At 71.3% G+C, this 57,671-nt stretch carries 54 protein-coding genes (2 of these 54 only partly in view); 29 read left to right on the top strand and 25 right to left on the bottom strand.

The features are described 5' to 3' along the window. Positions 1-79: the 5' portion of a hypothetical protein gene (locus O7617_RS29715; protein ID WP_282259660.1), read on the bottom strand. It extends 284 nt beyond the left edge of the window; the window shows 79 of its 363 coding nt (coding positions 1-79); its start codon is at positions 77-79; the stop codon falls past the left edge of the window. A 214-nt stretch (positions 80-293) separates the two neighbouring features. Between O7617_RS29715 and O7617_RS29710 the strand changes: the two genes are divergently transcribed. After that, the gene (locus tag O7617_RS29710) at positions 294-1,037 is read left to right on the top strand and encodes a neutral zinc metallopeptidase (protein ID WP_282259658.1); all 744 of its coding nucleotides are present in this window, start codon (positions 294-296) and stop codon (positions 1,035-1,037) included. A 120-nt stretch (positions 1,038-1,157) separates the two neighbouring features. Further along, positions 1,158-1,808, top strand: coding sequence for an HAD family phosphatase (locus tag O7617_RS29705; protein WP_282264905.1), 651 nt, complete (start codon positions 1,158-1,160; stop codon positions 1,806-1,808). Positions 1,809-1,860: 52 nt separating this feature from the next. On the opposite strand, the gene O7617_RS29700 is transcribed toward O7617_RS29705, so the two are convergent. From O7617_RS29700 to O7617_RS29685, 4 genes are all read right to left on the bottom strand, one after another. Then, positions 1,861-4,416, bottom strand: a complete 2,556-nt coding sequence (locus tag O7617_RS29700; protein ID WP_282259656.1) for an ABC transporter permease — start codon at positions 4,414-4,416, stop codon at positions 1,861-1,863. Continuing rightward, on the bottom strand, positions 4,416-5,183 hold the full coding sequence (locus O7617_RS29695; RefSeq protein ID WP_282259655.1) for an ABC transporter ATP-binding protein: 768 nt from the start codon (positions 5,181-5,183) through the stop codon (positions 4,416-4,418). The genes O7617_RS29700 and O7617_RS29695 overlap by 1 nt, the downstream gene beginning before the upstream one ends. Positions 5,184-5,513: 330 nt before the next feature. Beyond that, positions 5,514-6,200, bottom strand: a complete 687-nt coding sequence (locus O7617_RS29690; RefSeq protein ID WP_282259653.1) for a response regulator transcription factor — start codon at positions 6,198-6,200, stop codon at positions 5,514-5,516. A 240-nt stretch (positions 6,201-6,440) separates the two neighbouring features. Further along, positions 6,441-7,355 carry a RecB family exonuclease gene (locus tag O7617_RS29685; protein ID WP_282259651.1) on the bottom strand — a complete coding sequence of 305 codons (915 nt, stop codon included), beginning with the start codon at positions 7,353-7,355 and terminating at the stop codon, positions 6,441-6,443. Between the two features lie 77 nt (positions 7,356-7,432). On the opposite strand from O7617_RS29685, the gene O7617_RS29680 reads away from it, so the two are divergent. Genes O7617_RS29680 through O7617_RS29670 form a run of 3 tightly spaced genes read left to right on the top strand, consistent with a single transcriptional unit; the run spans position 7,433 to position 10,195 of the window. After that, positions 7,433-8,587, top strand: a complete 1,155-nt coding sequence (locus O7617_RS29680; RefSeq protein ID WP_282259649.1) for a site-2 protease family protein — start codon at positions 7,433-7,435, stop codon at positions 8,585-8,587. Further along, positions 8,584-9,576, top strand: a complete 993-nt coding sequence (locus O7617_RS29675) for a tRNA (adenine-N1)-methyltransferase (RefSeq protein ID WP_282259647.1) — start codon at positions 8,584-8,586, stop codon at positions 9,574-9,576. Before O7617_RS29680 ends, O7617_RS29675 begins: the two co-directional genes overlap by 4 nt. A gap of 46 nt (positions 9,577-9,622) precedes the next feature. After that, positions 9,623-10,195, top strand: coding sequence for a hypothetical protein (locus tag O7617_RS29670; protein ID WP_282259645.1), 573 nt, complete (start codon positions 9,623-9,625; stop codon positions 10,193-10,195). A 55-nt stretch (positions 10,196-10,250) separates the two neighbouring features. On the opposite strand, the gene O7617_RS29665 is transcribed toward O7617_RS29670, so the two are convergent. Next, a complete protein-coding gene (locus O7617_RS29665; protein WP_282259643.1) occupies positions 10,251-10,541 on the bottom strand; it encodes a ferredoxin in 291 nt (96 codons plus the stop codon). A gap of 178 nt (positions 10,542-10,719) precedes the next feature. Between O7617_RS29665 and arc the strand changes: the two genes are divergently transcribed. The 8 genes from arc to prcA all read left to right on the top strand — a co-directional run bounded on the left by arc (position 10,720) and on the right by prcA (position 20,237). Continuing rightward, complete coding sequence (gene arc / locus O7617_RS29660; RefSeq protein WP_282259641.1) at positions 10,720-12,504, top strand: proteasome ATPase; 1,785 nt, start codon at positions 10,720-10,722, stop codon at positions 12,502-12,504. Positions 12,505-12,738: 234 nt separating this feature from the next. Next, entirely contained in the window at positions 12,739-13,794 is a 1,056-nt protein-coding gene (locus tag O7617_RS29655; RefSeq protein ID WP_282257763.1) for an IS110 family transposase, read from the top strand. A 166-nt stretch (positions 13,795-13,960) separates the two neighbouring features. Beyond that, positions 13,961-15,961 (top strand): hypothetical protein, encoded by a 2,001-nt coding sequence (locus tag O7617_RS29650; RefSeq protein ID WP_282259640.1) that lies wholly within the window; start codon positions 13,961-13,963, stop codon positions 15,959-15,961. 110 nt (positions 15,962-16,071) lie between these two features. Beyond that, positions 16,072-17,589 carry a depupylase/deamidase Dop gene (dop, locus tag O7617_RS29645; protein ID WP_348773826.1) on the top strand — a complete coding sequence of 506 codons (1,518 nt, stop codon included), beginning with the start codon at positions 16,072-16,074 and terminating at the stop codon, positions 17,587-17,589. 104 nt (positions 17,590-17,693) lie between these two features. Then, positions 17,694-17,909: a ubiquitin-like protein Pup gene (locus tag O7617_RS29640; protein WP_030332902.1), complete on the top strand. Its 216-nt coding sequence runs from the start codon at positions 17,694-17,696 to the stop codon at positions 17,907-17,909. 6 nt (positions 17,910-17,915) lie between these two features. Continuing rightward, the gene (locus tag O7617_RS29635; RefSeq protein ID WP_282259635.1) at positions 17,916-18,587 is read left to right on the top strand and encodes an endonuclease VII domain-containing protein; all 672 of its coding nucleotides are present in this window, start codon (positions 17,916-17,918) and stop codon (positions 18,585-18,587) included. Further along, on the top strand, positions 18,506-19,345 hold the full coding sequence (prcB, locus tag O7617_RS29630; RefSeq protein WP_282259632.1) for a proteasome subunit beta: 840 nt from the start codon (positions 18,506-18,508) through the stop codon (positions 19,343-19,345). The genes O7617_RS29635 and prcB overlap by 82 nt, the downstream gene beginning before the upstream one ends. Positions 19,346-19,406: 61 nt before the next feature. Continuing rightward, on the top strand, positions 19,407-20,237 hold the full coding sequence (prcA, locus tag O7617_RS29625; protein WP_282259630.1) for a proteasome subunit alpha: 831 nt from the start codon (positions 19,407-19,409) through the stop codon (positions 20,235-20,237). 80 nt (positions 20,238-20,317) lie between these two features. Here prcA and O7617_RS29620 read toward each other — a convergent pair whose 3' ends face one another. Genes O7617_RS29620 through rfbB form a run of 6 tightly spaced genes read right to left on the bottom strand, consistent with a single transcriptional unit; the run spans position 20,318 to position 25,612 of the window. Then, positions 20,318-21,343 (bottom strand): glycosyltransferase family 2 protein, encoded by a 1,026-nt coding sequence (locus O7617_RS29620; RefSeq protein WP_282259628.1) that lies wholly within the window; start codon positions 21,341-21,343, stop codon positions 20,318-20,320. A 2-nt stretch (positions 21,344-21,345) separates the two neighbouring features. After that, the gene (locus O7617_RS29615) at positions 21,346-22,653 is read right to left on the bottom strand and encodes a polysaccharide biosynthesis protein (protein WP_282259626.1); all 1,308 of its coding nucleotides are present in this window, start codon (positions 22,651-22,653) and stop codon (positions 21,346-21,348) included. Further along, positions 22,650-23,351 (bottom strand): glycosyltransferase family 2 protein, encoded by a 702-nt coding sequence (locus O7617_RS29610; RefSeq protein ID WP_282259625.1) that lies wholly within the window; start codon positions 23,349-23,351, stop codon positions 22,650-22,652. Before O7617_RS29610 ends, O7617_RS29615 begins: the two co-directional genes overlap by 4 nt. Then, positions 23,344-23,715 (bottom strand): DUF2304 domain-containing protein, encoded by a 372-nt coding sequence (locus O7617_RS29605; RefSeq protein ID WP_088989662.1) that lies wholly within the window; start codon positions 23,713-23,715, stop codon positions 23,344-23,346. Before O7617_RS29605 ends, O7617_RS29610 begins: the two co-directional genes overlap by 8 nt. Beyond that, positions 23,712-24,614 carry a dTDP-4-dehydrorhamnose reductase gene (rfbD, locus tag O7617_RS29600; protein ID WP_282259622.1) on the bottom strand — a complete coding sequence of 301 codons (903 nt, stop codon included), beginning with the start codon at positions 24,612-24,614 and terminating at the stop codon, positions 23,712-23,714. The genes O7617_RS29605 and rfbD overlap by 4 nt, the downstream gene beginning before the upstream one ends. Then, the gene (gene rfbB, locus O7617_RS29595; RefSeq protein WP_282259620.1) at positions 24,611-25,612 is read right to left on the bottom strand and encodes a dTDP-glucose 4,6-dehydratase; all 1,002 of its coding nucleotides are present in this window, start codon (positions 25,610-25,612) and stop codon (positions 24,611-24,613) included. Before rfbB ends, rfbD begins: the two co-directional genes overlap by 4 nt. An 88-nt stretch (positions 25,613-25,700) precedes the next feature. Here rfbB and rfbA point away from each other — a divergent pair, with 88 nt between their 5' ends. From rfbA to O7617_RS29575, 4 genes are all read left to right on the top strand, one after another. Next, positions 25,701-26,600, top strand: coding sequence for a glucose-1-phosphate thymidylyltransferase RfbA (rfbA, locus tag O7617_RS29590; protein WP_282259617.1), 900 nt, complete (start codon positions 25,701-25,703; stop codon positions 26,598-26,600). Next, on the top strand, positions 26,597-27,220 hold the full coding sequence (rfbC, locus tag O7617_RS29585; protein WP_282259615.1) for a dTDP-4-dehydrorhamnose 3,5-epimerase: 624 nt from the start codon (positions 26,597-26,599) through the stop codon (positions 27,218-27,220). The genes rfbA and rfbC overlap by 4 nt, the downstream gene beginning before the upstream one ends. A gap of 68 nt (positions 27,221-27,288) precedes the next feature. Further along, on the top strand, positions 27,289-28,647 hold the full coding sequence (pafA, locus tag O7617_RS29580) for a Pup--protein ligase (RefSeq protein WP_282259613.1): 1,359 nt from the start codon (positions 27,289-27,291) through the stop codon (positions 28,645-28,647). A gap of 67 nt (positions 28,648-28,714) precedes the next feature. Continuing rightward, positions 28,715-28,918, top strand: a complete 204-nt coding sequence (locus O7617_RS29575; RefSeq protein WP_282259611.1) for a hypothetical protein — start codon at positions 28,715-28,717, stop codon at positions 28,916-28,918. Positions 28,919-29,048: 130 nt separating this feature from the next. Here O7617_RS29575 and O7617_RS29570 read toward each other — a convergent pair whose 3' ends face one another. Continuing rightward, positions 29,049-30,134, bottom strand: coding sequence for a DUF3866 family protein (locus O7617_RS29570; protein ID WP_282259609.1), 1,086 nt, complete (start codon positions 30,132-30,134; stop codon positions 29,049-29,051). Between the two features lie 60 nt (positions 30,135-30,194). Beyond that, positions 30,195-31,202 (bottom strand): cation diffusion facilitator family transporter, encoded by a 1,008-nt coding sequence (locus O7617_RS29565; RefSeq protein WP_282259607.1) that lies wholly within the window; start codon positions 31,200-31,202, stop codon positions 30,195-30,197. Between the two features lie 117 nt (positions 31,203-31,319). Between O7617_RS29565 and O7617_RS29560 the strand changes: the two genes are divergently transcribed. The 6 genes from O7617_RS29560 (at position 31,320) to O7617_RS29535 (ending at position 36,164) form a co-directional block, all read left to right on the top strand. Beyond that, complete coding sequence (locus tag O7617_RS29560; protein ID WP_282264903.1) at positions 31,320-32,318, top strand: WYL domain-containing protein; 999 nt, start codon at positions 31,320-31,322, stop codon at positions 32,316-32,318. Further along, positions 32,315-33,370 carry a YafY family protein gene (locus tag O7617_RS29555; protein WP_282259605.1) on the top strand — a complete coding sequence of 352 codons (1,056 nt, stop codon included), beginning with the start codon at positions 32,315-32,317 and terminating at the stop codon, positions 33,368-33,370. Before O7617_RS29560 ends, O7617_RS29555 begins: the two co-directional genes overlap by 4 nt. Positions 33,371-33,380: 10 nt before the next feature. Then, positions 33,381-33,626, top strand: a complete 246-nt coding sequence (locus O7617_RS29550) for a hypothetical protein (protein WP_282259603.1) — start codon at positions 33,381-33,383, stop codon at positions 33,624-33,626. A 160-nt stretch (positions 33,627-33,786) separates the two neighbouring features. Next, entirely contained in the window at positions 33,787-34,101 is a 315-nt protein-coding gene (gene tatA, locus O7617_RS29545; RefSeq protein ID WP_088989654.1) for a Sec-independent protein translocase subunit TatA, read from the top strand. A gap of 18 nt (positions 34,102-34,119) precedes the next feature. Continuing rightward, positions 34,120-35,073: a twin-arginine translocase subunit TatC gene (gene tatC / locus O7617_RS29540; RefSeq protein WP_282259598.1), complete on the top strand. Its 954-nt coding sequence runs from the start codon at positions 34,120-34,122 to the stop codon at positions 35,071-35,073. A 146-nt stretch (positions 35,074-35,219) separates the two neighbouring features. After that, the gene (locus tag O7617_RS29535) at positions 35,220-36,164 is read left to right on the top strand and encodes a diacylglycerol kinase (protein ID WP_282259596.1); all 945 of its coding nucleotides are present in this window, start codon (positions 35,220-35,222) and stop codon (positions 36,162-36,164) included. On the opposite strand, the gene O7617_RS29530 is transcribed toward O7617_RS29535, so the two are convergent. Both O7617_RS29530 and O7617_RS29525 read right to left on the bottom strand, forming a co-directional pair. After that, entirely contained in the window at positions 36,127-37,038 is a 912-nt protein-coding gene (locus O7617_RS29530; RefSeq protein ID WP_282259594.1) for an EamA family transporter, read from the bottom strand. The two genes, O7617_RS29535 and O7617_RS29530, sit on opposite strands and share 38 nt — an antisense overlap. Positions 37,039-37,279: 241 nt before the next feature. Further along, positions 37,280-38,038: an HAD-IA family hydrolase gene (locus O7617_RS29525; protein ID WP_282259592.1), complete on the bottom strand. Its 759-nt coding sequence runs from the start codon at positions 38,036-38,038 to the stop codon at positions 37,280-37,282. 86 nt (positions 38,039-38,124) lie between these two features. On the opposite strand from O7617_RS29525, the gene O7617_RS29520 reads away from it, so the two are divergent. Then, on the top strand, positions 38,125-40,914 hold the full coding sequence (locus O7617_RS29520; RefSeq protein WP_282259590.1) for a DEAD/DEAH box helicase: 2,790 nt from the start codon (positions 38,125-38,127) through the stop codon (positions 40,912-40,914). 163 nt (positions 40,915-41,077) lie between these two features. After that, entirely contained in the window at positions 41,078-41,959 is an 882-nt protein-coding gene (locus tag O7617_RS29515) for an MHYT domain-containing protein (protein ID WP_282259588.1), read from the top strand. A 9-nt stretch (positions 41,960-41,968) separates the two neighbouring features. On the opposite strand, the gene O7617_RS29510 is transcribed toward O7617_RS29515, so the two are convergent. The 3 genes from O7617_RS29510 to O7617_RS29500 all read right to left on the bottom strand — a co-directional run bounded on the left by O7617_RS29510 (position 41,969) and on the right by O7617_RS29500 (position 46,375). Further along, complete coding sequence (locus O7617_RS29510) at positions 41,969-42,811, bottom strand: endonuclease/exonuclease/phosphatase family protein (protein WP_282259586.1); 843 nt, start codon at positions 42,809-42,811, stop codon at positions 41,969-41,971. 128 nt (positions 42,812-42,939) lie between these two features. Next, positions 42,940-43,878, bottom strand: coding sequence for a superoxide dismutase (locus O7617_RS29505; protein ID WP_282259585.1), 939 nt, complete (start codon positions 43,876-43,878; stop codon positions 42,940-42,942). Positions 43,879-44,041: 163 nt separating this feature from the next. Next, positions 44,042-46,375, bottom strand: coding sequence for a beta-L-arabinofuranosidase domain-containing protein (locus tag O7617_RS29500; RefSeq protein WP_282259583.1), 2,334 nt, complete (start codon positions 46,373-46,375; stop codon positions 44,042-44,044). A 707-nt stretch (positions 46,376-47,082) separates the two neighbouring features. Between O7617_RS29500 and O7617_RS29495 the strand changes: the two genes are divergently transcribed. Together O7617_RS29495 and O7617_RS29490 are read left to right on the top strand one after the other, a co-directional pair. Beyond that, a complete protein-coding gene (locus O7617_RS29495; protein ID WP_282264902.1) occupies positions 47,083-48,840 on the top strand; it encodes a family 43 glycosylhydrolase in 1,758 nt (585 codons plus the stop codon). Positions 48,841-49,244: 404 nt separating this feature from the next. Beyond that, on the top strand, positions 49,245-50,615 hold the full coding sequence (locus O7617_RS29490) for an endo-1,4-beta-xylanase (RefSeq protein ID WP_282259582.1): 1,371 nt from the start codon (positions 49,245-49,247) through the stop codon (positions 50,613-50,615). 52 nt (positions 50,616-50,667) lie between these two features. Here the strand turns inward: O7617_RS29490 and O7617_RS29485 are convergent, their stop codons facing one another. From O7617_RS29485 to O7617_RS29475, 3 genes are all read right to left on the bottom strand, one after another. Next, complete coding sequence (locus O7617_RS29485) at positions 50,668-53,553, bottom strand: glycosyl hydrolase (RefSeq protein ID WP_282259581.1); 2,886 nt, start codon at positions 53,551-53,553, stop codon at positions 50,668-50,670. A gap of 155 nt (positions 53,554-53,708) precedes the next feature. Next, entirely contained in the window at positions 53,709-54,083 is a 375-nt protein-coding gene (locus O7617_RS29480) for a hypothetical protein (RefSeq protein WP_282259580.1), read from the bottom strand. Positions 54,084-54,123: 40 nt separating this feature from the next. After that, a complete protein-coding gene (locus O7617_RS29475) occupies positions 54,124-54,819 on the bottom strand; it encodes a DUF1223 domain-containing protein (RefSeq protein WP_282259579.1) in 696 nt (231 codons plus the stop codon). A 116-nt stretch (positions 54,820-54,935) separates the two neighbouring features. On the opposite strand from O7617_RS29475, the gene O7617_RS29470 reads away from it, so the two are divergent. Further along, positions 54,936-55,250: a GNAT family N-acetyltransferase gene (locus O7617_RS29470; RefSeq protein ID WP_348774155.1), complete on the top strand. Its 315-nt coding sequence runs from the start codon at positions 54,936-54,938 to the stop codon at positions 55,248-55,250. Between the two features lie 10 nt (positions 55,251-55,260). Here the strand turns inward: O7617_RS29470 and O7617_RS29465 are convergent, their stop codons facing one another. Both O7617_RS29465 and O7617_RS29460 read right to left on the bottom strand, forming a co-directional pair. Beyond that, positions 55,261-56,187: a 5'-3' exonuclease gene (locus tag O7617_RS29465; RefSeq protein ID WP_282259576.1), complete on the bottom strand. Its 927-nt coding sequence runs from the start codon at positions 56,185-56,187 to the stop codon at positions 55,261-55,263. Positions 56,188-56,246: 59 nt separating this feature from the next. Further along, entirely contained in the window at positions 56,247-56,474 is a 228-nt protein-coding gene (locus tag O7617_RS29460) for a hypothetical protein (protein ID WP_282259575.1), read from the bottom strand. A 272-nt stretch (positions 56,475-56,746) separates the two neighbouring features. On the opposite strand from O7617_RS29460, the gene O7617_RS29455 reads away from it, so the two are divergent. After that, positions 56,747-57,634 carry a winged helix-turn-helix transcriptional regulator gene (locus O7617_RS29455; protein WP_282259574.1) on the top strand — a complete coding sequence of 296 codons (888 nt, stop codon included), beginning with the start codon at positions 56,747-56,749 and terminating at the stop codon, positions 57,632-57,634. A gap of 32 nt (positions 57,635-57,666) precedes the next feature. On the opposite strand, the gene O7617_RS29450 is transcribed toward O7617_RS29455, so the two are convergent. Beyond that, a protein-coding gene (locus O7617_RS29450; protein ID WP_282259572.1) for a glycosyl hydrolase family 18 protein crosses the window boundary here: on the bottom strand, positions 57,667-57,671 show its 3' portion. Its footprint extends 1,363 nt past the window's final position; the window shows 5 of its 1,368 coding nt (coding positions 1,364-1,368); the start codon falls outside the window, past its right edge; the stop codon is at positions 57,667-57,669.

Genomic DNA, 57,671 nt, shown 5'->3' with positions numbered 1-57,671 from the left:
AGGGGTCGCGCAGCGACCGCCACCGGATGTGCGCCGGCGCGGGCTGACGCCGCGCGCGGCTGCCCAACTCGTGTGCCACGGCCGGCCCTCTCTCCTGGGCGGCGACACCCGCCTGACGGCATTGTGACGGCCCGCCACCGTGGCCCCTGAGCCGACCCGTGCCCCTGCCGAGAGCGACGCCCGAACCGGTCGGGGTGAACCGTCCGCCGTCACCCCGCGTGAAACGGGTGACGAGCGTGGTGGTCGTACCGTCGGGGTACTACCAGCGCGGGCACGATGTCTGGGGAGGCACGGTGGGCGTACGGTTCGGACGCGGCGCGAAGGGTCCGCTCGCAGGGCTGCTGGTCGCCGCCCTGGTGTCGCTGGCCTGCGCGGGCGGCGGGTTGGCCGAGCCGGAGGGGGAGCGTCCGGCTCCGGAGCAGTCGCAGGCGTCACCCGGGCCGGGCACCACCCGGGCCGACAGCACCACGAGCGTGGCCGAGTTCGAGCAGGACGTCGCCGACGCCCAGGCGATCGCCGAGCGCTACTGGGCGGCCCAGTTCAAGGCGTCCGGGCAACGGTTCCAACCGGTCCGGCGGATCACCCCCTACCAGCGGGAGGGCGAGGTGTCCTGCGGTGGTGAGCCGCTGCCCCGCAACAACGCGGTCTACTGCTCGCGGGGCGACTTCATCGCGTACGACGTCCGCTGGTCGGTGGCGGCGTTCCGCCAGGTCGGTGACGCGTTCGTGTTCTACCTGCTCGGGCACGAGTACGCGCACGCCATCCAGGTCCGGCTCGGCATCAACTACAGCTTCACCATCCAGCAGGAGTTGCAGGCCGACTGCATGGCCGGGGCGTACCTCGGTGACTCGGTGCGCTCCGGTGCCCTGACCCTGGCCGACGGCGACCTGGACGAGTTCCGGGAAGGGTTGGCGGCGGTCGGTGACGACCCCGACCAGCCGTGGTTCGCCGAGGGTTCGCACGGCACCGCCGAGCAGCGCACCGAATCGTTCTTCCGCGGCTACGAGCGGTCGCTGGAGGCCTGCGACCTGGGCTGAGCGGGTTGCCCGGATCACGTCGGTGGCCATCGTGGCCGTGTGCGGTGGCCGGCCCTGGCAGGATCGCCGGTGTCGGCCGCGACCCTGGAGGACCCGCTGAACAGCCATCACCCCGCCGCCGTGCTCTTCGACATGGACGGCACGTTGGTCGACAGCGAGAAGCTGTGGGACGTCGCGTTGCAGGAACTCGCCCGGGAGTACGGGGGTGACCTCTCCGTCGAAGCCCGCCACGCGATCATCGGCACCGCGATGGCCGAGTCGATGCGGATCTTGCACGACGACCTGGGGCAGCCCGAACGGGACCCGGAGATCAGCGCGGCGTGGATCAACGCCCGGATCCTGGAGCTGTTCCGCACCGGGCTGCCGTGGCGGCCGGGCGCGTTCGAGTTGCTGCGTGGGGTCCGCGCGGCGGGGATCCCCACCGCGCTGGTCACCTCCAGTCCCCGGGCGCTCGTCGAGATCGCCCTGGACACCCTGGGCCGGGACAACTTCGACACGGTGGTCGCCGGTGACGAGGTGGTCGCGGCCAAGCCGCACCCCGAGCCGTACCTGACCGCCGCCCGGCGACTGGGTGTGCCGATCGAGCGGTGTGTGGCGATCGAGGACTCACCGACCGGGGTGGCCAGCGCGCTCGCCTCGGGCGCGGCGGTGCTGGCCGTACCGGCGGAGGTGGCGCTCGCCGGCACAGTCGGCGTACACCAGGTGGGAAGCCTGACCGACGTGGACCTGGACCTGCTCGCGGCGCTGCTGGCCGACCGGGCCGCAGCCTGACGGACGCGAACGGGGGCCCCGCGGTGCGGGACCCCCGTTCGTTGGCGGAGCGTCAGTCGTGGGCGATGGCGCCCAGGACGTTGATCCGGGCCGCCCGGATGGCCGGGAGCACCGCGGCCACCACGCCGATGATCGCGGCGAGGCCGAGGAAGACACCCATCTGCCCCCAGGGCAGGATCAGATCGGTGATGCCCTCGTCCTTGAGTGCCTCGACCACCGAGGCCCCGAGGCCGGTGCCGACCGCCACGCCCAGCAACGCACCGAACACCGAGATCACCACCGCCTCCACGGTGATCATGGCCATGGTCTGGGACCGCCGGAGGCCGATGGCGCGCAGCAGCCCCAACTCGCGGGTCCGCTCCAGGATCGACAGCGCCAGGGTGTTGATGATGCCCAGCACGGCGATGACGATGGCCAGCGCCAACAGGATCTGGATCATCGTGAGCAGCCCGTCGAGCTGACCGGTCTGCTGCTTGATGAACGCGTCCCGGTCGGCCACCGACACCTCGGGGCTGTCCGCGAGCAGCGTCTCCACCTGCGGCAGCACGTCGTTCACCTGCGCACCCGGGGCCAACTGGATGAACCCCTGGAAGGGCTGTGGGATCGCGAAGTCCTTCGCCGCCGTCACCGGCAGCATCACCGGGTTCAACAGCTGCCCGGACTCGTAGATGCCGCTGATCGTGTACGTCCGCTTCTCGCCCCGGGTCAACTGCACATCCACCGTCGAGCCCACCGACCAGCCACGCGAGTCGGCGGTGTCCGAACCGGCCAGCATCTGGGTCGGCCCGAGTCGGTCGATGTCACCGGCGACCGGCTTGGCACTGAAGATCTGCCGCAGCGACGCGATGTCGCTGCTCGCCCCGACCCAGGTGCGCTCGCCGTCGATCTGGGCCATGTCGCCGTACTCGCCGTCGACCATCCGCACGCCGGGCAGGGTCTTGGCCTGGTCCAGTACCGCCGGGTCGAAGCTCGGCGGGCGCGGCCCGCCCTGCGCCCCGGCGATCACCAGCTCGGCTTTGACGTTGTCCTGAGCCAGGGCGCTGATGCTGCCCTTGGCCGAGTCGAGGATCACCGTGACGCCGGTGACCAACGCGATGCCGACCATCAGCGCCGCCGCGGTGATCGCGGTCCGGCGCGGGTTGCGGCCCGAGTTGAGCCGGCCCAGCTTGCCCGGCAGCGACCAGGAGAAGATCGCGCCGAGCAGGCTCACCACCGGCTTGCTGATCAGCGGGGTCAGCAGCGCCACGCCGATGAACGCGAACAGCACCCCACCGAGGATGGTGGGCAGGGTCTGACCACCGGCGTTGCCGCTGAGCCCGAGGAACAGCAGCACCGCGCCGACGGCCGTGACCACCGACCCGGCCACGGTGACCTTCGTCAACGGCCGGTCCGGGGTGGCCACGTCCTGCATCGCCGCGATCGGCGGGATCCGCGACGCCCGCAGCGCCGGCAACAACGCCGCCACCACGGTGATGACCAGCCCGACGGCGAACGACCCGATCACCGCCGCCGCCGGCACGCCGATCCCGGCGAGGGTGAGCCCACCGGCCAGATTGCCGAACAGGTACGCCAGCAGCGCGCCCACGCCGATGCCGGCGGCCAGGCCGAGCACCGAAGCGATCAACCCGACCGCGATGGCCTCCAGCACCACCGAGGAGATGATCTGCCGGCCGCTGGCCCCGATGGCGCGCATCAGCGCCAACTCGCGGGTGCGCTGGGCCACGATGATCGAGAAGGTGTTGAGGATCAGGAAGGTGCCCACCAGCAGGGCCACCGCGGCGAAACCGAGCAGGATCTTGTTGAAGAACGACAGACCCTCCTTCAGGCTGGCCGAGGCGTCCGCGGCGACCTGCTCGCCCGTCTTCACCTCGAAGTCCGCGCCGAGGGTGCGGGCCACGTCGTCGCGCAGCCTCTCGTCGGAGACCCCGTCGGCGGCGGTCACGGTGATGCTGCTGAACACGTCCGGCTCGCCCAGCATCAGCCGCTGCGCCACCGGCGTGGTGAAGAAGACCTCGTTGACCCCGCCGATCGAGTCCCGGTCACCGCTGTAACCGAACACCCCGACCAGGGTGAAGTCCCGCTTCTTCGACTCGAACGCGGTGAGCACGCCGACCTTCTGGCCGACCTGCAGCTTCGCCGCGGTGGCCAGGCCCTTGTTGACGACGATCTCGTCCTCGGCCTGCGGCGCGCGTCCCTCCCGCAGTCGCAGCAGGTCGCTCTCCCCGGTCCAGTTCTCGCCCAACTGCGGCGGACCGAACGAGGTGACCACCTTGCCGTTGCTGCCGATCACCCGGGCGCCGTCGGCGTTGACGACGCCCGTCGCCGAGGCGACCCCGGGAACCTGCTTGACCCGGTCCACCACGGAGGCGGCCAGCGGAGCGGCGGTCTGCTCGCCCTCCAACTCGCTCAGCTCGACCTTCGGCTTCGCGGCGACGTTCACGTCGATCTCGGAGAAGCCGTCGGCGAAGACCGAGTCGAAGGAGCGGCCCAACGTGTCGGTGAGGACGAAGGCGCCGGAGACGAACATCACCCCGAGCACCACCGCCAACCCGGACAGGATCAGCCGGACCTTGCGGGCCAGCAGACTCTTCAGCGTCGCGCGGAACATCAGTTGCCCACCTCGGCCGGAGCGTCCAGCTTCTTCATGGTGTCCAGCACCGTCTCGGCGGTCGGCTCGATCAGCTCCGAGACGATCTCACCGTCGGCGAGGAAGACCACCCGGTCGGCGTACGCGGCGGCGGTCGGGTCGTGGGTGACCATCACGATGGTCTGACCGTGCTCACGGACCGAGTTGCGCAGGAAGTTGAGCACCTCCGCGCCGGAGCGCGAGTCCAGGTTGCCGGTCGGCTCGTCCGCGAAGATCACCTCGGGGCGGGAGACCAGCGCCCGCGCGCACGCCACCCGCTGCTGCTGGCCGCCGGAGAGCTGCGCCGGCCGGTGGTCCAACCGGTCCCGCAGGCCGACCGTCTCGATCACCGTGTCGTACCAGGCCGGGTCCGGCTTACGCCCGGCGATCGACAGCGGCAGCAGGATGTTCTCCTTGGCGGTCAGGGTGGGCAGCAGGTTGAACTGCTGGAAGATGAAACCCACCTTGTCGCGGCGCAGCTTCGTCAGCCCCGCGTCGCCCAGCCCGGTCACCGTCGTCTCGCCGATCGACACCGTGCCCCGGGTGACCGCGTCCAGGCCCGCCAGGCAGTGCATCAGCGTCGACTTGCCGGAACCCGACGGCCCCATGATCGCGGTGAACTGGCCGCGTTCGAACTCCGCGCTGACCCCCCGCAGCGCGATGACCTGCGCCTCGCCGCTGCCATACACCTTCCACACGTCGTTCGCCCGGGCCGCGGCCTGCGCCTGCTGGCCAACCGTCGCGGTCACGTCATCTACCTCTTCCGTCTGTCCGAATGCACGCCGCCCCCCGATGGTCCGGCGCGACTGTTCCATCATCGGCGCTGCTCACGCCCGCTCCGTCCGCCCACGGGTTGACCCGGTGCGGATTTCCCGCTGCGGGTGCACCCTTATGTCGGGTCAGGGTTGCCCCTGACCCGATGGTCGGTCCTGCGTGTTTCCGACCCTGCTCCCTCACGTCACAGGAGGGTCAACCCCGCCAGACCTTCTCCGGTCACGGTAGGTGACCGTTACAACGCCGGCCGTCCCCCCACGGAGGGATCTTCGAGTACGCCGGGTGAGGTACCCGGGCCGACGACCCTACGCCCGGGGGCGGACCAGACCCGACTCGTACGCCAGCACCACGGCCTGCACCCGGTCGCGCAGTCGCAGCTTGGTCAGCACGTGCCCGACGTGGGTCTTGATGGTGGTCTCGCTGACCGACAACACCGCGGCGATCTCGGCGTTGGACAGCCCTCTGGCCACCTGCACCAGCACCTCACGTTCCCGGTCGGTGAGGGCGTCCAGGGCCGCCGCCGGGGTCGCCGCCGGGTCCGGCAGCAGCTCGGCGAACCGGTCCAGCAGCCGTCGCAGGATCCGGGGCGCCACCACCGCGTCCCCACCGGCGATCGTGCGGATCGCCGAGATCAACTCCTCGGCGGGCACATCCTTCGCCAGGAACCCACTGGCACCCGCGCGCAACGCCCCCACCACATACTCGTCCAGGTCGAAGGTGGTCAACACCAGCACCCGCACCGGCAGGCGGGCGTCGACGATCGCCCGGGTCGCGGCCACCCCGTCCATCCGAGGCATCCGGATGTCCATCAGGACCACGTCGGGCAGCAGCCGCCGGGACAGCTCCACCGCCTCCACGCCGTCCCCGGCCTCGGCCACCACGTCCAGGTCGCCCTCGGCGCCCAGCACCATCCGGAACCCGGTACGCAGCAGCGGCTGGTCGTCGGCGAGCAGGATGCGCACCGGCCGCCCCGGAGCCACCCGATCGGTCATCACGTCTCCTGTCCCGCCGGCGTCGTGGTGCCGCACCGGGTCATCCTCGCGTACACCGGCCGATGCGTCGCGGATCACGGTAGGGCGCGGCCGGTCGCGTCGTCCCGACGGCAACAGCACCGTCGCGGTCGGGTGCGGGTCGGTGACCTGTGGGCGGCGTCGCCCCCGAGGACCACCTCGGCAACGGGATGACGCGCCGCCGATCGGCGCAGCGGGGTCAGCGCGCCGCGGGACGGGCAGTCACTCGTCGGCGCCCGGCGCCACCGGAGCGGACCGGGAGTCGCGCAGCGGGTCGGCACCGGCCGCCGCGACCGGGAACGGCGGCGGGGTGCCACCGAAGGTGGGACACCGGGCCTGGTGGCTGCACCAGTCGCAGAGCCGGCTCGGCCGGGGCCGGAAATCCTGCCGGGCGGTGGCCTGCTCGATCGCCCGCCACAGGGCGACGACAGTGCGCTCGAAGCGGACCAACTCGTCGGCGTCCGGCGCGTAGTCCAACACCTCCGCGTCGCGCAGGTAGAGAAGCCGCAGCACCCGGGGCACCACCCCCCGGGTGCGCCACAGCACCAGTGCGTAGAACTTCAACTGGAACAGCGCCCGCGCCTCGAACGCCTCCCGTGGCGCGCCGCCGGTCTTGTAGTCGACCACCCGCAGCGCCCCGTCCGGGGCGACGTCGAGCCGGTCGAGGTAGCCCCGGATGAGCAACTCGTCGTCGACCACCGCCGAGATCAGGCTCTCCCGTTCGGCCGGCTCCAGGCGGGTCGGGTCCTCCACCGCGAAGTAGCCCTCCAGTAGCGCGGCGGCCGAGCGGAGGAACTCCGCCGGGTCGGTCGGCTCCTCGCCCTCGAACAGCTCGGCCAGCTCCGGCTGCTCGGTGACCAGTCGATCCCACTGGGGTGCCACCAGATCGCCGGCCGCAGCCGGGGTGCGCCCCTGCGCGGGCAGGTCGAACAGCCGCTCCAGCACCGCGTGCACCAGCGTGCCCCGGGCCTGCTCCATGGTGGTGCGCTCGGGCAGCCGGTCGATGCTGCGGAACCGGTAGAGCAACGGGCAGGTCTTGAAATCCGCCGCCCGCGACGGCGACAGCGAGGCCCGCACCGTCGGCGGCGCCTGCGCCGGGGAGGAGGGCTGGGAGGTGGTGACCGGTTCCGCCGTCATGTGGGCAAAGGTTAGGGCACCGGTGTGACACCGACCGCCGCCCGCCCCGTGCAGCGACGGTCCGTAGCATCGTGGCGATGGAGCCACGAACCCGGCCACCGCGCCGACCCGACCGCCGCCTCGGCCTCGACGTCGGCCGGGTGTTCGGGGTGCCACTGCACCTCAACGGCTCCATGGTCCTGCTCGCGGTGGTCATCGCCGTGCTGTACGCCGAGTTCGCCGCCCGGCAACTGGACCTGCCGCAGATCAGCGGCTACCTGATCGGCTTCGGTTTCGTGGTGTCGCTGCTCGGCTCGGTGCTGCTGCACGAGCTGGGGCACGCCCTCACCGCCCGCCGCTACGGCATCGGTGTGCGCGGGATCACCCTGGAACTGCTCGGCGGCTACACCGAGATGGACCGGGACGCCCCGTCACCCCGCGTCGACCTGCTGGTGTCGTTGGCCGGTCCGGCGGTCAGCGCGGTCCTCGGCGTGCTCGCCGTCGCCGCCACCCTGGCCCTGGAGCCGGGGACCGTGGTCCACCAGCTCGCCTTCCAGCTCGCGGTCAGCAACGTCATCGTCGCCCTGTTCAACAGCCTGCCCGGCCTGCCGCTCGACGGCGGCCGGGCGTTGCGCGCCGCGGTGTGGTGGCTGAGCCGAGACCGGCACCTCGGCACCGAGGTCGCCGGCTGGGCGGGTCGCGTCGTCGCCGTCGGCACCACGATCCTGGTGCTGGTCCTCACCGTCGCCGACCTCCTGGCACCGCTGGCGTTGCCGCTGATGCTGCTCGTCGCCGTCACCCTCTGGCGCGGCGCCGGGCAGTCGATCCGGGCCGCCCGGGTCAGCCGCCGGTTCCCGCTCATCGACCTGTCCCGGTTGGCCCGCCCGGTCTGGCCGGTGGCCACCGGCACCCCGCTGGCCGAGGCCCAGCGCCGACGCGCCGACGCCGGGCGACCCGACTCGGCCCTGCTGGTCACCGACTCGGCGGGCCGGCCGGTGGCGCTGGTCGACCCGACCGCCGCCGAGGCGGTGCCGGTCGAGCGCCGACCCTGGCTGGCGGTGGACGCCGTCGCCCGATCACTGGGCACGATCCCCACCCTGGCCGTCGGATGGGACGGCGAGCGGGTGATGGAGACCGTTCAAACCCACCCGGGCGCGCAGTACGTGGTGACGTCAGGCGAAGATGTCGTCGGCATTCTGCACATCGCGGACCTCGCACAGCTCCTCGAACCCAACCGGAAGATGACACAGTGACCGCAACTCCCTCCACCGTCCCCGCCACGCCGGCGCTGACACCCGTGCACCGAGGGCCGTTCCGGCCCGGCGACCGGGTCCAGTTGACCGACCCCAAGGGGCGGATGCACACCGTGACGCTGGAGCCGGGCAAGGAGTTCCACACCCACCGCGGCATCCTGGCGCACGACGCGCTGATCGGGCTCCCCGACGGCAGCGTGGTGACCACCACCGGCGGTGGCACCGCGTTCCTGGCGTTGCGGCCACTCCTGTCGGACTACGTGCTGTCCATGCCGCGCGGCGCCCAGGTCATCTACCCGAAGGATTCGGCGCAGATCGTCGCGATGGGTGACATCTTCCCCGGCGCGAAGGTCCTCGAGGCCGGCGCCGGCTCCGGCGCGCTGAGCTGCTCCCTGCTGCGCGCCGTCGGCACCGAGGGCGAGTTGCACTCGTTCGAGCTGCGCGACGACTTCGCCCAGATCGCCAAGCGCAACGTCGAGGCATTCTTCAACGGCCCGCACCCGTCGTGGCACCTGCACGTCGGTGACGTCGCCCAGTGCCAGGAGACCGGCTTCGACCGGATCATCCTGGACATGCTGACCCCCTGGGAGACCCTCGACATGGTGGAGCGGGCGCTGGTGCCCGGCGGGGTGTTCATCGGCTACGTCGCCACCACACCGCAGCTCTCCGAGTTGGTGGAGGCGCTGCGCGAGCGCGGCGGCTGGACCGAGCCACGGGCCTGGGAGTCGCTGGTGCGCGACTGGCACGCCGAGGGCCTCGCCGTCCGTCCGGACCACCGGATGATCGCGCACACCGCGTTCCTGGTGTCCGCGCGCAAACTGGCCCCGGGGGTGACCGCGCCGCCGCGTCGGCGCAAGCCCAGCAAGGGCACCGAGGCGTACGCGCAGCGCCGTCAGGACCTGCGCGACGCGGAGGCGGCCCGGCAGGCAGCCGCCGCCCAGGCGGCCGGTGCGCAGCCCGACGGTGCGGGGGAGATGGACAGGCCGTGACCAGAAAGCTGGGCGTCGGCAGCGGCGAGCAGGGGGAGGCGCCGGCATGAGCCGACCGGGCTACGGCGGCGGTGACCTTCCCGCCGTCTTTCCCGACTGGTCGCCCTACCAGGACCTCGAGTCGGCGGCGCGGGCCTACCTGCGCGATCCGGACGTCGCCCTGGAGGCGCTCGGCGGTGTGCTGCGCGGCGCGTCGGTGCTCGGCTTCACACTGGAACGCTTCGTCAACGAGGTCAACGGCGTGTGGCAGGAGGTCGTCGTCTGCGACGGCAGCCGGCTGATCCTGTGGCACGGTGAGGACGTGCCGCCGGAGGAGGGCCCGCCGGGCTCGATGACGTCGTCGCTGCGGGTGGTGCCGGTCTCCACCATCACCGAGGTCGGCTGCCGGCGGCGGCTCAACCGGTCCGACAGCGGCGAGATCCGGGTCGACAGCATCGACGTCTACCTGCTGCTGACCTCACTCGACGAGGCGCCGCCGAGCGAGGAGACGGCCGGCACGCCACGGCACGACGCGCTGCGCTTCGGCAAGACCCTCGACGACGGCGGGGCCGGGCAGATCGCCCGGTTGGAGGAATTCGCCCGGCTGGTCGCCTCGGTGGTCGGCCGTCCGATGCTCTGAGGCGTACCCCTTCCGGGGTCCGGCCGGACCCGCGCGGTCCGGCCGGCGCGGTCGGTCAGTCCTCGGCCTCGGGCCCGGCGACCTCGACACCGTCACCGCGCACCACGTGGATGCAGTCGCCCGGGCACTCCTTCGCGGAGTCGATCACTTCGAGCCGCAGGTGACCGGGCACGTCCACCCGGCTGCCGGGCGCCATCTGCAGGTCACCGTCGGCGCTCTTGACGTACGCGAGACCGTCGATGTCGAACTCGAAGACCTCCGGCGCGTACTGCACGCAGAGCCCATCGCCTGTGCAGAGATCCTGGTCCACCCAGACCTGCAGCTGATCGGTCGCGACCTCGGCCACCGGTGCACCCCCCATGTTCTCCCGTCCTACGCTCCGACGTTACCCGAACGCCGGTAACGGCCCGTCAGGCCACCCTTGGCGATCAAGGTTCGGTGACGAGGGTGTTGCGTGGGACCGAATCGGCCTCATAGCGGCTAGTGTTAGGGCAGAACGTTCAAGCCCCCCGGGGAGGTGGGACGTGGCAGCACGCAGCGACGACGCGGACTCGCGCGCCGCACGGTGGGAGAAGGAAGCCCACGATCTCTCCACGCAGGTCGCGTTCCTTCAGGAGGAACTCGCCCTGGTGCGGCGCAAGTTGACCGAAAGCCCCCGACACGTCAGGCAGCTCGAAGAGCGGCTGGCGGCCACCCAGGCACAGTTGGCGCGGCTGACCGAGAACAACGACCGGCTGGTGAGCACCCTCAAGGAGGCTCGCACGCAGATCGTGACGCTCAAGGAGGAGATCGACCGCCTCGCGCAACCGCCGAGTGGCTACGGCGTCTTCCTGGCCAAGCACGACGATGGCACGGTGGACGTCTTCACCGGCGGTCGCAAGCTACGGGTCGCGGTCTCGCCCTCGCTCGAGGTGGGCGACCTGCGCCGTGGCCAGGAGGTCCTGCTCAACGACGCGCTCAACATCGTCGACGCGTTCGGTTACGAACGGGTCGGTGAGGTGGTGATGCTCAAGGAGATCCTGGAAGGGCCAGGTGGCGGGCCGGGTGACCGGGCGCTGGTGGTCTCCCACTCCGACGAGGAACGCATCGTGCACCTCGCCGAGACACTCATCGGCTCGGCGATCCGGGCCGGCGACTCGCTCATGATCGAGCCCCGCTCGGCGTACGCGTACGAGCGGATCCCGAAGAGCGAGGTCGAGGAGCTGGTCCTGGAGGAGGTGCCCGACGTCGACTACAGCGACATCGGTGGCCTCCAGTCGCAGATCGAGCAGATCCGCGACGCGGTGGAGTTGCCCTTCCTGCACGCGGACCTGTTCCGTGAGCACCAGCTCCGCCCGCCCAAGGGCATCCTGCTCTACGGCCCGCCCGGCTGTGGCAAGACGCTCATCGCCAAGGCGGTGGCCAACTCGCTGGCCAAGAAGATCGCCGAGCGGCAGGGCAAGGAGAAGCACACCAGCTTCTTCCTCAACATCAAGGGCCCCGAGCTGCTCAACAAGTACGTCGGCGAGACCGAGCGGCACATCCGGTTGATCTTCCAGCGGGCACGGGAGAAGGCCGGTGAGGGCACGCCGGTGATCGTGTTCTTCGACGAGATGGACTCGATCTTCCGGACCCGCGGTTCCGGTGTCTCCTCCGACGTGGAGAACACCATCGTCCCGCAGCTGCTCAGCGAGATCGACGGCGTGGAGGGGCTGGAGAACGTCATCGTCATCGGCGCCTCCAACCGGGAAGACATGATCGACCCGGCGATCCTGCGCCCCGGTCGGCTCGACGTGAAGATCAAGATCGAGCGGCCGGACGCCGAAGCGGCGAAGGACATCTTCTCGAAGTACATCCTCTCCGGGCTGCCCCTGCACCCGGACGACCTGACCGAGCACGGGGCCGACCCTCAGGCCACCGTCGCGGCCATGATCGACGCCGTGGTGCTGCGGATGTACTCCGAAACCGAGGAGAACCGCTTCCTCGAGGTCACCTACGCCAACGGTGACAAGGAAGTCCTCTACTTCAAGGACTTCAACTCCGGCGCGATGATCCAGAACATCGTCGACCGGAGCAAGAAGATGGCCATCAAGGAGTTCCTCACCTCCGGTCGCAAGGGGCTGCGCCTGCAGCACCTGCTCGACGCCTGCGTCGACGAGTTCCGCGAGAACGAGGACCTCCCCAACACCACCAACCCCGACGACTGGGCCCGCATCTCCGGCAAGAAGGGCGAGCGGATCGTCTACATCCGCACGCTCGTCTCCGGCGGCAAGGGCACCGAGGCCGGCCGGTCCATCGAGACCGCCAGCAACACCGGTCAATACCTCTGACAGTGAGGATGTAGGAGCGGATCACCCGGCTGGTCTGACTCAGCCTCTGACTGACGTTGGCGTCTTCTAGCGGATTCGTCGGCCTGTCCGGGTGACCCGTTCCTGCACTCACCTGCGGGGCGTTCGTGACCTGATAGGAGCCTGTGCAAGAGGTCCCATCACTGTCCTGTCCGCCCGTCCCGGCGGTGCGTGCCGACCCTGTTCGGTGCAAGCGAGAGGGACGACGGTTTCAGCATGGCAGCCAGGAAGCGTCAGGTCACAGGCGGAGTCGATACCCACGGCAAGACTCATCACGCGGCGGCGGTTGATCAGGCCGGCCGGATTCTGGGTGATCAGGAGTTCCCGGCTACCACCGCCGGCTACCAGCTCCTGCTGGCCTGGCTGCGGGGGTTCGGTGCGGTGGTGAAGGTAGGCGTGGAAGGCACCGGCACCTACGGCGCCGGACTTGCCCGCTTCCTCACCGCTCGTGGCATCGCCCTGGTCGAGGTCGACCGCCCCGATCGGCGGGCCCGCCGCGCCAAAGGTAAGTCCGACCCCTTGGACGCGCTCGCCGCTGCCCGCGCGGCCCTGTCCGGGCAGGCCAACGGCACACCCAAGACCCGCACCGGCCCCGTCGAAGCCATCCGCGCCCTGCGGGTCGCCCGACGCGGAGCGGTCAAGGCCCGCACCGCTGCCCTCAACCAGCTGCACGGGCTGATCGCCTCCGCGCCCGACACGCTGCGCCAAGAACTCAACGGTCCGGCAACGACACTCGTCAACCGATGCGCCGCACTGCCCGTCAACGAGACCCGGCTCACCGACCCTGTGGAAGCCACCAAGGCGGCCCTGGCCGTGATCGCCACCCGGATCCAGACCCTGACCACCGAGATCAACCAGGCCGATCGCCGGCTACGACCCGTCGTCGCCCGCACCGCCCCACACCTGAGCGCCGTCTATGGCGTCGGCCCCGACGTCGCCGGACAGCTCCTGACCACCGCCGGCGACAACCCCGACCGGCTGCGTTCCGACGCCGCCCTGGCCCACCTCTGCGGAGCCGCACCCATCCCCGCCAGCAGCGGACGCACCGATCGGCACCGCCTCAACCGCGGCGGCGATAGAGCCGCCAACTCAGCCCTGCACACCATCGCCCTGGTCCGCATGCGCTACGACCCCCGCACCCGCGCCTACGTCGACAAACGCACCAAACAAGGACTCAACAAAAAAGAGATCATGCGCTGCCTCAAGCGCTACATCGTCCGCGAGGTCCACACCGCCCTCCTCGCCGACTTCACCGCCCTCAACACCCCTTGACTTCTATAGGAGCATCCGCCCGGCGGCGGCACCGGACACGTCCGGTGCCGCCGCTGCGTGTGTCATTCACCCGTCGTTCACCGACACCTCGCTGAACTGGGCAAACGGCTCCATTCACACCAGCTAGACTGCGGCGATTTCACCGACCTACCGAACGAGGACGACGGTGCGCGCCCAGGCCACGTTGGAGACGCCAGGAGTGCCGGAAGGCACCGACAGCCGGGACCGGGGAGCCGCACCCGTACGACCGCGCCCCCGGGCGGGCGTCCTGCTCGCCGTGTTCCTCGCCTGCTGGCTCGTCCCGGTCGCCGCGAACGCCGTCCACACCCCGTGGCTGCTGCCCCCGCTGATCCTGCTCGGCACGGCCGGCCTGCTGCGCTCCGGACGAAGCCTGCTCGACCGCCTGGCCCTCGCCCTCGCCCTGCTCGCCGGCCTCACCTGCGCCGCCGGCCTGATCTTCACCGTCTGGCGCTGGGGGCTGCATCCGGTCCCGGTCACCGGCCTGACGCTCACCGTGCTGGCCCTGGCCTCGGTGCTGTCCCGCCGCGCGCCCCGACTGCCCCGCCCCCGATGGTCCGACCTGGTCTCGCTCACCGCGGCAGCAGTCGCCGCCGGGTACCTCGCCACCCCCTACCTGCGGGCCGACGGCTTCGATCAACGCCTCAACCTCGCCATGATCGGCGAGGACAACTCCCGGCACCCCGCGCTATTCGACGCGATCGGCCGCCTCGGCGGCTACCTCTTCGTCGACCCCGAGGCCTCCCGAGGGCACATCTTCTCCGGCCTGATCCACTACCCGCAGGGCTGGCACCTCCTCACCGCCCTGCTCGACGGCTTCCAGGCCCCCGGGGAGCCGCCCAGCGGGCCGGCCCTGATGAACCACTACCTCTTCTGGTCCCTCGCCACCTTCGCGATGCTGGTGCTGACGCTGATCTGGGCCGCCCACCACCTCGCCGGTCCGCTGCACCCACTGCGCCGCATGGTCCTCATCGTCGCCGTGACCGCGCTCGCCCTCGGCACCGAGTTGCCCCGGCTGTTCGTCGCCGGCTACCCCAGCGAGACCTTCGGGCTCAGCCTCACCGCGATCCTCGTCGCCCTCGTCGCCCGGCCCCTGCGCCGGCTCCGCGAACAACTACTCCTCATCGGCGCACTGCTGATCGGCATCGGCTTCAGCTACTACCTGTTCCTGCTACCGGCCGGTGCCATGACGCTCTGCTGGCTGATCGCGGACCGACGTCGGCTGCGCCTCCGCCCCCGCACCGTCGCCCTGGTCGCGGTCCCCACCGCCGTGCTCGCCCCACTGACCGCCGTCATCGGCGTCGTCGTCGCCGGACAGGGCGAGGCGCTGGCCGCCCCGGGGGGTGTGCCACCGGCGGCGACCTTCCTGACCGTCCTCGGGTTCGGGGCGCTCGTCGTCGCCGCCGTCCTCGCCCGCACCAACCTCGGCGACCCCACGTGGCGGCGCTACCTGGTCGTCCTGGCCGTCACCCTGCTCTTCTGCGCCGGCATGGCCGCGGCGAACCTGGTCAACGGCACCCAACCCGCGTACTACGTCGGTAAGACCGCGCACCTGCTCATCGTCGTGTTCATCACCGGCACGGCCGCGCTCGCCCGACTGGTGCCGGTGCCCGCGCAGAGCCCCGACCCCGAGCCGCGGCGCCGCCCGACCACCGCCGCCCTCCCCGCCGTCGCCAGTGCCGTCCTGGTGACGTTCGCCGTGCTCGCCGGCACCGGCATGGTGAGCTTGACCGGCGGATACTTCCACCGCAACGGCAGCAACACCACCTGGGCGGGCTCCTGGGCCCACCACGACCGTGAAGCCGTCAGCCGGACGGCGTTCGTCACCGCCGTCGCCGCCCAGGCGTACCCGGCGATCCCCGGCACCGTCACACTCGTCGTCGACCAGAAGGGCACCCAGAGCTACCGAGAGTCGATCTTCCTGTCCGCGATCCAGAGCACCAGCGGTCAGACCGAGTCGGGCATCTACTTCCCCACCTTCCAGGAGCCGGCCCGGACCGCGCAGATCCTGCGCCGGGTGCCCCGCCCACTACGGCTGCTGGTGGCCGACCGGAGCGCTCAGCAGGCCATCGACGAGATCCTCGGAGCGGATCCCTCGCTGCGCTCGGGCCTGACCGTGGTGCCGCTGCAGGCCACCATGACCCGGTAGCCGCGCCGCGCCGACCGGCAGGGCCGCGCGATAGGCCACCGCGCAGACTAGTCTCGATGGTGTGAGCGGCGGTCACGCCGGCTCCAGGGGCGAGCGAAGCGAGTGGTCGCATGACGGTACGTCGCATCATGGGCACCGAAGTCGAGTACGGCATCTCCGTGCCCGGACAGGCCGGGGCCAACCCGATGGTCACCTCGTCACAGGTGGTCAACGCGTACGGGGCTCGCCCAGAGCTCAACCGGGGTGGGCGAGCCCGCTGGGACTACGAGGAGGAGTCGCCGCTGCGCGACGCCCGCGGCTTCACCTACTCCGGGGCGGCCTACGACCCGGCCGAAGCCCTGGCGGACGAGGATCTCGGCCTCGCCAACGTGATACTCACCAACGGCGCACGGCTCTACGTCGACCACGCCCACCCCGAATACTCCACTCCGGAGGTCACCACCCCCCGGGACGTGGTGCGCTGGGACAAGGCCGGCGAGCGGGTGATGGCCGAGGCGTCCCGCCGGGCCGCCACCATCCCCGGCAGCCAGCCGATCCACCTCTACAAGAACAACACCGACAACAAGGGCGCCAGCTACGGCGCCCACGAGAACTACCTGATGCGCCGGCAGACCCCGTTCGCCGACATCGTGGCGTACCTGACGCCGTTCTTCGTGACCCGGCAGATCGTCTGCGGCGCCGGCCGCGTCGGCATCGGCCAGGACGGCGGGCAGAGCGGCTTCCAGATCTCCCAACGCGCCGACTTCTTCGAGGTCGAGGTGGGCCTGGAGACGACGCTCAAGCGGCCCATCATCAACACCCGGGACGAGCCGCACGCCGACGCCGACAAGTACCGCCGGCTGCACGTCATCATCGGCGACGCCAACCTCTCCGAGATCTCCACCTACCTCAAGGTCGGCACCACCGCGCTGATCCTCACCATGATCGAGGAGAAGGCGCTCGGCGGTGACCTCGGCATCGCCGACCCGGTCAGCGAGCTGCGCGCGGTCAGTCACGACCCCGGCCTGTCGCACCTCATGCGACTGCGCGACGGTCGCCGGCTCACCGCACTCGACCTGCAGTGGGCATACCTGGAGCGGGTCCGGTCCTTTGTCGACGACCGCTACGGCACCGACGCCGACGAGCAGACCGTCGACGTGCTCGACCGCTGGGAGAGCGTCCTGGACCGGCTCGGGCGTGACCCGATGCTCTGCGTCGACGAGCTGGACTGGGTGGCCAAGCTGCGGCTGCTCGAAGGTTACCGGGAGCGGGAGAAGCTCGGCTGGGGCTCGCACAAGCTCCAGCTCGTCGACCTGCAGTATTCCGACGTCCGTCCGGAGAAGGGCCTCTACCACCGGCTGGTCTCCCGGGGCGCGATGAAGACGCTGCTCACCGACGACGAGACGCGTACCGCGATGACCGAGCCGCCGGAGGACACCCGGGCCTACTTCCGTGGTCGCTGCCTCGCCCAGTACGCGTCCGAGGTCGTCGCCGCGAGCTGGGACTCGGTGATCTTCGACGTGGGTCGGGAGTCGTTGGTGCGGGTGCCGATGATGGAACCGGAGCGGGGCACCCGCGCGCACGTCGGGGCGCTGTTCGACCGCTGCGCCAGCGCCAAGGACCTGCTGGAGACGCTGACCGGAGGCTGATCCACGGTTCGTTTGCCCGTCGTGTGCCGCAAGCCGGCGCGCGGCGGGCTTTTCGTCGCCCGCGCGAGGTAAGTTCATCGCAGACGATCGTGGAGGAGGCAGCAGTGGCCACTCATGACAGCGGCGGCCAGTCGCAGTCCGGCAAGTCCCGTCAGGGCGAGGAAATCGAGGACGTCACCACCGAGGCCAACCCCGAGGTGGCCGAGCGGCACGCCGAGATCACCGAGGACGTCGACGACCTCCTCGACGAGATCGACTCCGTCCTCGAAGAGAACGCAGAGGAGTTCGTGAGGGGCTATGTACAGAAAGGGGGTCAATAGAGTCATATGTCCGATTTGACCGACCCCCTGGACAAGGTCTGTCCGCAGTGCAAGAGGGCGCTGGCCCGCACCGAGTTCCACCGCGATCGCCGCCGAGTGGACGGTCCCGCCTTCTACTGCAAAACGTGCGCCAAGGTCCGGTCGGAGGCGAGCCGGCGCAAACGCGGCATCGCGCCGCAGAGGAAGTCGCCGACGCCCGTAGGTGAGGGTCTGAAGTGGTGTCCGGACTGCGAGCAGATCAAACCGCTCGACGATTTCCCCACCACCACGACCAGGGCGAGTGGTCGGCACAGCTACTGCAAGCCTTGCCACAATGCTCGAGGCAAAGAAACGGCGCAGCGGCTGTACGGGGGCAACCGCGAGTACCACCTACGGCGGCGGTACGGCGTGGGCGAGAAGGAGTTCCAGGAGCTCCTGGCGGAGCAGGGCGGGGTGTGCGCGATCTGTGGCGGCGCCGACCCGCAACATCTGGACCACGATCATCGCACCGGATGGGTGCGCGGGATACTCTGCTTCAACTGCAACGGTGGTCTTGGCCAGTTCCGTGACAGTCCCATGAGGCTGGCCAGGGCGATCACGTACCTGAGAGGAACCACGTGGCAGCGGGCTTTGATCCATCCGGGCGTCTACCAGATGTGTTCACCAACGCGGGGACGTCCTCCTTCACGACGTTCCTGAGTCGGGTGGCCCCCGAGATGCTGCCCGGCCGGCGGCCGCTGCCGCCGGGCATGGCAGCCGACCTGGCGCCGCACGCGACGACCATCGTGGCCATCTCGGCCGCCGACGGCGTCGTGATGGCCGGCGACCGACGGGCCACCATGGGCAACCTGATCGCCCAGCGCGACATCGAGAAGGTGCACCCGGCCGACGCGTACTCGCTGGTCGGCATCGCGGGCACCGCGGGCATCGGGATCGAGCTGATGCGACTGTTCCAGGTGGAGCTGGAGCACTACGAGAAGATCGAGGGCGCGATGCTCTCGCTGGACGGCAAGGCCAACCGGTTGGCGTCCATGATCCGCGGCAACCTGGGCGCGGCCATGCAGGGCCTGGCGGTGGTGCCGTTGTTCGCGGGCTTCGACCTGGCCGCCGCGGAGCCGACGCGGGCCGGCCGGATCTTCAGTTTCGACGTGACCGGTGGCCCGTACGAGGAGACCGGCTACGACGCGATCGGCTCCGGCTCGCTCTTCGCGAAGTCGGCGCTGAAGAAGCGTTTCCGGACGGGCCTGTCGGTCGACGACGCGACGAGGCTCGCGGTCGAGGCGCTCTACGACGCGGCCGACGACGACACCGCGACCGGTGGACCGGACCTGACCCGTCGGATCTATCCGGTGGTGATGACCGCTACCGCGGAGGGCACGCGGCGGCTGACCGACGCCGAGACGGCGGAGATCGCCGAGGGCGTGGTCGCCGGTCGGATGGAGAACCCGGGCGGTTGAGCCCCGTCCACCCCCACCAGTCAGCAGTCGTCAGCACAGCGCCGTAAGGAGAACCGCCGCCGTGGCCATGCAGTTCTACGCCTCGCCCGAACAGATCATGCGCGATCGCTCCGAGCTGGCCCGCAAGGGCATCGCTCGGGGTCGTAGCGCGGTGGTCCTCAGTTACTCCGGTGGGGTGCTCTTCGTCGCGGAGAACCTCTCCAGTGCCCTGCACAAGGTCAGCGAGATCTACGACCGGATCGGCTTCGCCGCGGTCGGCCGCTACAACGAGTTCGAGAATCTGCGTCGGGCCGGTGTGCGGATGGCCGACCTGAACGGGCTCAGCTACGACCGGCGTGACGTGACCGGTCGGGCCCTGGCCAACGCGTTCGCGCAGACGCTCGGCGCGATCTTCACCGAGCAGTCGAAGCCGTTCGAGGTGGAGATCTGCGTGGCGGAGGTCGGGGCCACCGCGGACGCCGACGAGCTGTACCGGTTGACGTACGACGGCTCGGTCAACGACGAGCCGGGCCGGATGGCGATGGGTGGTCAGGCCGAGGCGATCACCGCGGTGTTGAAGTCGCAGCACCGGGCGGACATGTCCCTCGCGGAGGCGGCCCGGGTGGCGGTGCAGGCGTTGAGCACGGCCGGCGGTGAGGGCGGGGCGGCCCGGACGATCGCCGCCAACCAGCTGGAGGTTGCGGTGTTGGACCGCCAGCGGGTCGGGCGTACGTTCCGCCGGATCACCGGTGCCGCGCTGACCGCTTTGCTGGACGGCGATGTCGCCGCCGCGGAGCAGCCGGGGGAGGCGGGTGGCCCCGACACGCCGGCGCAGCCGACGACGGAGGCGCACAAGCCGACGACGTCGGCGGGTTCGGCTGACCTGGAGGACAAGCCGGCGGACGGCACGTAGCGACCGATCGTCACGGCGGGCGGCTGGGGATTCGTCGGCTGCCCGCCGTGAGGCGTTTCCGGCCCGGGTGGGGCCGGCGGTCAGTGGCGCTTGAGCAGCGGTTTGGCGAGGGTCCAGTAGGCCCCGGCCAGGAGGTTGAAGACGCCCAGCCCGGGGGTGGTGATGTCGGTGGGCGGGAGCCGACCGGTCATCAGCTCGGCGATGACGCCGTCGGGCACTCGGCGTTCGGCCTGGAGTCGTCGGCGGCGGCTGCGCACCCAGCTTCGGTGTTGCCACAGCCAGCGCCAGCCGCGGATCTTGTGTCGGGCCCAGCCGGCGGTCAGCGCGTTCGTGAGCATCGCGGCTTCGGTGAGCAGCAGTGCGGGGGCGAGCAGCGCGAGGGTACGGGCCTGGTAGGTGGTGAGCAGGGTGACCAGCCGGTTGCGTTCGACCAGGTAGAGCTTGAGGGCGTTGCGGGAGAACTCGTAGTGGTGGCGTACCACGGCGTCCGGCACGTACTCCAGGCGCAGGCCGCGTTGCCGCAACCGCACGCTGAGTTCGGTGTCCTCGTGGTAGGCGAAGTACTCGGGGGCGAAGCCGTCGAGTTCCCGCCAGAGGCGCCTGTCGATGACGAAGCAGCAGCCGCTCAGTGACGGCACGGAACGGCGGTGGGCGTGGGCGGTGGCGGGTTCGCCGTTGCCACCGGCCCAGGAGAGGCCGGCGAAGTGCAGGGGGTTGCCGGCGGTGTTGATCAGTTCGGGTCGGTCGGCGAGGCGGATGGATGCCATCGCGGCACCCACGTCCTCCTCGGCGGCGACCGTGGTGACCTTGGCGAGGGCGTCGGGTGCCACGATCGCGTCGGAGTTGACGAAGGCGAGCCAGTCGCCGGTCGCCTCGGCGGCACCGACGTCGCAGCCACCGGCGTAGCCGGTGTTGCGGGCGGGGGTCAACACGCGTACCCCGGGGAGGTTCTGCACGGCGTCGATGCCGCCGCCGGTGCATCCGTTGTCGACGACGACCAGGTCGACGGTCACGCCGGTGCTGGCGAGGGCGGCGCGGGCGGCTTCGACCAGGTACGGCTCGGGGCCGTACGCCAGCATCACCACGGTTATCCGGGGCGGAGCCATGATCAGGGTCCTCCGGTCACTCCCGGCGTGACGGCCTCGAGGGCAGGGGTGTGGGTGGACGTCGAGCGGGGGGTGTGGTTGCGCAGCAGGACGGCCATGGTGGCGGCGACGACGACGGATCCGATGGCGTAGCCGAGTTCCACCCGCAGCGCGGTGGCGACCGGGGCGAGCGTGGCGACGACGAGGGCGGCCACGCCGACGGCCCAGGCGAGGGCCTGGGCCCGGTGCCGGTCGAGGGCGAGCAGCGCCTGCCCGAGGACCATGGCCCACAGGTAGGCGAGGGTGGCGACGGCGAGCCAGGCGAAGTCGCCGTGGCCGAGGACGTCGGGAGCGTCGAAGAGGGTCTGCACCAGCCACGGGCCGAGCAGCACCGCACCCGCGGCGCCGCTGAGGCCGAGCGCGGTGACGATGCCCAGGGCCCGGCGCAGCAGGCTGTGGAACCCGGCCAGGTCACCGGTGGTGGCGGTGGTGGCGAGGCCGGGGAGCAGTGACGCCTGCAGCGACGCGAAGACGAACAGCGGGATCCGCACCAGCACCAGGGCGCTGAGCAGCGCGCCCGCGGTCGCCACGTCGGACGGGTCCAGCACCTTGACGTTGATCACGCCGATGTTGACCACGACCTGGGCGAGCAGGCTGGAGACGATGAGCAGTCCGAGGCCACGCAGTATCGGCGCCCAGGCCAGGGGCGTGCCGCCGCCGATGGCGCGCAGCACCGGCGGCGCGGTGAGGATGACACCGGCGATCGGTGCGACGACCAGCACCGCGCCGAACCAGACCGGGTTGGTGACGCCGGTCAGGCCGAGCACGGCGACGAGCACGATCCGCAGGCCGCCGTCGATGCCGAGTTGGGTGCCGTACCAGGGGAAGAGTTGCAGGCCGGACAGGACGCCGCGGGTGGTGTGCGCGATGGCGAGCCCGGCGAGTGACCCGATCAGGACGGTCACCATGGTGCCGTCGCCGTCGAAGAGCCGGTCGGCGAGCGGCGCCCGGACGGCGATGATCAGCGCGACCATGGCGGCGAGCAGCCCGGCGGCCAGGACCGCCCCCCGGGCCAGTACCGGCCCGGGGGGAAGGCCCTGGCTGTGCCGGGCGGCGACGAGTCGGGCGACTTCCTGTTCCACCGGCATGAACAGGCCGATGCCCAGGGTGAAGACGATCGACCAGAGCACCGAGAGGGACGAGTAGTCCGCCTCGGTGAGGCTGTGCCCGGCGACGGCCAGGTGGACGTAGGAGGCCAACCCCAACAGGGCCAGACCGGCGCCGACGGCGACGGTGCCCGGTGGGACCAGACTCAGCAGCCTGCGGATCACCGGCGGATGAGCGCCAACGTGAGGACGGCGAAGGCCCGGCCGAGGTAGATCATGGCCTTGGCGGGCGACTGGCTGGGGGTGCCCGCCATGCGCTTGCGCATGGCCACCGGCACCTGGCGGATCTTGTAACCGCGTCGGGCGGTGTGCACCAGCGTCTCCACGGTGTCGCCCAGGTACTCCACCGGGTACCAGGTGGCGAACATGTCGATCACCCGGCGGTTGGCGGCCCGGAACCCGGAGGTCGTGTCGGTGAGCTTGGTGCGCGCGACGCGGGACAGCACGCCGGAGAGCATGATCATCGCCCAGCGGCGGGGGCCGCGGACGGTGTAGTCACCCTCACCGGCGAACCGGGCGCCGATCACCAGGTCCGTCTCGTCGAGCAGGTCGACGAGCTTCGGCACGTACCGGGGATCGTGCTGGCCGTCCGCGTCGACCTGGATCGCGACGTCATAGTCGTGGTCGCGGGCGTAGCGGTAGCCGCACCGCATGGCCCCGCCGACGCCGAGGTTGTAGGGCAGTTTCGCGACCCGGGCGCCGGCGGCGGCGGCGACCGCGGCGGTGCGGTCGGTGGAGCCGTCGTCGACGACGAGCACGTCGACGCCCGGCAGCTCGCCGCGGACTTCCTGGACCACGTCGGCGATCGAACCGGACTCGTTGAGCGCCGGGATGATGATGAGGACCCGCTTGCCGTTAACCATCGTGCGACACCAGTTCGTCTCGGGCCGCCCGGTCCGCGTCGATCTCCGCGCGGAGCAGGGCGAAGTCTTCTGCCAGGGTGCGGGTCTCCTCCTCCAGGTGGCTGACCTCCCAGCTGAGGTGCACGCAGACCAGCAGCAGGAAGACGATGCCGAGGAAGAGCACGAGGCTCACACCGGAGGCGACGCCGAGCAGTTCGGCGACGTTGTCCAACAGGCGGGGGAAGAGCGACAGCGGAATGACGATCACGAGGACGCCGAGCCAGAGCATGCCGTACTTCTCGCGGAGCTGTCGGCGGCGCAGCAGCTCGACGATCGTGGCCAGCAGTATCAGGCCGGTCAGGCCGGTGACGAGGGTGAGTTTCATGCGACCTTCCACGGAACGGGCGGAGCGGGGGAGTCGAACGCCTCGACGAGGGTGGCATGCCAGTCCGGGAGCGACGGCAGGCCCGCGGCCGCCCAGCGGCTGTGCGCGAGCACACTGTACGCCGGTCGGGGAGCAGGACGAGGATACCGGTCGCCCGTGGTGCGTCGAATCCGCTCCGGGTCGAGACCGGTCAGTGCGAACACGGCACGGGCCAGCCCGTACCAGGTGGTCTGGCCGGTGCAGGTGCCGTGGTAGACGCCGGGGGCGACCCGACCGCCCAGGGCCGCGTCGACCAGGGCGACGAGCTGTTCGGCGAGCCGGTAGGACCAGGTGGGCTGGCCGTGCTGGTCGTCCACCACGTCGATGTGCTCCCGCTGCTCGGCGAGTCGGAGCAGGGTGGTCACGAAGTTCGGCCCGTGCGCGCCGTACAGCCAGGCGGTGCGGACCACGTACCCGGTGTCGGGCAGCAGTCGCGCGACGGCCTGCTCGCCGACCAGTTTGCTCCGGCCGTAGGCGTTGACCGGCGCGGTGGGCGCCTCCTCGGCGTACGGGGTGCGCGCGTCGCCGGCGAGGACGTAGTCGGTGGAGACCTGGACCAGCCGGGCGCCGCTGGCCGCGCACGCCGACGCGAGGTTCACCACCCCGTCGCCGTTGACGGCGGTGGCCGCCGCCTCGCCGTCCTCGGCGCCGCCGACGTTGGTCCAGGCCGCCGTGTTGATCACGACGTCGTGGTCCCGGACGGCGGCGTGGACGGCGGCGGGATCGGTGATGTCCAGGTCGGCGCGGGTGGCTGCGGTCACCTTGAGGTCGGAGCGGGTGCGCAGCACGGTGACCAGGTCCCGGCCGAGCATTCCGCCGGCGCCGGTGACGAGCAGGCCGGTGACGACCAGTCGGGTCATGCGGTGGGCGTGGCCTTCAACGGCTCCCACCAGGCGCGGTTGTCGCGGTACCACGCGACGGTGTCGGCGAGCCCCTGGTCGAGGGTGACGCTGGGGGCGTAGCCGAGCTCCTGGTTGATCTTGGTGATGTCGAGGGAGTAGCGGCGGTCGTGGCCCTTGCGGTCGGTGACCGGGACGACACGGTCCCAACCGGCACCGCAGGCGTCCAGGAGCAGGCCGGTGAGCTCCTTGTTGGTCAACTCGGTGCCGCCGCCGATGTTGTAGACCTCGCCGGCGCGACCCTTCTGCTGAACCAGGGCGATGCCGCGGCAGTGGTCGTGCACGTGCAGCCAGTCCCGGATGTTGCCGCCGTCGCCGTAGAGGGGGACGGTGCCGCCGTCGAGCAGGTTGCTGACGAACAGCGGGATGACCTTCTCGGGGAACTGGTACGGGCCGTAGTTGTTGGAGCAGCGGGTGACGACGACGTCCATGCCGTGGGTGCGGTGGTAGGCCAGGGCGAGCAGGTCCGAGCCGGCCTTGGACGCCGAGTAGGGGGAGTTCGGCGCCAGCGGCCAGGTCTCGGTCCAGGAGCCCTCGTCGATGGAGCCGTAGACCTCGTCGGTGGACACGTGCACGAAACGGCCGGTGCCGTGGCGCAGCGCGGCGTCGAGCAGGGTCTGGGTGCCCAGCACGTTGGTGGTGACGAACGGCGCGGCGCCGGCGATGGACCGGTCGACGTGCGATTCGGCCGCGAAGTGCACGATCACGTCGTGGCCCGCGACGACCTCGTCGACCACGACGGGGTCGCAGATGTCGCCCTGCACGAACTGCAACCGCGGGTCGTCTCGTACCGGGTCGAGGTTGGCCAGGTTGCCCGAGTAGGTCAACTTGTCGAGCACGGTCACGACCGCCGGGTCGAGTGGCGGAACGCCTTCGGCGCTGCCGAGGGGCTTGCCCAGCAGCAGGCGAACGTACTCCGACCCGATGAATCCGGCTCCGCCGGTGACGAGGATCCTCACGGGTCGGGAAGTCTACGCGAAATGTTCCGCGCGTCGGCCGAGGCATGTCCCCCGGCGCGTTCGGCGCCGGTCCGGCTAGGCTCTCCCGGTGCGTGGAATCCTACTTGCCGGCGGCACCGGTTCGCGGCTCTGGCCGATCACCCGGGCGGTCTCGAAGCAGCTCATGCCGATCTTCGACAAGCCGATGGTGTATTACCCGCTCTCCACCCTGATGATGTCCGGGGTCCGGGAGATCCTGGTGATCACCACTCCGGAGGACCAGGACCAGTTCCGCCGGCTGCTCGGTGACGGCAGCCACCTGGGGCTGCGGCTGGAGTACACGAGCCAGGAGCGCCCGGAGGGCATCGCGCAGGCGTTCATCCTCGGTGCGGACTTCATCGGCGACGAGTCGGTGGCGCTGATCCTGGGCGACAACATCTTCCACGGCGTCGGCCTGGGTCGGCAGCTCGCCAAGCACGCCGACCCGATCGGCGGGCGGGTCTTCGCCTACCAGGTGGCCAACCCGCAGGAGTACGGCGTGGTCGACTTCGACGACGCCGGCCGGGTGCGCTCGATCGAGGAGAAGCCGGCCCGGCCCAAGTCCCGGTACGCGGTGCCCGGCCTGTACTTCTACGACAACCGGGTGGTGGACATCGCCCGCAAGATCACTCCGAGCGCCCGCGGCGAGCTGGAGATCACGGCCGTCAACGAGGCGTACCGGGAGACCGGCGAGCTGTCGGTCACCGTGCTGGACCGCGGCACCGCCTGGCTGGACACCGGCACGTTCACCTCGATGATGCAGGCGGCCGAGTTCGTCCGCGTCGTCGAGGAGCGGCAGGGCCTGAAGATCGGCTGCGTCGAGGAGGTCGCCTGGCGGTCCGGGCTCATCGACGACGACCAGTTGCGCGCGCTCGCCACGCCGTTGACCAAGAGCGGCTACGGCGACTACCTGCTCGGTCTGCTGGCCGAGCAGGACGCTCCGGTCGGCCAGCACGGGGGTGCCTGGTGAAGATTCGGGAGTTGGGCATCGAAGGCGCCTGGGAGATCACCCCGCAGCAGCACGGCGACCCGCGCGGCATGTTCATGGAGTGGTACCGCTTCGACGCGCTCGCCGAGGCGGTGGGGCACCCCCTGCGGTTGGCCCAGGCCAACCTGTCGGTCTCGGCGCGAGGTGTGGTGCGCGGCATCCACTTCGCCGACGTCCCACCCGGGCAGGCCAAGTACGTCACCTGCGTACGCGGCGCGGTCCTCGACGTGATCGTGGACCTGCGGGTGGGCTCGCCGACCTTCGGCCGCTGGGAGGGCGTCCGGCTGGACGACACCGACCGTCGGGCGGTCTACCTCAGCGAGGGGTTGGGGCACGGTTTCTGCGCGCTGACCGACGACGCGACGCTGAGCTACCTCTGCTCGGCCACCTACAACCCGACCGGTGAGCACGCGGTGCACCCGCTGGACGAGGAGTTGGGCATCGAGTGGCCCGCCGACGCCCCGCTGCTGTCCGCCCGCGACGACGCCGCGCCGACCCTCGCCCAGGCCCGCGAGCGAGGTCTGCTGCCGGAGTACGACGCCTGCCGGCGGTTCGTGGCGAGTCTCGGCCCGGACGGAATGTCGCACTCAACCGGTATGTGAGCACGCCTGGAGCACGACCTGTGGTGTGACAGTGACGAACCGGGCCTCCGGGCGGCTAATGTCACACCATGGAGCGGCGAATCTTCGGCCTCGAGACCGAGTACGGCGTCACCTGCACCTATCGCGGGCAGCGGCGGCTGTCCCCGGACGAGGTCGCGCGCTATCTGTTCCGGCGCGTGGTGTCCTGGGGGCGGTCGAGCAACGTCTTCCTGCGTAACGGGGCCCGGCTCTACCTGGACGTCGGGTCGCACCCGGAGTACGCGACACCGGAGTGCGACTCGGTGACCGATCTGGTCGCCCACGACCGGGCCGGCGAGCGGATCCTGGAGGGCCTGCTCGTCGACGCGGAGAAGCGACTGCACGACGAGGGCATCGCGGGTGAGATCTACCTGTTCAAGAACAACACCGACTCGGCCGGCAACTCGTACGGCTGCCACGAGAACTATCTGGTCTCCCGACACGGCGAGTTCGGTCGGCTCGCCGACGTGCTCATCCCGTTCCTGGTCACCCGGCAGTTGATCTGCGGGGCCGGCAAGGTCCTGCAGACCCCGCGCGGCGCGGTCTACTGCCTGTCGCAACGCGCCGAGCACATCTGGGAGGGCGTCTCCTCGGCGACCACCCGCAGCCGTCCCATCATCAACACCCGCGACGAGCCGCACGCCGACGCCGAGCGCTACCGGCGGCTGCACGTGATCGTCGGGGACTCCAACATGAACGAGGTCACCACCCTGCTCAAGGTCGGCACCGCCGACATCGTGCTGCGGATGATCGAGGCCGGGGTGGTGATGCGCGACCTGTCCCTGGAGAACCCGATCCGGGCGATCCGGGAGGTGTCGCACGACATCACCGGCCGGCGCAAGGTGCGACTGGCCTCCGGCAAGGAGGTCAGTGCCCTGGAGATCCAGCAGGAATACCTGGCCAAGGCCACCGAGTTCGTCGAGCGGCGGGGCGGCGACCAGGCCGCCAAGCGGGTCGTCGAGCTGTGGGGCCGGGTGCTGCACGCGGTGGAGACCGGTGACCTGGAGCCGGTGTCCCGCGAGATCGACTGGGTCAGCAAGCTGCGGCTGATCGAGCGCTACCAGCGCAAGCACGACCTGCCGCTGTCGCACCCCCGGGTGGCGCAGATGGATCTGGCCTACCACGACGTTCGTCGCGGTCGCGGCCTCTACGGGTTGTTGGAGCGCCGCGGTGAGGTCGACCGGGTGGCCACCGACCCGGAGATCTTCGAGGCGAAGGAGACCCCGCCGCAGACCACGCGGGCCCGGCTGCGCGGCGAGTTCATCCGGCACGCCCAGGAGAAGCGACGCGACTTCACCGTCGACTGGGTGCACCTGAAGCTCAACGACCAGGCGCAGCGCACCGTGCTCTGCAAGGACCCGTTCCGGGCGTACGACGAGCGGGTGGAGCGGCTGATCGCCAGCATGTGACGGGTGTGCCGGCCCCGGCGGTGCTGTGCGTCGACGGGGCCGGCGCAACCGGTAGGCTGAGCGCGCCATGACGACTTCTGGACCATCCGACCGCTCCGAGCCCTCCGAGCGCGGCACCGAGCGGCAGAACTGGGTCGAACGCCGGCGGGAGAAGATCCGCGCCGAGATCGACCGCAACCGACGCGGTGAATACACCGTGCCGACCTGGGTGCTGGCCCTGGCCCTGGCCCTCATCGTGGGCGGCTGGCTAGCCCTGATCTTCCTGGCCTAACCCCACCCCACCCCCCCCGCTCGGCGTCGATCATGGACTTGTGGTGGGAACGACAGCCGTGGAAATCCACCTTCCGGCCACCCCAACTCCATGATCGACGGGAGCGGGGGTTGGGCCGGGGCAGGGCGGGTTAGGGGAGCAGGGCTGCCGCGTGGCGGCCGGCGGCGGCGGCCGCGAGGAAGTAGGCGTGGTCGGCATCGAGACCGCGGCCCATGGTGGACAGCGGCACGGTGGTGGCCCGCAACGCGGCGTCCAGACCTGCGGTGGGCACCCGGACGATCCGGTGTCGGGCCGTCAGCGGCGCCAGCGACGCGTCCACCTCGGCGGCGAGGGCCGGGTCCAGGTCGTCGGGCACCACCAGCTCCGCCGGGGCGAGCGCCACCCTGCCGTACGCGGTCAGGCTGTGGTGTGACACGCCCCGGTGCCGGGGGCGGGGATCGGCGTCGGAGATGCGCAGCGAGCCGACCGCCCGGCCGCCCAGCGTGACGATCGCGTTGACCGCCTCGCCGACCGCGACGCCGGAGAAGCCCCACCGGGTGCCGGTACCCAGGTTGCCGGGGCCCTGGGCGACGATCGCCACGTCGGCGCCCAGCACGTGCCGGGCGGCGAGCAGACCACCGTGCAGGGTGGTGGCCTCCAGGTCGCCGCCGAATGCCTGCCCGACGGTGATCGTGCCGACCAGTTCTCCACGCAGCCCGGCGAGGGTGCGGGAGAACCAGGCGGGCAGCGCCCCACCGTCGGTGAGCAGGTACGCCACCCGCGCCCGCGGGGCGTCGGCGCGGATGCCGGCCAGGATCGCCGGCAACGCCGAGTGCAGGTCGGCGGTGACCACCGGCAGACCGCCCAGGTCGTCCGCGTCGGCCAGCACGTCGCGGTGCGGGGACGCCTCCTCGTCCACGCCGAGCAGGATCGGCTGCAACGGCGTGTAGCGGGCCTTCACCAGGTGCCCGGCGTCACGGGTGTCGCCGACCGACCCAGGGTCCGGCGGCAGCCGGTCCGGCAGGGCCACCACCAGGGCGTACCCGCCGGTGCCCAACCCCATCAGCAGCGCACCGGCGTTGAGCAGCACCCGGTCGCCGGGCTCGGGAGTACCGACCAGTTCCGGGTAGGCAAGCGCCCGCATGCTCGTGCCGTCGGCGAGGTCGACGTCCAGCTCCACCGCCCCGGTCCACTGCCGTCGCAGCTTCGCCACCGTCCCCGTACGCCATCGCACCATGACGGGCACGCTAGCCGCGCGGGCCCGACGGCCCGCGCCCGGGTGCGGCGGTGGTGTCGGTCAGGCCGACTCGGGGCTGCCGTCGGTGCTCGGCCCCGGCCCGGCCTGGGTGTGCCGGGCGGTGCCGGTGGCCCCCGGCAGCGAGCGGGTGGGGTCGAGGAAGACGAACCGGATCTCCGGGTACCGGCCGGTGAGCCGCCGCTCGGCCTCGTCGGCGGCGGCCTCGATCTGCGCGCCGGTCGCCTCGTCGCGGAAGTCGACCTTCGCGGCGACCAGGATGTCGTCCGGGCCGAGCTGCATGGTCAGCAGGGTGTCGATGCGCTCCACCTCGGGCAGCGCCGCCAACTCCTGCTCGATCTCCCGGCGCAGTCGCTCCGGGACCGCCCGGCCGACCAGCAGCGACAGGTTGTTGGCGGCGAGGATCCCGGCGACGGTCAGCAGCAGCAGCCCGATCAGGATCGACGCGATGCCGTCCCACACCTCGTCGCCGGTGGCGTGCGACAGGCCGACGCCGAGCCCGGCCAGCACCAGACCGATCAGGGCCGCGCTGTCCTCCAGGAAGACCGCCTTGACGGTGGTGTCGGCGGTCAGCCGCAGGAACCGTCGGGGCGTGGTCCGCCACCGTCGGGACTCCCGGCGAACCTGGCGCACCGCCCGGGCCAGGGAGATCGACTCGATGACGAACGACACCGCGAGCACGACGTACGAGATGAGGTAGTCGCCGCTGTGCTCGTGCACCAGGATCGTGGTGACACCGTGGGTGACGGCGAAACCGGCGCCCGCGACGAAGGTGAACATCGCCGCGAAGAACGCCCAGACGTAGCTCTCCTTGCCGTACCCGAAGGGGTGCCGCTGGTCCGCCGGTCGGGAGCCGCGGCGCAACGCCTGGAAGAGCAGCACCTCGGTGGTCGTGTCGGCGAACGAGTGCGCGGCCTCGGAGAGCATCGCGGCCGAGCCGGAGATCACCCCGGCGATCAGCTTGGCGACCGCGATGGCGAGGTTGGCGGCGCCCGCGACGATCACGGTGCCGACGCTCTCGCTCTCGGGCCTGGCCTCCGCTTGCGACATGAGGCTCACCCTATGACCGGAACCGACGACGCGCCGGGCGAGCACCGATCCGAACAAGTGTGCGGCACGCCCGCGCGGGTGCACGTCGTGGGCGCGTCGGCTGCTAGCGTCTACCGCGTGTCGCGGACCCGCACCGAACGCCTGGTCAACCTGGTGATCTGCCTCCTGTCCACGCGACGGTTCCTGACCGCCGCGCAGATCGCCGCGACCGTACCCGGTTACGAGCATGATCCGGACGACGCGCGCGACCACGAAGCGTTCCAGCGCAAGTTCGAACGGGACAAGGCCGAGCTGCGCGAACTGGGTGTGCCACTGGAGACGGGCACGGCGAGCGCCTTCGACGCCGAGCCCGGTTACCGGATCGCGCACCGCGAGTACGCCCTGCCCGACATCCTCCTGGAGCCGGACGAAGCCGCCGCCGTCGGCATCGCCGCACGGTTGTGGCAGCACGCCGGGTTGGCCGCCGCGGCGTCGTCCGGGCTGGCCAAGTTGCGCGCCGCCGGGGTGGACGTGGACCCGCAGGCCACCCTCGGCCTGGAGCCGATGGTCACCGTCGACCCGGCGTTCGCGCCGCTGACCGCCGCCGCCCGGGACCGCCGCGAGGTCGGGTTCGACTACCGGGTGCCCGACCGGGACGCACCGAGCCGTCGGCGGCTGCAACCGTGGGGCGTGGTCTGCTGGCGGGGCCGGTGGTATGTGGTCGGCCACGACCGGGATCGGGAGGCGACCCGCTGCTTCCGGCTGTCCCGGGTCGTCGGCGCGGTCCGGGTGACCGGTGCGCCCGGCGCGTACGAGCCGCCGGCCGACGTCGACCTGATCAGCCACGTGGCCCGGTGGTCGGGGCCGGTGGAGCACACCGGTCGGGCCACCGTCCTGGCCGCACCCGGCCGGGCCGCCGGGCTGCGCCGCTGGGCGGTGGAGGTGACCACCGGGCCGGACGGCGACCGGCTGGTCCTGCCGTACGCGGATCCCGACGGGCTGGCCGGTCACCTGGTCGGCTACGGCCCGGACGTGCGGGTGCTCGACCCACCGGAGGTCCGCGAGGCCGTCATCCAACGACTCAAGGAGATCGCCGTCCGCCACGACGACCTGGCCGTCACCGGGGCTGTCCGGTGACCCGCCCGGCCGCCCGGGGCGGCTCCCGCGCGTCCGCGGACCGGTTGGCCCGGCTGCTCAACCTGGTGCCGTACCTGCTGGCCCGCCCCGGCATCGAGATCGCCGAGGCGGCCGGCGACCTGGGTGTCACCGAGCGGCAGCTCCGGGAGGATCTGGAGCTGCTCTGGGTGTGCGGGTTGCCCGGCTACGGTCCCGGTGACCTGATCGACATGGCGTTCGACGGCGACCGGGTGACCATCACCTACGACGCCGGCATCGACCGGCCGCTGCGGCTCACCCCGGACGAGGCGCTCGCGTTGGTGGTGGCGTTGCGGATGCTCGTCGAGACGCCCGGGGTCGCCAACCGGGAGGCCGTCGAACGGGCCCTGGCGAAGATCGAGGACGCGGGGGACCTGGTGGGCGCGCCGGTGGCGGTCCGGCTGCCCGGGGACACCCGGCGGGTCGAGGCGCTGCGGGCCGCCGTGGAGGGCGGGAAGGCGCTGCGGATCACCTACTACACGGCGGCCCGGGACGAGACCACCGACCGGGTCATCGACCCGCTGCGGGTGCTGATGGTCGGCGGCCGGGCGTACGTGGAGGCGTGGTGTCGGCGGGCCGAGGCGGTCCGCCTGTTCCGGGCCGACCGGATCGACGCGATCACCGAGTTGGCCGAGCCCGCCGCGGTGCCGCCGCAGGCCGTCCCGCACGACTTGACCGATGGGGTGTTCCGCCCGTCGCCCGACCTGCCGTTGATCACGTTGCGCATCGGTCGCAGCGAACGGTGGATCACCGAATATTATCCGTGCGAGCGGGTCGAGGCGGGCGACGGCGACCAGTGGCTCGTCTCCCTGCGGGTCACCGACCTCAACTGGGCTCGCCGGTTCGTGCTGGGCCTCGGGCCGGAGGTCACGGTCGTGGCTCCGGCCGAGTTGGCCGAGCAGGTCCGGGCGACCGCGGCCGCCGCCCTGGACGCGTACGCGGTGCCCGCGCCGACGACAGCGCCCCGGCAGCCGGAGGCCGAGCCGGGCAACGCGCCGTCGGGCGACCCGGCGGTGGTCGGCCGCACCCAGTAGGCTGACCGCCGTGCTGATCTGGATCGTGCTCGCGGTGGTGCTGCTCCCGCTCGTGGCGCTCGCGCTGGCCGTGCGCCCGTTGCTGACCCGGCTGCCCCGGCTACGCCGCGCCGCCGTGGCGTTGCAGCGGCGGGCCGCCGAGGCCGAGGCGCTGCGGGACACCGCCGAGGCGTTGCAGCAGCGGGCCGAGGGGGTTCAGCGCCAACTCGACACCGCGTCCCGGCGGGTCGCGCTGATCAAGGCGAAGCGCGGCTGACCGAGCCCTCATCCGGCGGCTGTTGACGGATCATCCCGGGTTGGTCAAGACTTCACCCTCCGGGCCAGACCACCACCACCCGGCGGGTGGCGGGCAGCCGATCCGCACGTACGATGGGCTGCGTACCACCCCCTCGGACACAGACCGACTGGAGCTTCTCATGGGTGCCCTCAAGCCGTGGCACATCGCTGTTCTCGTGGTTGTGCTGATCCTGCTCTTCGGTGCGAAGCGGCTCCCCGACGCGGCCCGTTCGCTGGGTCGGTCGCTGCGGATCATCAAGGCCGAGACCAAGAGCCTGCAGGACGACGACCGCGACCTCGCCGAGAAGGCCGACGCGCAGGCCGGCTACCAGCCGCTGCCGCCGCACGCCGGGCAGCAGGCACCGTACGCCGGGCAGCCGCAGCAGCCGCCGTACCAGCAGGCGCCGCCGCAGCAGCCGGTCGTCGACCCGGTGCACCGCGTCCGCGACAACTGACCGAAGGGCACCACTGTCGTGGCCTTCGCCCTGCGTAAGCGCGGCCCGAGCACGTTCGAGCGGGCCGCCGACGGCTCGATGACGCTCATCGAGCACGTCCGCGAGTTGCGCAACCGTCTGTTCCGCGCGTCGCTGGCGATCATGGTCGGCTTCGGCGTCGGCATCTGGCTGGCGACGCCGGTCCGGATCCTGCTGTCGAAGCCGTACTGTGACCTCCCGGCCTCGATGGATCCGGTCTCCGGCAAGTGCAAGTTCGTCCAGCTCGGTGTCGCGGACGTCTTCCTGCTGAACCTGAAGATCGGCCTGTGGGTGGGTCTGGTCATCGCGGCGCCCATCTGGCTCTACCAGCTGTGGGCGTTCATCGCTCCGGGGCTGCACCGGCACGAGCGGCGCTACGCGTACATCTTCACGGCTCTCGCCGCGCCGCTGTTCGCGGCCGGCGCGGTGCTGGCCTTCTTCGTCACCACCAAGGGCCTTGAGTTCCTGCTCAACGTGTCCGGCGATGACATCGCGACCAACCTGGAAGTCACCCGGTACATCTCGTTCGTCACCAACCTGATCCTGTTGTTCGGGGTGGCGTTCGAGTTCCCGCTGATCGTGCTGATGCTCAACTTCGTCGGTCTCGCCAGCGCGAAGCGGTTGCTCAGTTGGTGGCGGGTGGCGATCTTCGTGTTCTTCGCGTTCTCCGCGGTGGTCACCCCCACCCCGGACCCGTTCGGGATGACCGCGTTGGCGCTCTGCCTGTCCGCGCTCTACTTCGCGGCGGTCGGGGTCGCGTTCATCAACGACAAGCGGCGTGGGCGGGGCAAGGAGGTCTACGCCGGCATCGACGACGACGAGGTGTCGCCGTTGGAGTTCGACGCGGACCCGGTCGTGGCCGGGCAACGGGTCGACGCGGCGGAGCCGATCGGTGTACCCGAGCCGATCGCCAAACCGGCACCGATCGAGCGTCGCTACGACGACATGACCTGACGGCTCCGCGCCGACCGGTCAGCCGACGCCGCCCCCGTCGATCGGGGGCGGCGTCGCCGCGTCACGCCGAGCGTCGGCGGCGAGACTGATGGTGACGACGCCCGCCCCTGGTGAACGGCGGGTGTCCGACCGGTACGGTGCTGCCCGTGACCGCAGACGATCACCTGCCGGGCCCGGTCGACCGTGCCCCGCTCCCCGGTGGCCCGGTGGCCGTACTTACGAACCCGACCGCCGGCCGGGGACGCTACCGGGCCCTGCTGCCCCGGCTGCTGGACGGTCTGGCCGCCGCGGGGCGGCCGGTCCGGTTGTTGCCGGCGTCCGGGCCGGGCGAGGCGGAGGCGGCGTGTCGTGCGGCGGTCGCGGACGGCGCGGGAGCGCTGGTCGCGATCGGTGGGGACGGCACCGTGCACCGGGCGCTGCAGGCGGTCGCGGGCACCGACGTGCCGTTCGGGCCGATCCCCGCCGGCACCGGCAACGACTTCGCCCTGGACACCGGGTTCCCGGCCGATCCGCTCACCGCGGCGGACGTGATCGCGTCGGCGTTGCGCGACGGCCGCAGCCACATCGTCGACCTGGCCCGGATGCGCGGGGCCGACGGCACCGAGCGCTGGTACGGGGCGGTCCTCGCCGCCGGGTTCGACGCGATCGTCAACGAGCGGGCCAACCGGATGCGCTGGCCACGCGGCCCGCGCCGGTACGACCTGGCGATCGTCGTCGAGCTGGCCCGGCTGCGTCCGCGCCGCTACCTGATGCGCCTGGACGGGGTGTCGCACGAGCTGGACGCGGTGCTGGTGGCGGTGGGCAACTGCCCCACGTACGGCGGCGGGATGCGGATCTGCCCCGACGCCGACCCCACCGACGGGCTGCTCGACGTGGTGGTGGCGGGCCGGGTCGACCGGCGGACGTTGGTCCGGGTCAAACCGCGCATCTACCAGGGCACCCACGTCAGCCATCCGCTGGTGCGCAGTTTCCGGGCCCGCACCGTGGAGTTGGCCGCCGAGGGCATCACCACGTACGCCGACGGGGAACGCTCGTTGGGTCTGCCGGTGACGATCAGCGCCGTCCCGGGGGCCGTGCGGCTGCTGCGTTGACCCGTACCGCACCGATGCTCGCCGCGATCACCAGCAGGATCGCGGCGCATTCCAGCACTGTCAGCTCCTGGCGCAGCACCAGCCAGCCGGCGAGGGTGGCGACGGCCGGGCCGAGGCTCATGAGCACCGCGAAGGTGGCGGTGGGCATCCGCCGCAACGCCAGCAGCTCCAGGGTGTAGGGCAGCCCGGAGGCGAGCACGGCGAGGGCGGCACCGAGGGCCAGCACCGGCGGGTCGAGCAGCACCGCGCCGCCGTCGACGATGCCCAGCGGCAGGGTGACCACCGCGGCGACGACCAGCGACAGGGCCAGCCCGTCCGCGCCCGGGAACCGGCCGCCGACCCGCGCGCTCAGCACGATGTACGCGGCCCACATCGCCCCGGCGCCGAACGCGAAGGCCACCCCGACCGGATCGAGCCGGTCGAAGCCACCCTGCCCGAGCAGCGCCACCCCGGCCAGGGCCAGGCCCGCCCAGGCCCAGCTCGCCAGTCGTCGGGCGCTGAACACCGACAGGGCGAGCGGGCCGAGGACTTCGAGCGTCACCGCCGGGCCCAGCGGGATACGTTCGATGGCCTGGTAGAACAGCGAGTTCATACCGGCCAGCGCGAGGCCGAACGCGCCCACCGCGAGCCAGGCCGACCGGTCGTGCCCGCGCAGTCGGGGCCGGCACACCACGAGCAACAGCACCGCCGAGATGGTCAGCCGCAGGGTGACCGCACCGGCCACACCGGTACGCGGGAAGAGCAACGCGGCCACGGCGGAGCCGAACTGCACCGACAGGGCACCGCCGAGCACCAGCCCCACGGCGACGACGCCACCGCGCCGGGCTGGTGGCGTGTCGGTGGGTGCCGACGCGGGCAGCAGGGTGTCCGTCACGGCCCTGACGCTAGGCGGTCGGCTCCCGGGCCTCGCGGGCGGTGTCGACAGCCGGCCCGGTACGTCACGCTGCCGGTCGCGGCGTCGACCGCGATGGGATCGACTCCACTTCGGCGAGGTGGCGGTATCAGCGCGGCGGGATGGCCCCACTCCGGCGATCTGGTGTCGATCATGGGTGGGGCCGCGGCGAGGTGGGGTATCGGCGTGTCGGAGACCCGCCGACCAGCCTGTACGGCGTGTGTCAGGCCGCTCGGGCGAGGTCGAGCACGGCCCCCAGCCCGTTCTCCCGGCCCGGCTCGGCGGCTGGGAGCACCAGCACCGAGCAGCCGGCGGCCACCGCTCCCGCGTCGGCGGACGTGTCGCCGACCATCAGGGTCTGCTCCGGGTCGACGCCGAGCATCCCGCAGGCACGCCAGAAGATCGCCGGGTCGGGCTTGCAGCGCCCCACCTCGTAGGAGAGCACGAACGCGTCGACCAGGTCGGTCAACCCCCACGTGTCGAAGTGCGGCCGCAGGTCGAAGCCGATGTTGCTGACCACGGCGACCGGCACCCCGGCGTCGCGTAGCGCGGCCAGCGTGGGGGCGGTGTCGGCGTACGGCAGCCACCCGTCGGCGGTCAGCAGCCGTTCGTAGAGCGCGTCGGCGAAGCCGTCGATGCCCGCGTCGACGGTCTCGGCCAGCCCGGTGTACGCGCCCCGGTGGGCGTGTTGGTAGAGGTCCCGGTCGGCCCACAGCTCGGCCAGGCGGGGCGGCACCCGTGCCGGCAGCGGGCCACCGGCGCGCCCGGCGGTCAGCAGCCGGTCGGCCAGCGAGGTGGCGCGGACGTGGTCCAGGGTGACCCCGCAGGCCGCGGCGGCCTCCCGCACCCACTGTCGGGGCTCTTCCACCTGTGCCAGCGTGCCGTGGAAGTCGAAGAGCACGGCCTTCACCGGGCGTCGGGACGCCCGGCGCTCGGCGCTGCCCGGCGGACTGGTCTTGGGCGGTTCGGCATGGTCCGGCACGCCGTGCACCCTACCGACCGCCCCCGACGGCACCTCCGGACGGCCTTGTGGGGTGTCCTGTCCCGGCACGCACTAATCTTGGTCTCATGTCGAGTCCCGCCGAGCGGTACGCGGAGGCCCGTCGTCGGGCCGCGCAGGCCTCACAGTTTCCCGCGCTGGAGGAGTTCGCCCTTGACCTGGGCTTCGACCTCGACGACTTCCAGCGGGAGGCGTGCCAGTCGCTGGAGCGGGGCAGCGGTGTGCTGGTCTGCGCCCCCACCGGCGCCGGCAAGACGGTCGTCGGTGAGTTCGCGGTCCACCTGGCGTTGCGCGGGCGGCCCGGCGACCCGGTGGGTGAGGGCGCGGCGACCCGGCGCAAGTGCTTCTACACGACCCCGATCAAGGCGTTGTCCAACCAGAAGTACCACGACCTGGTCGCCCGGTACGGCGCGGAGCAGGTCGGTCTGCTGACCGGCGACAACGCGATCAACGGCGACGCGCCGGTGGTGGTGATGACCACCGAGGTGCTGCGCAACATGCTCTACGCGGGCTCCAGCACCCTGCAGGGCCTCGCGTACGTGGTGATGGACGAGGTGCACTACCTGGCCGACCGGTTCCGTGGTGGGGTGTGGGAAGAGGTGATCATCCACCTGCCCGCCTCGGTCACCCTGGTCTCGTTGTCGGCGACCGTCTCCAACGCCGAGGAGTTCGCCGACTGGCTGGTCACCGTACGCGGTGAGACCGCGGTGGTGGTCAGCGAGCACCGGCCGGTGCCGTTGTGGCAGCACATGCTGGTCGGCAAGCGGATGTTCGACCTGTTCCACGACGCCGACGCCGCCCGCAAGCACGACGTGCACCCGGAGCTGCTGCGCTACACCCGGGAGACCGCGCGGCGACTGGAGCTGGGCGAGGGCCGCAGCGCGGGGCCGGGCGCCGGTCGGCGGGGCCCGCGCTGGCGGGGCCCGTTGCGCCCGGACATCGTCGACCGGCTGGACCGGGAGGGTCTGCTACCGGCGATCCTGTTCATCTTCAGCCGGGCGGGTTGCGCCGCGGCGGTGCAGCAGTGTCTGGCCGCCGGGTTGCGGTTGACCTCCCCGGAGGAGCGCGCCGAGATCCGCCGGGTCGTCGAGTCGCGGGTCACCGCGATCCCCGGCGAGGACCTCACCGTGCTGGGCTACTGGGAGTGGCTCGACGGTCTGGAGCGTGGTCTGGCCGCCCACCACGCCGGCATGCTGCCGGTGTTCAAGGAGGTCGTCGAGGAGCTGTTCGTCCGTGGCCTGGTCAAGGCGGTCTTCGCCACCGAGACCCTGGCGCTGGGCATCAACATGCCGGCCCGCTGTGTCGTGCTGGAGCGCCTCGTCAAGTACAACGGCGAGGCGCACGTCGACCTGACCCCGGGGGAGTACACCCAGCTCACCGGGCGTGCCGGCCGCCGGGGCATCGACGTGGAGGGGCACGCCGTGGTGGTGTGGTCCCCGGAGACCGACCCCCGGCACGTGGCCGGGCTGGCGTCCACCCGCACCTACCCGCTGCGCTCCAGCTTCCGACCCTCGTACAACATGGCGGTGAACCTGGTCGGCTCGGTGGGCGCGGAGCCGGCCCGGGCCCTGCTGGAGTCCTCGTTCGCCCAGTTCCAGGCGGACCGGTCGGTGGTCGGCCTGGCGCGGCAGGTGCAGCGCAACACCGAGACCATCGAGGCGTACGGCGCGGAGGCCGCCTGCCACCACGGCGACTTCGACGAGTACTTCGCGTTGCGGGTGGCGATCACCGATCGGGAGAAGGCCATCGCCCGGCAGGGGCAGACCCAGCGCAAGGCCGCCGCCGTGGCCTCGTTGGAGCGGCTGCGCGTCGGCGACGTGATCCGGGTGCCGTCGGGCCGGCGGGCCGGGCTGGCCGTCGTGTTGGACCCGGCGACCGGTGGGTTCGGTGAGCCCCGGCCGTTGGTGCTCACCCAGGATCGTTGGGCGGGGCGGGTCAGCCCCGGCGACTTCACCACTCCCGCCGAGGTGCTGGCGCGGATCCGGGTGCCCAAGCACTTCAACCACCGTTCGCCGGCGGCCCGGCGGGATCTCGCCGCCGAGGTGAGCGGCACCGGCCTGGACCGGCACGGCGGTCGACGGGGTGGCCGTTCCCGGCAGGTGACCGGCGAGGACCACCGGCTGACCCAGCTGCGCACCGAGTTGCGGCGGCACCCCTGCCATGCCTGCCCGGAGCGCGAGGACCACGCCCGTTGGGCGGAGCGGCGTCGCCGGTTGGAGCGCGACACCGAGGAGTTGCGCGAGCGGGTGTCCGGACGGACGGGGTCGCTGGCCCGGACCTTCGACCGGATCGTGGCGTTGTTGACCGAGCGCGGCTACCTCGCCCGGGACGGCGCGGTCACCGACGCCGGGCGGATGCTCGGCCGGATCTGGACCGAGGCGGATCTGCTGGTCGCCGAGTGCCTGCGCCGGGGGGTGTGGAACGGGCTGTCGCCGGCCGAGTTGGCGGCGGCGGTGTCCGTGGTGGTCTTCGAGGCGCGCCGCGACGTCGACGAGCGGGCGTCACTGCCCCGCGGGCCGGTGGCCGACGCGGTGGACGAGACGCTGAAGCTGTGGGGGGAGATCGAGGCCGACGAGGCGGCGCGCGGGTTGGCCGCGACCCGGGAGCCGGATCTCGGGTTCGCCTGGCCCGTCTACCGGTGGGCCCGGGGTGAGGCGCTGGCCAAGGTGCTCGGCAGCGGTCACGAGATCGACGGTGAGATGCCCGCCGGTGACTTCGTCAGGTGGGCGCGGCAGGTGGTCGACCTGCTGGGTCAACTCGCCGACTCCGGTGGCGCCCCGCCGGAGTTGCGATCCACCGCACGGCAGGCGATCGCGGCCATCAACCGGGGTGTCCTGGCCTACCACACCTCGGCCTGACCATCACGCTCAGTTGCCATCGCTGCCGAATCGACGCGTCGGACGGTCACCGCCACGGCCCCCTCGAATAGGGCCGGAGGTGCTATTGCGCCTGATCACGGCACCCCTGATCATTGCCCGAGCGCTTTGTTGACGCGCCGGTAACGAGGGGGAGAAGGCAGCAGTGGGGGACATCAATCACTTTGAGTACGGGTGGATCACGCCGGCGTTGAGCTATGCGCTGTCCGTGCTCGGTTCCGTCCTCGGTCTGGTCTGCGCCGGGCGTATCCGTACGGCACGGACGAGCGGGCAGCGGGCGTGGTGGGGCCTGCTGTCGGCGTGGGCGTTGGGCGGCACCGCCATCTGGGCGATGCACTTCATGGCGATGCTCGGGTTCGCGGTGGAGAACACCCGGATCCGCTACGACGTGCCGCTGACCGTGGCCAGCACGATCATCGCGGTGGTGGCGGTCGGTATCGGTCTGGCCATCGTCGGCACCGGCCGGTTGAACGCCTTCCGACTGATCGCCGGTGGCGTCTTCACCGGGGCCGGCGTGGCCGCCATGCACTACACGGGCATGGCGGCGATGCGCCTCAACGGCACTCTCGGGTATGACGCCGTCCGCGTCGCGCTCTCCGTGGTCATCGCCGTCGTGGCGTCCACCGTCGCGCTGTGGCTCGCGATGACCGTCCGTCGGGGGATGGCGGTCTTCGCCTCCGCGCTGGTCATGGGCGTCGCCGTGAACGGGATGCACTTCACCGGGATGAGCGCCCTGTCGGTGCACCGCCACGAGGGTGCGGGCCGCGAGGTGACCGGTGCCGGCGTGAGCAGCCTGTTGGTGCCGATCATGCTGGCGGTGATCTTCGGGGTGGTCGGCCTGCTCTACGCGTTGCTGGCCGCTCCGACGGACGACGACCGGGCCGCCTCGGCGTACCTCAGCGGGCGTCGGGTCGCGGAGCCGGCAGCCGCGACGCCCGCCCCGGACCCGGTCGGGTTGCGCGCCCACTCCACCCTCGGTCAGCCGGGCACCCCGTTCCCGTCGCGCCGGGACACGCCGCCCCGCTGACGCCGGGCCTCAGGTCGGTGGCCGGTCCTCGACGACGAGGGTGGCCAGCAGCCCCGGGTGGTCGGTCGCCTCGCGCATGGGCACCGACCTGCGACAACAGATCGTCACGCCGGCCGTCGCCACGATGTGTTGGAGCGCGCCGTCGTCGACCCGCTGGTGGCCGGGCGGGGTGCAGGAGCGCACGTCCGGGTCGACGCCGGCACGGAGGTTGAGGTCACCGGCGAGCACCGCGCCGGTGCCCCCGCGGATCGTCGGCAGGATCGTGTCGAGCAGGTGCCCGCACTGCGCGAGCGCCACCCGGTAGCTGGTGTTGGCCAGGTGCGTGGTGCAGGCGAGCAGCCTGCGGTCGACGTCGACGCAGAGCCAGGCGCGCTCCTCTGGGTCGGCGAGGTCCTGCGTCGGGTGGATGCCGCGGTACACCGCATCCGGGGTGCCCGGCGTCCGCACGCGGGCCAGCAGCCCGACGCCGTACGGCTGACCGTTGCGGCACCGGGTGTCGGCGCCGCTGGGCCGGTCCCCGGCCGGTTGGAACGCGGACACCACGGCCCGCCCGGGGTGCACGGCCGCGAACACGCGCCGCAGGGCGGGGACGTCGCCCTGACAGATCTCGTTCAGGGTGACCAGGTCGGGTGCCTCGGTGTCGATCACCTCGGCGGCGACGGCCATCGACCGGCCGGTGTAGCAACCGGCCCGACCGCTGTTGCAGAGGTTGAGTTGGAGCATCCGCAGGACCGTGGGTCGGGCGGTGTCCGTGGTGTCGGCGGCCGGCGGGCCGGCCGGGAGCCCGGCGGCGGCGAGCAGGAGGCAGACGGCCGACGCTCGGCGCGGGAATCGGGACTGACGGTCGGCCACGCGCACTCCGGGTGGGGGAGGCGACTGTCGTCGCCGCGGTGGCAGTGATCGTACTCGCGGCGGGCGAAGAGCCGACCCCGCGCGGGTCCCCCCGGGGCACGCGCGCCGTGCGTACCCCCGGGGGTCGGTCAGCGCGCGCGGACCGCGACGACGGTGTACGGGGTGGTCGGGGTCGGTGGTGTGGTGAAGCGGCCGTTGGGCAGGTAGAGCCGGCCCAACGCCGTGGCGACGGTGGTGGGCACGTCGAAGTTCGGGTCGGTGATGACGGCGGTGAGCGTTCCGGCGGTGCCGGCGCGGTTCAGCGTGACGACCGCGATCTGGTTGAGGCGGTTCTGGACGACGTAGAGGGTGCGGCCGAGCAACAGCAGACCGTCGCCGTTGGTGAAGGTCTGGCCCGGCACGTCCACGGCGGTGCTCACGCCGGTCAGCGGGTCGACCCGGTACAGCGTGCCGGTGTTCGACTGGACGACGATCAGGGCCCGACCGTCCGGTGTGGTGGTGATGCCGTTGAGGTTCACGCCGGTGCCGACCTGCTCGTACGCCCCGGTGAGCGGGATGGTGGTGAAACCGTCGGCGGGGGGCAGCGCGCCGCCGCGACCGAGCGGCAGCCGGTAGAGCACCGGGCGGTTGGAGTCGGTGAAGTAGGCGGCGTCGCGGGTCAGGATCACGTCGTTGACGAACGTCGGCGCGCCGGCGAACTGGTAGCTGGCCAGCACGTCACCGGTGCGGGTGTCGAGCACGCGGGCGTCGCCGGCGGTGCCACCGGCGACGAACAGCCGGCCGCGCCTGTCGACCTTGAGGCCCAGCGACGGGGTGCCGGTGGCTGCGCTGATCGTCGTGCCCCGGCCGGTGACCAGGTCGACGCGCTGGATGGCGCCGGTCGCGCGGGAGCCGAAGTAGGCGTACTTCCCGGCGGTGGCGATGCCCTCGGGCTGGAATCCGTCGGGCAGGGCGAGGACGGTGGGTGGCGGGCCTGCGGGGTGCGCCTGCGCGGGGCTGACGGCGACGGAGGCCAGCAGGGCCACGACGAGCGCGCCGCCGAGCGTGGTGCGGAGGAGGCGGTTCACTGTGCTCCTTCCGGGCGGCAAGGCGGTGGGAGCCGACATGTCCGCCACGATCACTGGGGCCAGGACCTGTTCCACTGTACGACCGCCGCCGCCCGCCCGCCCGGCGTCACCGGCGCGGCCGACCGGGTCGGCCGCGCCGGTGAGACGTCGAGCGGGGTGGATGTCAGGCGTTGCGGACGAGCCTCCACCGGTTGTCCGCGCTGCCGTTGTCCGAGTCCTGGACGGCCTGCGCACCCCAGGCGGTCGACCCGTTCAGGATGCCGAGCAGCTTGTTGCTGTGGACGTTGCGGATCTTGTAGGTGCCGTCGCCGTTGTCCACCAGGATCCACCGGTGGTCGGCGGTGCCGTTGTCCGCCCACTGCAGGACCCGAGCGTTGTCGGCGGTGGACATGTTCTCCACGCCCAGCACCTTGCCACTGTGGACGTTGCGGAACCGGACCGCGTTGCCGTCGGTCACCATCACCCAGTTGTGGTCCGCGGTGCCGCTGTCACCCCACTGCACGGCCAGGCCGCCGTCGGCGGTGGACATGTTCTGGATGCCGAGGACGAGCCCGGTGCCCACGTTGACCAGGCGGTGGCTGCCGCCGGTGTTGCCACCGCCGCTGGTGTTCCAGTAGACCGTGTAGTTGTAGCCGTGGGCGTCCTGGAAGGGTGCCAGGTTGACGGTGGACCCGTTGGCGCTGGCGGTGAACGCCAGCGAGCTGGTGCTGGTCCGCGTGATCGAGGAGACGGTGAGCGACGGCAGGGCGCTCAGCGTGGTGTTGCCGTAGTTGCCGGCCAGCACCGTCGGCCCGTACGTCACCGCGGCCACCGAGCTGTTGTCGTTGGCGGCCCGCATGACCACCTGCATCGGCAGTCGCACGGTGATGGTGTCCCCGGCGGCCCAGGTACGGGTGACCGTCGCGTAGCTGCCCGGCGTGGTGGGCACGTTCTGCGCCGTGCCGTTCACGGCGATCGTCGCGCCGGTCGTCCAGGCCGGGATCCGCACCCGGATGCTCCACGAGCCGCTCATCGCCCCGGACAGGGTCAGGGTGGTGGTGTCACCGACCGGGTAGGTGGTGCTCTGGGTGACCGTGATGCCCCGCTGCGACCAGGTCAGGACCGACGGCGTGAACAGGTTCACGGTCAGGGTCGTCCCGTTGTAGAAATAGATGGACTCCATCAGCCTGGTGTTGATCTCCAGGCCGGTGCCCTGGCAGCACCAGAACGAGTTGTAGTCGGTGCTCCAGGTGCCGCCGCCCCACGCCGGTCCCACGCCCCGCCGCCCGCCCGGCCGCAACGGGGTGAAGTAGGTGATGTGGCCATGGCTGTCGGCCGGGTTCTGCCCACCGATCAGGTGGTTGATCAGGGCCCGCTCGTAGAAGTCGAAGTAGTCGGTCCGGTTCGGGTCGAGCAGCCACAGCTCCCGGGTCAGCTTCAGCATGTTGTACGTGTTGCACTGCTCGCACGTGTCGTTGCTGAGGTACCCGGCGATCGCGTTGGGCGCCCGGAAGTGCTCGGCCTGGCTGTTGCCGCCGATCGCGTAGGTGTGCGCGTTGACCGTCATGTTCCACGCGTTGCCGGCGATGTCCCGGTAGCGGGTGGTGCCGGTGGCCTTGAACTCCCGGGCCGCGCCGATCCACTTGGGCACCTGCGTGTTGGCATGCAGTCCGGACAGTTGGTCCTGGTTGTTGGCCAGCGGGTTGAAGACGGCGGCGTGGTCGAACCGCTGCGCGGTGGTGAGCCACCGGGAGTCGCCGGTCTGCTGGTAGATGTCGGTGAGGACGTCGTTCATCCCACCGAACTCGGTGCCCAGCATCGACTGCATCTGGCTGGAGCTCAGCCGGCTCGTCCGGGTGTCGACCCAGCCGGCGAGCGCCAGCAGCACCGTACGGGCCTGCGTGTTGCCGGTGTACCGCCAGACGTCGAGCAGCCCGGCGAGGGTCTTGTGGATGCAGTAGTAGGGCACGTTGCCGTTGGACAACGTGCGGGCTTCGAGCGCGGTGAAGTCGGACTCCGGGAAACCGGACAGGTATCCGGCGCCGAAGCCGGCGGCGGAGTTGTTGGCCTGGCACTTGGCCAGCTCGGCCACCATGTAGTTCGCCTTGTCCCGGCAGGTGGTGTCGCCGAGCACCGCGTACGCGTACGACCACGCGGTCAGGAAGTGCCCCTGCATGTGGGTCCGGAACGGGAAGTTCGGCGCGTCCCAACCGCCGTTGGTGGCGGCACCGTTGGTGGAGAGCCGGTGGTTGGCGCGGAAGTTGTAGAGCATCCGGTCGACGTCGACGAACCGCAGGTAGTTGAGCGTCCGCGTCTGGTTGTCCATCCAGCGGCCGGAGGTGAGCCGTACCTGGCCGAGGTCGAACGGGTACGCCGAGACGCCGAGGTCGGGTCGGACCGGTGGGACGATGGCCGCGGTCGCGCTGCGGGGGGTGACGGCGGTACCGGCTGCGGAGAGCGCCACGGTGGCTCCGGCGGCCTGCAGCAGGCGGCGGCGGCTGAGCGGCGGGGGTGGCATGGAACCTCCAAGGGTGCTGCGTGGTGGTGATCCGGAAGGTGGCGTCCTGCCGGTCAGCGGCACTCGAACCGCCACTGAGGGTGTCGACGCGCAGGAGGCGGGTCGCGTGTCGCAGGGTGCTGCCGTCGGAGGCGTCCGGTGCCCGTCCCGGTACGTCATCGCGGCACATCAATGTGATCGCTAACATAGTTGGTCGTTAACATGCCCGCAACCCCCGGATCGTCGGGCCGGCCACTCGGAGTGGTCCGTCGGGTCGCGGGCGTGCTGTGCACGGTGGCCGGGTGGGGTCGCGGGCGGGCCGGGAGCCGACGCCGCCGCAGAGGTTGGCCGGTGCGTCGTGACCCACCGTCACGGGAGCCGTTGACGCTCGCCCCGCCGCTCAGTACGGTGCATCGTAGATCGTGGATGTCAACGTCGATACATCGATGTGGCGATGCGGTTACGACTTTCCTCCGAACCACCCAAAAATCGAGGTCAGACGCGGGGAGGGGCATTCAAGCAAGATCTGTTAGCGCTAACACGGCTGCCGGCCGTGCGGCTCGGTGTGCGCGCGGTGACCCCGCTCGACCGGCAGGGTGGCTCGTCGATCCGAACCCGTGCACCGCGCACTCTCTGTGGGAGCAACAGTGAAGGTGAGTGAGAGAACCACGACCCGGGTCAGGCGCGCCGTCGCCTGGCTGGCCGGCCTCGTCTGCGTCCTGGCAGTGCTGCCGGCCGGTGCCGCCCGCGCGGACAATCCGATCGTCCAACACATCTACACCGCCGATCCGGCGCCGTTGGTGCACAACGGCCGGGTGTATCTCTACACCGGTCACGACGAGGACGGTTCGACGTACTTCACCATGAGGGAATGGCGGGTGTGGTCGTCGGCCGACATGGTGAACTGGACCGACCACGGCTCGCCGTTGAACCTGGCCACGTTCTCCTGGGCGGACGCCAACGCCTGGGCGGGCCAGGTCATCGCCCGCAACGGCAAGTTCTACTGGTACGTGCCGGTGCGTCAGCGCTCGAACGGGCAGATGGTCATCGGGGTCGCGGTGGGCGACAGCCCGACCGGCCCGTTCCGCGACGCCATCGGCCGGCCCCTGGTCGGCAACAACGAAATCGACCCGTCCGTCTTCATCGACGACGACGGGCAGGCGTACCTGTACTGGGGTAACCCCGGGTTGTGGTACGTGCGGTTGAACGCCGACATGATCTCGTACTCGGGTAGCGCGACCCGGATCCCGCTCACCACGGCGGGCTTCGGCACCCGCAACGGCAACGCCAGCCGACCGACCCTCTACGAGGAGGGCCCGTGGGTGTTCAAGCGCAACGGGTTGTACTACAACGTGTTCGCGGCGGAGTGCTGCTCGGAGTTCATCGCGTACTCGACCGCGACCGGTCCGACCGGGCCGTGGACCTACCGGGGGACGATCATGCCGCGGCAGGGCGCGAGTTTCACCAACCACGCCGGTGTGATCGACTTCCAGGGCGGATCGTACTTCTTCTATCACAACGGCGCGTTGCCGGGCGGTAGTGGTTACACCCGCTCGGTGGCCGTGGAGAAGTTCACCTACAACTCCAACGGCACCATCCCGACGATCAACATGACCACCACCGGCGCACCGCAGGTGGGCACGCTGAATCCGTACGTGCGGCAGGAGGCGGAGACGATCGCCTGGGGCTCGGGCATCGAGACCGAGGTGTCCAGCGAGGGCGGGATGAACGTCGGCTGGATCGAGAACGGCGACTACATCAAGGTCAAGGGTGTCGCGTTCGGCACGGGCGCCACCTCGTTCACCGCCCGGGTCGCCTCGGCGACCAGCGGCGGCCGGATCGAGGTACGCCTCGACAGCGCCACCGGCCCGACGGTGGGCACCTGCACCGTCGGTGGCACCGGCGGCTGGCAGACCTGGACCAGCACCACCTGCGCGATCAGCGGCGCGACCGGCACCCGCGACCTGTACCTGCGCTTCGCCGGCGGCAGCGGCAACCTGTTCAACATCAACTGGTGGCAGTTCGACGGCGGCACCGGTGGCGGCGGGAACGTCCTCACCAACGGCGACGTGGAGAACGGCACGACCGGCTGGGGTGTGAACGGCAGCGGGACGATCTCCCGGAACACGTCGGTCGTCCGGGGTGGCGCCGGTTCCCTGTCGATCACCGGGCGCACCTCGGCGTGGAACGGCCCCAGCCAGGACGTGACAGCGAAGATGACCAACGGCAAGAGCTACACCACGAACGTCTGGGTACGCGCGCAGAGCGGTACGCCGTCCGCGAAGGCGACGCTGGCGCTGACCGCGAACGGCACGACCAGCTACCTCCAGCTCACCCCGGCGACCGCTGTCAACGTGAACGGCTGGACGCTGCTCACCGGCACGGCGACCCCGTCGTGGAGCGGCACGCTCACCAACGCCACCTTCTACGTCGAGACGGCGGCGGGCACCGACAGCCTGCTCGTCGACGACGCCTCGTTCCAGTGACGTGCGGTGCCGGAGTCGTGGTCGCACGGCTCCGGCACCAGCCCGTGACAGCGGCCGCCAGCGCGCGATCCCGCTGCGCCTCGTCACGACTTGACGAACCGCATGTTATCGCTCACAGTCGATGGTTGAGGGCGGCCACCCACGTGGCTCACCGGGCGAGTCGGCCGGCCGCACCTCGGAACGTGACGTCCGCCCAGGGCATGCCGGACGTCGCGTCAGGACTCCCAGCAGTGGTGCCGTGACGGCTACCGGGCTCGCTGTCATGTCTCGCCGGACCTGGGACACCACCGCCGTCGTACGCGGGCATCGGTCGCCGGGCATCGCCGATGCGGCTCGCCGACGTCACGGGCGCGGCTTCGGGCGCTGCGCCCCCACCGCCGAACCACCACAGACAAGGAATCCGCATGAATCACAGAAAAGTCCTGCGAGCGGCGGTGACCGTCGCGGTCGCCGGCGCTCTCGCCAGCGGCATGACGATGGCGATGACCACCGGGGCCAGTGCCGGCACGACCCTCGGGGCGTCGGCGGCCGAGAAGGGCCGCTACTTCGGTGCGGCCGTCGCCGTCAACAAGCTGTCCAACAGCACGTACACGACGGTTTTGAATCGTGAGTTCAACAGTGTCGTGGCCGAGAACGAGATGAAGTGGGCCTCCAACGAGCCGCAGCAGGGCGTGTTCAACCACTCCAGTGGTGATCGTCTGGTCAGTCATGCCCAGGCCAACGGCATGAGCGTGCGCGGTCACACGTTGTTGTGGCACGCGCAGCAGCCGGGGTGGGCGCAGGGTATGTCGGGCAGCGCGTTGCGCAACGCGATGATCAACCACGTCACCCAGGTGGCGACGCACTACCGGGGGAAGATCCATTCGTGGGATGTGGTGAACGAGGCGTTCGCCGACGGTGGTTCGGGTGGGCGTCGTGACTCGAATCTGCAGCGTACGGGTAATGACTGGATCGAGGCGGCGTTCCGGGCGGCGGACGCGGCGGATCCGGGTGCGAAGTTGTGTTACAACGACTACAACACCGACGGGATCAACGCGAAGTCGACGGGGATCTACAACATGGTGCGGGACTTCAAGTCCCGTGGTGTGCCGATCGACTGTGTGGGGTTCCAGTCGCACCTGGGCACCTCGTTGGCGTCCGACTACCAGGCCAACCTGCAGCGGTTCGCCGACCTCGGTGTGGACGTGCAGATCACCGAGTTGGACGTGATGACCGGTGGCAACCAGGCCAACATCTTCGGCGCGGTCACCCGCGCCTGCATGAACGTGTCCCGCTGCACCGGCATCACGGTGTGGGGTGTGCGCGACTGTGACTCGTGGCGTGGCTCGGACAACGCGCTGCTGTTCGACTGCAACGGCAACAAGAAGGCCGCGTACACGAACGTGCTGAACGCGCTCAACGCCGGCCCGGGGATCCCGACCACCCCGCCGACGACCACGCCGCCGCCCACCGACCCACCGCCCACCACCCCGCCGCCGACCACCGGCGGGTGTTCGGCGTCGGTGTCGTTGAACTCGTGGAACGGCGGGTTCGTGGCCAGCGTGAAGGTGACCGCCGGCTCGGCCGGCACGAACGGGTGGAACGTCAGCGTCACCCTCCCGGGTGGCGCCAGCGTCACCAACACCTGGAGCGCGACGGCCAGCGGCTCCAGCGGCACGGTTCGGTTCGCCAACGTCGACTACAACGGCCGACTCACCGCCGGCCAGGTCGCCGAGTTCGGCTTCCAGGGCACGGGCAGCGGGGCCGGCATGACGCCCACCTGCACCGCCTCCTGACAGACGCCGGCCGGTGCGGAGGACCAGCAGTCCTCCGCACCGGCCGGTCCGGTCAGGAGTACGGGAGCCGCAGCACCGACTGGTTGCCGAGGCCCAGGGTGCTGGGGTTGTTGCCGATCGCCGACCAGACCTCCACCCGGACCCTGCCGTTGCTCAGCGCGCCCAACGTGCCGGTGGCCGACGCCAGGCCCGCGTGCTGCGTGTAGTGCTCGTAGCCCGCGACGGGGTCGGTGGCGAAGTAGCGCCATGTCTCCACCCGGTCCCAACTGCCGTTGCCGGTCAGGTCGTAGGAGACCCGCACCTGCACGCCGTTGCCGACCGCCGTTCCCGCGTCCACGAACAGGTCGAACGCGGTCTGCCCGCCGGAGTAGGCGAGGTTGAGGCCGGTCGCCGTGAAGACCTGCGCGTTGGTGGGCGTACCGTCGTGGTTGCCGTTGGCCGCCGCGACGGTCGTCGTGGCCGCGCCACCGGCGGCGCCCAACCCGCCTCCGGGCAGCAGGTACCGCGTCGGACCGCCGGTGGACGGCGGTGGGGTGGTCGTCGGCGGCGGGGTCGTCGTCGGTGGGGGATCCGTCGGCGTCGTCGGGGGTACGCCGCCGGCCGCGTTGCCGCCACTCCAGGTGTACGCCCCGGTGGTGGCCGTCTTGCCGGCGCCCACACTCAGTGTGGTGCCGTTGGAGAACGTCACGGTGATCGGTGTGGCGGTCGGGTTCGACGCCACGTAGGTGCGGGCGCCGTTGCGCGAGAAGACCGCCGACAACGGGTGGTTGCCGGTCACCGTCGTGTCGACGGTGCCCAACGCCGCGAGATTGCGGATCCAGTGGAAGGTGTGCGCGCGGCTCTCGCCCTCCTCCGGGGTGTAGCCGGGGTTCGCCCGCAGGTTCGCCAGGGCGGCGTCGGGGTCACCGAGCGCCTGGAACTGCCACAGGATGTCCTGCCACACGGTCGGTTGCCCGCCGTTGTTGCGGACCAGTTCGGCGTAGTTGGTCCGCACGTACGCCGGGTTGTTGCCCAGGTACAGGTGTCCGCCGGTGACCGGCAGCAGGTTGATGCCCTGGATCATCTCCGGTTCGGCGCTGAACCAGGTGGCGTACGCGCCGCCGCTGCCCCAGACCATGCCGACGGTTGAGTGGCCGAAGGCGGCGGGGAAGTTCTGGTCGCTGACGTCGAACCAGTACTCCTGGATGGCCGCCGCCTGGGTGGTGTAGAGGAAGACGCCGGCGTCGCGGACGGCGGTGTCACCCGTCGTCTGCCCCCACTGGATCAGGGCGTTGGCGAAGTTCATCCCCTCCGACGAGGACTCCTGGTTGTTGCCGGAGCCGAACGAGCCGTGCCCGGACGCCCAGTCGTGGCCCGCGTAGATGTCGAAGTCCCGCAGGTACGGGAAGCGGGTGTCGTCGCGGCGGTAGTTGTTGGCGTCGCGGATCAGCAGGTCGACCATGCCGCCGTAGCGGCTGGTGGCGGCCCACGCCGGGTCGAACTTGGCGAGCGTCGCCGCGGCGGCGATGAAGTAGCCGTAGTGGAAGTGGTGGTCGTTGAGTTCCTGGTCGGAGCCGTACGACGCCGGGTAGCCGATCAGGGTGCCCCAGTTGTCGTCGTAGTAGAAGACCCGGCTGGTCTTGCCGCTGGACGCGGTGAACCAGTCGGTGAGGGTGCTGCGGATCGCGTTCAGCGCGCTGTCGCGCGTCGCGGTGTCGTTGACCTGGTCGGCGATCTCGGCGATCCGGGCGGCTCGGCCGAGCCCTTTGCCGGTCCAGTAGGTGTCGTTGCCGCGCTGGTCCATCGGATTGCCGCGGACGGCGGCCAGTTGGCTGGTGAGCGTCGCCAGGTCGCTCCCGCTGCCGTCGCCGACGGCCGGCAGTTCCGGCAGGACGCCCTGGAACTTCATCGCGGTGCGGAACTGGTTGACGCCGGTCAGCACCTTCATCCGGCCGCGCGCCGACGGGTAGGTCGGGGTGATCGCGGTGGACCCGCTGAGCGACTTCCACTGGTGCGGGTAGAGGCTGACCACGGTCTGCGTGGCGATGCCCTCCCGGGCGGTGGTGGTGAACGCGTACGTGGTGGTCAGGCCACTGGTCGCCGGGTTGTACGCGTACGACACCTGGGTGCCGGTGACGTGGGCGTGCGCGTACTGGCCGTAGGTGGCGGCCAGACCGGCGCGCTCGGTGGTGCTCGACGTCGGTGGCAGGAGGGCGACCGAGAAGTAGCCTCGGCCGGCCAGGGTGGAGGTGATCCGGCCGGACGCGACGGTCCAGGTCGCGCCGCTCGGGGCGTACGCGACGTAGTCGTGGCCGTTGACCCGGAAGCCGATGGTGGCGCCGCTGTTCGACCAGACGTCCGGGGTGCCGGCGGTGCTGATCGACGCGTTGCCGCCGGTGGCCTGGAAGTACGCGAAGGGCAGGCCGTGGCCGATGGTGGCGCGCAGGGTGCGGGCGCCGTCGCTCCAGTGCGGGCTGACCGTCCAGTCCGTCCAGCCGTCCACCTTGACCTGGGGTGCGGCGAGCCCGGCGACGCCGACCCGGATGTCCTGCACGTACGGGTAGTGGAACTCTCCGACACCGGTCGCGGTGCCGCTGATGGCGGGTGTGGAGTTCGCCGAGAAGCCCAACCCGTCGCCGAACGTGTCGTACGAGATCGGGTGTGCGTGCAGGGGTTCGCTGAACGAGCAGTCGGTGCGCTTCCACAGCAGCGACGACCACCAGTCGTTGGTGGGTATCGGGCCGGCGGGCGCGTTGGCGGTGGCGAACTGGCGGGGGTTGCTGGACATCGCGCCGCACCCGCTGGGGAGCGGGCCGACCGGGGTGGTGGTGTAGCTGCCGGCGCCGACGGGGGCGGCCTCGGCCGCGCGGGTGACCGGGATCGTGAGGCCGCCGACGACCAGAGCGAGGGCGGTGACGGCGGCCAGGGCCCATCGGCGGTGGGGGACGGGAGGTTTCATGGTGCCTCCATCGCGCGCCGGGTGTGGCCGTTTCCGGCTCCGACGCGATGCGTCTGAATTGGGGGGAAGGTCAGGCGAGAGAGCGCTCTCACGGCCACGGTAGTGGAGCACCGAGATTCTCGTCAATGTGTCAGCCCTGTTGCGTACGGATATCGCTATGTGCCGACGCCCTCGACGTCACTCAGTAACGCCTCCGGCACGCGCATCCGCCACGCGTCGGTCACCAGCTCGACCAGACGCTCCAGGTCGATCGTCGCCAGACGCAGCAGCACCAGGGGCAGCCCGTCATACGCGGGCGTGGTGAAGAAGACGTCCGGCTCGCCGAGCAGGAGCGCCTGCTTCTCCGCCTCGTCCCCGACGTACAGCACCGCGATGTCCAGCCGGATCACCCGCGGCCGGCCCGGCGTCCGCTCCGGATAGGACCAGACGAAGCCCTTGTCGGCCACCCGGAAGTCGAACCCGTCGCTGGGGATCTCCACCGTGTGCAGCAGGGCCAGCGCCACCCGGCGTACGTCCTCCGCGTCAACCACCGAGCCCCCTCGCGCCGCCCACCATCAGCATGCGCCGAGACTACGCGTCGGACAGCTCGACGTGGGTCGCGCCGACGACGGCCCCGTAGCCGTTCTCCTGCACGTAGGCGACGACGGCGGCACGGCGCGGGTCGAACTCACGTGGGGTCACCACGTCCACCCGTCCCCGCCCGGCGTTCAGGGTCGCCGACGCGAAGGCGCGGACGACGTTGTCCTGCCGCAGCGTCCGTCCCGCGTTCTCGCCTCGGGCGATCTCGCTGTCCAGGCCCCGCTCCACGACCGCCACGTTCACGACGGTGTCGTCCGGCGGCCGTTCGGCCTCGTAGTCCAGTGCCACCCGCCGTCCGTCCAGCTCTGCCACGGACAGCGTGAGGCGGGTGGCGGGGCGTGTCGCCAGGGCGGACGCGATCGCACCGGACGCCTGTCGACGATCGGATCCGACGAACTCGACGGTGCCGTTGACGACCATCTGCGGGGTGTACAGACCCCGGGTGCCCAGGGCGCGGGCGTACGCCTCCTGCCGCGCGGTGTACGCCGGGTCGGCGAACTGGTCGGGCCACCCCAGATCGTCCCAGTAGTCGACGTGGAAGCCGAGACCGAAGACGGCCTTACCGCGTTCCCGGGCATCGCGTTCGATCTCGGTCAGCAACTCCTCCGCCGGTGGGCAGCTGTTGCACCCCTGCGAGGTGAACATCTCCACGACGGCGAAGCCGCCGTCCGTCGATGGGGTCGTCATGGTGGCGGGTCTCCTCCCACGTGCGGCCGGGGCGTTGCGTTTCCCGTTCCGGCCCCGACAATGCGCGCGAGGTCACCTCCCCGCCGGGCTCGGGGCGGACGCGACCCGCCGGGTGGTTGGATGGTCGGGTGCAGCTCACCGTGACAGACGCGCCGGAGCGGGAGCGCTTCGAGGCGCGCGACGAAACGGGCGCGGTCGCCGGGTTCGTCACCTATCAGCTGACCGGCTCGATCATCGCCTACACCCACACCGAGGTCGATCCGGCGTTCGAGGGCGCCGGTGTCGGGTCGACGCTGGCGCGTGCGGTCATGGACGACGCGCGCGCCAAGCGGCGGACCGTCGTGCCGATCTGCCCGTTCCTCGCCGACTGGCTGGTCAAGCACCCGGAGTACGAGGGCATCGTGGTCCGGTCGACCCGCAAGATCAAGTAAAGCTCGCCGGTCAGGCGTCCGCGCGGGCGGCGAGGGCGTCGACCAGGCGGCGTGCGGAGCCCGCCAGGTTCCACCGCCCTGCGAGGTCGAGCAGCCGGTCCGGGTCGACCGGGGCGGGCGGCAGCGCGGTGGGCAGCTCCGGCAGTGGCACGTCCAGCGCGACCCGGACCACCGTCGGCGCGACGCCCAAATAGTCGCGTGCCGAGGCGAGCTTGGTGCGCAGACCCGGCGCGAAGGACGAGTCGGAGTCGTCGAGAGCGGCCAGGATGCCGGCGATGCTGCCGTAGCGCTCGATGAGCCGCGCGGCGGTCTTCTCCCCGACGCCCGGCACCCCGGGAAGCCCGTCGCTGGGGTCGCCCCGCAGCGCGGCGAAGTCGGCGTACCGGTCGGCCGGCACACCGTAGCGGGCCCGCACCGCGGCGTCGTCGCAGTCGTCGAGCTTGGCGACACCACGCCCGACGTAGAGCAGCCGGACCGGCCGGGCGTCGTCGACGAGCTGGAACAGATCCCGGTCGCCGGAGACCACCTCGACCGGGCCGGGCTGGGTCACCGAGAGCGTGCCGAGCACGTCGTCCGCCTCGTAGCCGGTCGCGCCGACGGCGGTGATGCCGACGGCCTCCAGCACCTCGAGGATCATCGGCACCTGCGGAGACAGCGTGTCCGGAACGACCTCGCCGCCCTGCGGTGCCACCCGGTGCGCCTTGTACGACGGCAGCAGATCCACTCGCCAGGCCGGACGCCAGTCGTAGTCCAGCGCGCAGACCATCCGGTCCGCGCCGCGCCCACGGATCAGGGTGGCGAGCATGTCGAGGAAGCCTCGCACCGCGTTGACCGGGGTGCCGTCCTCGGCGCGGGCGGCGGACTCCGGGATGCCGAAGTAGGCCCGGAAGTAGAGGCTGGGTGCGTCGATCAGCAGGATCGGGGGTCGTTGTGCCACGCCGGACAGCCTGGCACAGCCCTCCGACGATCCGGGGCACCCCCGGCCGTCCGGCGCGGTCAGCCCCGGTCGTCGTGCCGGTAGACGGTCTCGCGTCGCGCCAGGTGCTGCACCACGTAACTGGTCACCAGCAGCAGGACCGCGACCAGCACCTCGATCCAGGCGGCGACACCGTCGGCGACGGTGAGGCCGAGGATCAGCAGGACCAGCCCGACGAGCGCCAGGACTCCGGCCCAGAGTTGGCGGCGGCGACGTGTCGTCGCCCGGTTCGTGTCGTTCGCTGCCACGGCGGACCTCCCGGTCGGGGTCGCCCGCACGGACGTCCCCGGATCCAGGCTATGACCCCGGATGCCGTCCGGCCCGGCAAAAGGCCGTCGGTGTGGTCACCGGGCGACCGAGCCGACCGCCGACCCGACCATGCTGGTCGTGCCGGCGGTCCACCAGCGCCAGAACACACCGGCCCGATCTCCGACGCGCATGTCGTCCGCCCCCGTTCGCCGCGCAGTGCGTTCCAAACTGGAACGGACTATAGTCGGAGCGGGAGCAACGGAGGTAGTGGGTGCGGCGAGAAGATCTTGCCGACGCGGACTGCGGCATCGCGCAGGCGCTCGGCGTGCTGGGGGACTGGTGGACGTTCCTCATCGTGCGCGACGTCGCCGGTGGAACGACCCGCTTCGACGGCCTGCAACGCGAGCTGGGCGTCAGCCGGCGGGCGTTGACCGAGCGCCTCGGCTCCCTGGTCGAGCACGGGGTCTTGGAGCGTCGGCCGTACTCACGACACCCACCGCGCTACGACTACCTGCTCACCGCGAGAGGCGAGGGGTTGCTGCCGGTCCTCATCGCCCTCCAGGACTGGGGGACGAGACATCTGATGGGCGACGGTGAGGTGACCGCGACGGCTGACGCCGGGTCCGCCGAGGCGCGCCGGGCGCACGAACTGGTCGGGCGGCGGTTGCCCGACGTCGTCCTGCCCGATTCGCACGGTCGGCCGGTCGCGGTGGCCGCGACGGGCACGTGGAGCGTCCTCTACTTCTTCCCCGGGGCGTACGCGCCGGTCCGGCCGGACTATCCGCCCGGCTGGGCGGAGATCCCCGGCGCGCGGGGCTGCACCCTGGAGTCGACCACGTACGCCAAGCGGCATCCGCAGTTCCAGGCGGCCGAGGTGGGGGTGTACGGCGTCAGCACCCAGCGGCCCGACCAACTCGCCGACTTCGCCGCGTACGCCGAACTGCCGTTCCCGCTGCTGTCCGACCAGGACGGCCGGTTGGCCGCCGGGTTGCTGCTGCCGGTCTTCCGGGCGGGCGGGATGACCCGGTTCAAGCGGTTGACGCTGCTGGTCGACCCGACGGCGGTGGTGCGGGCCGTGCAGTTCCCGGTCACCGACCCGGCGGGCTCGGTGGACGAGATGCTCACCGTGGTCCGGGCACACGCAAAGGTCCCCGGCTGACGCTGGGCGTCGACCGGGGACCGTGCGAACCGTCAGG

The sequence above is a fragment of the Micromonospora sp. WMMD1155 genome (genome assembly GCF_029581275.1).
In the GTDB taxonomy this organism is placed as follows: domain Bacteria; phylum Actinomycetota; class Actinomycetes; order Mycobacteriales; family Micromonosporaceae; genus Micromonospora.
The sequence above is the reverse complement of the archived record's forward strand: the minus strand, read 5'-3'. Positions and strand labels throughout refer to the sequence as shown.

What these genes read in the sequence shown, in the direction of transcription:
- tatA (WP_088989654.1), top strand. Translation starts at nt 33,787, where the DNA reads ATGGGTGCCCTCAAGCCGTGGCACATCGCTGTTCTCGTGGTTGTGCTG.
- O7617_RS29680 (WP_282259649.1), top strand. Translation starts at nt 7,433, where the DNA reads ATGGAGCCACGAACCCGGCCACCGCGCCGACCCGACCGCCGCCTCGGC.
- O7617_RS29520 (WP_282259590.1), top strand. Translation starts at nt 38,125, where the DNA reads ATGTCGAGTCCCGCCGAGCGGTACGCGGAGGCCCGTCGTCGGGCCGCG.
- O7617_RS29475 (WP_282259579.1), bottom strand. Translation starts at nt 54,819, where the DNA reads ATGACGACCCCATCGACGGACGGCGGCTTCGCCGTCGTGGAGATGTTC.
- O7617_RS29490 (WP_282259582.1), top strand. Translation starts at nt 49,245, where the DNA reads ATGAATCACAGAAAAGTCCTGCGAGCGGCGGTGACCGTCGCGGTCGCC.
- O7617_RS29570 (WP_282259609.1), bottom strand. Translation starts at nt 30,134, where the DNA reads ATGGTGCGATGGCGTACGGGGACGGTGGCGAAGCTGCGACGGCAGTGG.
- O7617_RS29685 (WP_282259651.1), bottom strand. Translation starts at nt 7,355, where the DNA reads ATGACGGCGGAACCGGTCACCACCTCCCAGCCCTCCTCCCCGGCGCAG.
- rfbD (WP_282259622.1), bottom strand. Translation starts at nt 24,614, where the DNA reads ATGACCCGACTGGTCGTCACCGGCCTGCTCGTCACCGGCGCCGGCGGA.
- O7617_RS29670 (WP_282259645.1), top strand. Translation starts at nt 9,623, where the DNA reads ATGAGCCGACCGGGCTACGGCGGCGGTGACCTTCCCGCCGTCTTTCCC.
- O7617_RS29690 (WP_282259653.1), bottom strand. Translation starts at nt 6,200, where the DNA reads ATGACCGATCGGGTGGCTCCGGGGCGGCCGGTGCGCATCCTGCTCGCC.
- O7617_RS29620 (WP_282259628.1), bottom strand. Translation starts at nt 21,343, where the DNA reads ATGGCTCCGCCCCGGATAACCGTGGTGATGCTGGCGTACGGCCCCGAG.
- O7617_RS29700 (WP_282259656.1), bottom strand. Translation starts at nt 4,416, where the DNA reads ATGTTCCGCGCGACGCTGAAGAGTCTGCTGGCCCGCAAGGTCCGGCTG.
- O7617_RS29485 (WP_282259581.1), bottom strand. Translation starts at nt 53,553, where the DNA reads ATGAAACCTCCCGTCCCCCACCGCCGATGGGCCCTGGCCGCCGTCACC.
- dop (WP_348773826.1), top strand. Translation starts at nt 16,072, where the DNA reads ATGACGGTACGTCGCATCATGGGCACCGAAGTCGAGTACGGCATCTCC.
- O7617_RS29655 (WP_282257763.1), top strand. Translation starts at nt 12,739, where the DNA reads ATGGCAGCCAGGAAGCGTCAGGTCACAGGCGGAGTCGATACCCACGGC.
- O7617_RS29575 (WP_282259611.1), top strand. Translation starts at nt 28,715, where the DNA reads ATGACGACTTCTGGACCATCCGACCGCTCCGAGCCCTCCGAGCGCGGC.
- O7617_RS29565 (WP_282259607.1), bottom strand. Translation starts at nt 31,202, where the DNA reads ATGTCGCAAGCGGAGGCCAGGCCCGAGAGCGAGAGCGTCGGCACCGTG.
- O7617_RS29605 (WP_088989662.1), bottom strand. Translation starts at nt 23,715, where the DNA reads ATGAAACTCACCCTCGTCACCGGCCTGACCGGCCTGATACTGCTGGCC.
- O7617_RS29500 (WP_282259583.1), bottom strand. Translation starts at nt 46,375, where the DNA reads ATGCCACCCCCGCCGCTCAGCCGCCGCCGCCTGCTGCAGGCCGCCGGA.
- O7617_RS29635 (WP_282259635.1), top strand. Translation starts at nt 17,916, where the DNA reads ATGTCCGATTTGACCGACCCCCTGGACAAGGTCTGTCCGCAGTGCAAG.
- pafA (WP_282259613.1), top strand. Translation starts at nt 27,289, where the DNA reads ATGGAGCGGCGAATCTTCGGCCTCGAGACCGAGTACGGCGTCACCTGC.
- O7617_RS29610 (WP_282259625.1), bottom strand. Translation starts at nt 23,351, where the DNA reads ATGGTTAACGGCAAGCGGGTCCTCATCATCATCCCGGCGCTCAACGAG.